At 68.2% G+C, this 55,625-nt stretch carries 54 protein-coding genes (2 of these 54 only partly in view); 20 read left to right on the forward strand and 34 right to left on the reverse strand.

The genetic code is table 11. The features are described from left to right. The 4 genes from ltaE to AC07Q9_RS15110 all read right to left on the reverse strand — a co-directional run. Positions 1-240: the 5' portion of a low-specificity L-threonine aldolase gene (gene ltaE, locus AC07Q9_RS15095; RefSeq protein WP_495310435.1), read on the reverse strand. The gene continues 801 nt to the left of window position 1, outside the view; only the first 240 of its 1,041 coding nucleotides appear in the window; the start codon lies at positions 238-240; its stop codon lies beyond the left edge, outside the window. Beyond that, a complete protein-coding gene (locus tag AC07Q9_RS15100) occupies positions 237-1,436 on the reverse strand; it encodes an amidohydrolase (RefSeq protein ID WP_495310437.1) in 1,200 nt (399 codons plus the stop codon). The genes ltaE and AC07Q9_RS15100 overlap by 4 nt, the downstream gene beginning before the upstream one ends. Beyond that, positions 1,433-2,425, reverse strand: coding sequence for a tripartite tricarboxylate transporter substrate binding protein (locus AC07Q9_RS15105; protein WP_492676470.1), 993 nt, complete (start codon positions 2,423-2,425; stop codon positions 1,433-1,435). Before AC07Q9_RS15105 ends, AC07Q9_RS15100 begins: the two co-directional genes overlap by 4 nt. 105 nt (positions 2,426-2,530) lie before the next feature. Then, positions 2,531-3,472: a LysR family transcriptional regulator gene (locus AC07Q9_RS15110; protein ID WP_495310439.1), complete on the reverse strand. Its 942-nt coding sequence runs from the start codon at positions 3,470-3,472 to the stop codon at positions 2,531-2,533. A 214-nt stretch (positions 3,473-3,686) separates the two neighbouring features. Here AC07Q9_RS15110 and AC07Q9_RS15115 point away from each other — a divergent pair, with 214 nt between their 5' ends. Continuing rightward, positions 3,687-4,847, forward strand: coding sequence for a porin (locus AC07Q9_RS15115; protein WP_495310441.1), 1,161 nt, complete (start codon positions 3,687-3,689; stop codon positions 4,845-4,847). Positions 4,848-4,858: 11 nt separating this feature from the next. Here AC07Q9_RS15115 and AC07Q9_RS15120 read toward each other — a convergent pair whose 3' ends face one another. Next, positions 4,859-5,263 (reverse strand): OsmC family protein, encoded by a 405-nt coding sequence (locus tag AC07Q9_RS15120; RefSeq protein WP_489058626.1) that lies wholly within the window; start codon positions 5,261-5,263, stop codon positions 4,859-4,861. A gap of 180 nt (positions 5,264-5,443) precedes the next feature. On the opposite strand from AC07Q9_RS15120, the gene AC07Q9_RS15125 reads away from it, so the two are divergent. Next, positions 5,444-5,650 carry a hypothetical protein gene (locus AC07Q9_RS15125; protein ID WP_495310443.1) on the forward strand — a complete coding sequence of 69 codons (207 nt, stop codon included), beginning with the start codon at positions 5,444-5,446 and terminating at the stop codon, positions 5,648-5,650. Here AC07Q9_RS15125 and AC07Q9_RS15130 read toward each other — a convergent pair. Next, positions 5,647-6,000 carry a hypothetical protein gene (locus tag AC07Q9_RS15130; RefSeq protein ID WP_495310445.1) on the reverse strand — a complete coding sequence of 118 codons (354 nt, stop codon included), beginning with the start codon at positions 5,998-6,000 and terminating at the stop codon, positions 5,647-5,649. The genes AC07Q9_RS15125 and AC07Q9_RS15130 overlap by 4 nt on opposite strands. A gap of 244 nt (positions 6,001-6,244) precedes the next feature. On the opposite strand from AC07Q9_RS15130, the gene AC07Q9_RS15135 reads away from it, so the two are divergent. Beyond that, positions 6,245-6,694, forward strand: coding sequence for a hypothetical protein (locus AC07Q9_RS15135; protein WP_495310447.1), 450 nt, complete (start codon positions 6,245-6,247; stop codon positions 6,692-6,694). Between the two features lie 170 nt (positions 6,695-6,864). After that, positions 6,865-8,925, forward strand: a complete 2,061-nt coding sequence (gene fusA / locus AC07Q9_RS15140) for an elongation factor G (RefSeq protein WP_495310449.1) — start codon at positions 6,865-6,867, stop codon at positions 8,923-8,925. Positions 8,926-9,331: 406 nt separating this feature from the next. Here the strand turns inward: fusA and AC07Q9_RS15145 are convergent, their stop codons facing one another. Continuing rightward, on the reverse strand, positions 9,332-10,507 hold the full coding sequence (locus AC07Q9_RS15145) for a class I SAM-dependent methyltransferase (protein WP_495310451.1): 1,176 nt from the start codon (positions 10,505-10,507) through the stop codon (positions 9,332-9,334). A gap of 339 nt (positions 10,508-10,846) precedes the next feature. After that, positions 10,847-11,779 (reverse strand): LysR family transcriptional regulator, encoded by a 933-nt coding sequence (locus AC07Q9_RS15150; RefSeq protein ID WP_493196260.1) that lies wholly within the window; start codon positions 11,777-11,779, stop codon positions 10,847-10,849. Positions 11,780-11,901: 122 nt separating this feature from the next. On the opposite strand from AC07Q9_RS15150, the gene AC07Q9_RS15155 reads away from it, so the two are divergent. From AC07Q9_RS15155 to AC07Q9_RS15175, 5 genes are all read left to right on the forward strand, one after another. Continuing rightward, a complete protein-coding gene (locus AC07Q9_RS15155) occupies positions 11,902-12,795 on the forward strand; it encodes an intradiol ring-cleavage dioxygenase (protein WP_495310453.1) in 894 nt (297 codons plus the stop codon). After that, on the forward strand, positions 12,792-13,091 hold the full coding sequence (locus tag AC07Q9_RS15160; RefSeq protein WP_495310455.1) for a Dabb family protein: 300 nt from the start codon (positions 12,792-12,794) through the stop codon (positions 13,089-13,091). Before AC07Q9_RS15155 ends, AC07Q9_RS15160 begins: the two co-directional genes overlap by 4 nt. A 14-nt stretch (positions 13,092-13,105) precedes the next feature. Then, a complete protein-coding gene (locus tag AC07Q9_RS15165) occupies positions 13,106-14,170 on the forward strand; it encodes a maleylacetate reductase (RefSeq protein ID WP_495310457.1) in 1,065 nt (354 codons plus the stop codon). Positions 14,171-14,252: 82 nt separating this feature from the next. Beyond that, positions 14,253-15,935, forward strand: a complete 1,683-nt coding sequence (gene mhpA, locus AC07Q9_RS15170; RefSeq protein WP_495310459.1) for a bifunctional 3-(3-hydroxy-phenyl)propionate/3-hydroxycinnamic acid hydroxylase MhpA — start codon at positions 14,253-14,255, stop codon at positions 15,933-15,935. Next, positions 15,932-17,014, forward strand: a complete 1,083-nt coding sequence (locus AC07Q9_RS15175; RefSeq protein ID WP_495310461.1) for an alpha/beta hydrolase family protein — start codon at positions 15,932-15,934, stop codon at positions 17,012-17,014. Before mhpA ends, AC07Q9_RS15175 begins: the two co-directional genes overlap by 4 nt. 17 nt (positions 17,015-17,031) lie before the next feature. Here the strand turns inward: AC07Q9_RS15175 and mrdA are convergent, their stop codons facing one another. From mrdA to AC07Q9_RS15205, 6 genes are all read right to left on the reverse strand, one after another. Next, positions 17,032-19,008, reverse strand: a complete 1,977-nt coding sequence (gene mrdA / locus AC07Q9_RS15180) for a penicillin-binding protein 2 (RefSeq protein WP_495310463.1) — start codon at positions 19,006-19,008, stop codon at positions 17,032-17,034. 96 nt (positions 19,009-19,104) lie between these two features. Continuing rightward, positions 19,105-20,217 carry a DUF3800 domain-containing protein gene (locus AC07Q9_RS15185; RefSeq protein ID WP_495310465.1) on the reverse strand — a complete coding sequence of 371 codons (1,113 nt, stop codon included), beginning with the start codon at positions 20,215-20,217 and terminating at the stop codon, positions 19,105-19,107. A gap of 34 nt (positions 20,218-20,251) precedes the next feature. Further along, a complete protein-coding gene (locus AC07Q9_RS15190; protein ID WP_495310802.1) occupies positions 20,252-21,460 on the reverse strand; it encodes a branched-chain amino acid ABC transporter substrate-binding protein in 1,209 nt (402 codons plus the stop codon). Positions 21,461-21,525: 65 nt separating this feature from the next. Next, positions 21,526-22,287 (reverse strand): SDR family NAD(P)-dependent oxidoreductase, encoded by a 762-nt coding sequence (locus tag AC07Q9_RS15195; RefSeq protein WP_159276211.1) that lies wholly within the window; start codon positions 22,285-22,287, stop codon positions 21,526-21,528. Next, positions 22,284-23,849 carry a class I adenylate-forming enzyme family protein gene (locus tag AC07Q9_RS15200; RefSeq protein WP_495310467.1) on the reverse strand — a complete coding sequence of 522 codons (1,566 nt, stop codon included), beginning with the start codon at positions 23,847-23,849 and terminating at the stop codon, positions 22,284-22,286. Before AC07Q9_RS15200 ends, AC07Q9_RS15195 begins: the two co-directional genes overlap by 4 nt. Before the next feature lie 102 nt (positions 23,850-23,951). Next, positions 23,952-25,715, reverse strand: a complete 1,764-nt coding sequence (locus AC07Q9_RS15205) for an acyl-CoA dehydrogenase family protein (RefSeq protein WP_495310469.1) — start codon at positions 25,713-25,715, stop codon at positions 23,952-23,954. Between the two features lie 285 nt (positions 25,716-26,000). On the opposite strand from AC07Q9_RS15205, the gene AC07Q9_RS15210 reads away from it, so the two are divergent. Beyond that, positions 26,001-26,600, forward strand: a complete 600-nt coding sequence (locus AC07Q9_RS15210; RefSeq protein WP_495310471.1) for a TetR/AcrR family transcriptional regulator — start codon at positions 26,001-26,003, stop codon at positions 26,598-26,600. A gap of 81 nt (positions 26,601-26,681) precedes the next feature. Here AC07Q9_RS15210 and AC07Q9_RS15215 read toward each other — a convergent pair whose 3' ends face one another. Beyond that, the gene (locus tag AC07Q9_RS15215; RefSeq protein WP_495310472.1) at positions 26,682-26,909 is read right to left on the reverse strand and encodes a hypothetical protein; all 228 of its coding nucleotides are present in this window, start codon (positions 26,907-26,909) and stop codon (positions 26,682-26,684) included. Here AC07Q9_RS15215 and AC07Q9_RS15220 point away from each other — a divergent pair. Further along, a complete protein-coding gene (locus AC07Q9_RS15220; RefSeq protein ID WP_495310474.1) occupies positions 26,908-27,300 on the forward strand; it encodes a DUF7668 domain-containing protein in 393 nt (130 codons plus the stop codon). The genes AC07Q9_RS15215 and AC07Q9_RS15220 overlap by 2 nt on opposite strands. 68 nt (positions 27,301-27,368) lie before the next feature. Then, a complete protein-coding gene (locus AC07Q9_RS15225; RefSeq protein WP_489058638.1) occupies positions 27,369-27,803 on the forward strand; it encodes a VOC family protein in 435 nt (144 codons plus the stop codon). A 67-nt stretch (positions 27,804-27,870) separates the two neighbouring features. On the opposite strand, the gene AC07Q9_RS15230 is transcribed toward AC07Q9_RS15225, so the two are convergent. Continuing rightward, entirely contained in the window at positions 27,871-29,067 is a 1,197-nt protein-coding gene (locus AC07Q9_RS15230; RefSeq protein WP_495310478.1) for an elongation factor Tu, read from the reverse strand. A 695-nt stretch (positions 29,068-29,762) separates the two neighbouring features. Between AC07Q9_RS15230 and AC07Q9_RS15235 the strand changes: the two genes are divergently transcribed. Next, the gene (locus tag AC07Q9_RS15235; protein ID WP_495310480.1) at positions 29,763-30,224 is read left to right on the forward strand and encodes a hypothetical protein; all 462 of its coding nucleotides are present in this window, start codon (positions 29,763-29,765) and stop codon (positions 30,222-30,224) included. 144 nt (positions 30,225-30,368) lie between these two features. After that, entirely contained in the window at positions 30,369-31,145 is a 777-nt protein-coding gene (locus AC07Q9_RS15240) for an SDR family NAD(P)-dependent oxidoreductase (protein ID WP_495310482.1), read from the forward strand. Positions 31,146-31,167: 22 nt separating this feature from the next. Here the strand turns inward: AC07Q9_RS15240 and AC07Q9_RS15245 are convergent, their stop codons facing one another. The 4 genes from AC07Q9_RS15245 to AC07Q9_RS15260 are packed head-to-tail and all read right to left on the reverse strand — an operon-like array spanning position 31,168 to position 34,779. Then, on the reverse strand, positions 31,168-32,517 hold the full coding sequence (locus tag AC07Q9_RS15245; RefSeq protein WP_495310484.1) for an enoyl-CoA hydratase-related protein: 1,350 nt from the start codon (positions 32,515-32,517) through the stop codon (positions 31,168-31,170). Between the two features lie 40 nt (positions 32,518-32,557). After that, positions 32,558-33,028 carry a nuclear transport factor 2 family protein gene (locus AC07Q9_RS15250; protein WP_495310486.1) on the reverse strand — a complete coding sequence of 157 codons (471 nt, stop codon included), beginning with the start codon at positions 33,026-33,028 and terminating at the stop codon, positions 32,558-32,560. Between the two features lie 9 nt (positions 33,029-33,037). After that, a complete protein-coding gene (locus AC07Q9_RS15255) occupies positions 33,038-33,883 on the reverse strand; it encodes an SDR family NAD(P)-dependent oxidoreductase (protein ID WP_495310488.1) in 846 nt (281 codons plus the stop codon). Next, complete coding sequence (locus AC07Q9_RS15260; RefSeq protein ID WP_495310490.1) at positions 33,880-34,779, reverse strand: NAD-dependent epimerase/dehydratase family protein; 900 nt, start codon at positions 34,777-34,779, stop codon at positions 33,880-33,882. Before AC07Q9_RS15260 ends, AC07Q9_RS15255 begins: the two co-directional genes overlap by 4 nt. A 221-nt stretch (positions 34,780-35,000) precedes the next feature. Here AC07Q9_RS15260 and AC07Q9_RS15265 point away from each other — a divergent pair, with 221 nt between their 5' ends. Continuing rightward, entirely contained in the window at positions 35,001-36,233 is a 1,233-nt protein-coding gene (locus tag AC07Q9_RS15265; protein ID WP_495310492.1) for an ABC transporter substrate-binding protein, read from the forward strand. Between the two features lie 49 nt (positions 36,234-36,282). Here AC07Q9_RS15265 and AC07Q9_RS15270 read toward each other — a convergent pair whose 3' ends face one another. Then, the gene (locus AC07Q9_RS15270; protein WP_495310494.1) at positions 36,283-37,035 is read right to left on the reverse strand and encodes an SDR family NAD(P)-dependent oxidoreductase; all 753 of its coding nucleotides are present in this window, start codon (positions 37,033-37,035) and stop codon (positions 36,283-36,285) included. 181 nt (positions 37,036-37,216) lie between these two features. Between AC07Q9_RS15270 and AC07Q9_RS15275 the strand changes: the two genes are divergently transcribed. Beyond that, positions 37,217-37,732 (forward strand): nuclear transport factor 2 family protein, encoded by a 516-nt coding sequence (locus AC07Q9_RS15275; protein ID WP_495310496.1) that lies wholly within the window; start codon positions 37,217-37,219, stop codon positions 37,730-37,732. 21 nt (positions 37,733-37,753) lie between these two features. On the opposite strand, the gene AC07Q9_RS15280 is transcribed toward AC07Q9_RS15275, so the two are convergent. From AC07Q9_RS15280 to AC07Q9_RS15340, 13 genes are all read right to left on the reverse strand, one after another. Next, the gene (locus tag AC07Q9_RS15280; protein WP_495310498.1) at positions 37,754-38,374 is read right to left on the reverse strand and encodes a phenylacetic acid degradation protein PaaY; all 621 of its coding nucleotides are present in this window, start codon (positions 38,372-38,374) and stop codon (positions 37,754-37,756) included. A 13-nt stretch (positions 38,375-38,387) separates the two neighbouring features. Continuing rightward, complete coding sequence (locus tag AC07Q9_RS15285; protein WP_489058650.1) at positions 38,388-39,098, reverse strand: ABC transporter ATP-binding protein; 711 nt, start codon at positions 39,096-39,098, stop codon at positions 38,388-38,390. Next, positions 39,091-40,899: a branched-chain amino acid ABC transporter ATP-binding protein/permease gene (locus AC07Q9_RS15290; protein ID WP_495310501.1), complete on the reverse strand. Its 1,809-nt coding sequence runs from the start codon at positions 40,897-40,899 to the stop codon at positions 39,091-39,093. The genes AC07Q9_RS15285 and AC07Q9_RS15290 overlap by 8 nt, the downstream gene beginning before the upstream one ends. 26 nt (positions 40,900-40,925) lie before the next feature. Then, on the reverse strand, positions 40,926-41,807 hold the full coding sequence (locus AC07Q9_RS15295; RefSeq protein WP_489058652.1) for a branched-chain amino acid ABC transporter permease: 882 nt from the start codon (positions 41,805-41,807) through the stop codon (positions 40,926-40,928). 51 nt (positions 41,808-41,858) lie between these two features. Then, complete coding sequence (locus AC07Q9_RS15300; protein WP_495310504.1) at positions 41,859-43,265, reverse strand: DcaP family trimeric outer membrane transporter; 1,407 nt, start codon at positions 43,263-43,265, stop codon at positions 41,859-41,861. A gap of 173 nt (positions 43,266-43,438) precedes the next feature. Then, the gene (locus tag AC07Q9_RS15305; RefSeq protein ID WP_495310506.1) at positions 43,439-44,398 is read right to left on the reverse strand and encodes an SDR family NAD(P)-dependent oxidoreductase; all 960 of its coding nucleotides are present in this window, start codon (positions 44,396-44,398) and stop codon (positions 43,439-43,441) included. Positions 44,399-44,401: 3 nt separating this feature from the next. Continuing rightward, entirely contained in the window at positions 44,402-45,604 is a 1,203-nt protein-coding gene (locus AC07Q9_RS15310; RefSeq protein ID WP_495310508.1) for an acetyl-CoA C-acyltransferase, read from the reverse strand. A gap of 3 nt (positions 45,605-45,607) precedes the next feature. Further along, complete coding sequence (locus AC07Q9_RS15315) at positions 45,608-46,675, reverse strand: acyl-CoA dehydrogenase family protein (RefSeq protein ID WP_495310510.1); 1,068 nt, start codon at positions 46,673-46,675, stop codon at positions 45,608-45,610. 10 nt (positions 46,676-46,685) lie between these two features. Then, positions 46,686-47,852, reverse strand: a complete 1,167-nt coding sequence (locus AC07Q9_RS15320; RefSeq protein WP_495310511.1) for an acyl-CoA dehydrogenase family protein — start codon at positions 47,850-47,852, stop codon at positions 46,686-46,688. A gap of 8 nt (positions 47,853-47,860) precedes the next feature. Continuing rightward, positions 47,861-48,637, reverse strand: a complete 777-nt coding sequence (locus AC07Q9_RS15325; RefSeq protein ID WP_495310512.1) for an enoyl-CoA hydratase family protein — start codon at positions 48,635-48,637, stop codon at positions 47,861-47,863. Beyond that, complete coding sequence (locus tag AC07Q9_RS15330; protein WP_495310513.1) at positions 48,634-49,725, reverse strand: NAD(P)H-dependent flavin oxidoreductase; 1,092 nt, start codon at positions 49,723-49,725, stop codon at positions 48,634-48,636. Before AC07Q9_RS15330 ends, AC07Q9_RS15325 begins: the two co-directional genes overlap by 4 nt. 52 nt (positions 49,726-49,777) lie before the next feature. Further along, positions 49,778-50,572: a CoA-transferase subunit beta gene (locus AC07Q9_RS15335; protein WP_495310514.1), complete on the reverse strand. Its 795-nt coding sequence runs from the start codon at positions 50,570-50,572 to the stop codon at positions 49,778-49,780. 20 nt (positions 50,573-50,592) lie between these two features. Further along, the gene (locus AC07Q9_RS15340; RefSeq protein ID WP_489058661.1) at positions 50,593-51,471 is read right to left on the reverse strand and encodes a CoA transferase subunit A; all 879 of its coding nucleotides are present in this window, start codon (positions 51,469-51,471) and stop codon (positions 50,593-50,595) included. Between the two features lie 187 nt (positions 51,472-51,658). Between AC07Q9_RS15340 and AC07Q9_RS15345 the strand changes: the two genes are divergently transcribed. From AC07Q9_RS15345 to AC07Q9_RS15360, 4 genes are all read left to right on the forward strand, one after another. Further along, on the forward strand, positions 51,659-52,282 hold the full coding sequence (locus tag AC07Q9_RS15345; protein WP_495310515.1) for a nuclear transport factor 2 family protein: 624 nt from the start codon (positions 51,659-51,661) through the stop codon (positions 52,280-52,282). A 17-nt stretch (positions 52,283-52,299) separates the two neighbouring features. Then, complete coding sequence (locus tag AC07Q9_RS15350) at positions 52,300-53,373, forward strand: alkene reductase (RefSeq protein ID WP_495310517.1); 1,074 nt, start codon at positions 52,300-52,302, stop codon at positions 53,371-53,373. A gap of 180 nt (positions 53,374-53,553) precedes the next feature. Further along, entirely contained in the window at positions 53,554-55,134 is a 1,581-nt protein-coding gene (locus AC07Q9_RS15355) for a FadD3 family acyl-CoA ligase (protein ID WP_495310519.1), read from the forward strand. 76 nt (positions 55,135-55,210) lie between these two features. Next, positions 55,211-55,625: the 5' portion of an SDR family NAD(P)-dependent oxidoreductase gene (locus AC07Q9_RS15360; protein ID WP_495310520.1), read on the forward strand. Its footprint extends 359 nt past the window's final position; the window shows 415 of its 774 coding nt (coding positions 1-415); it begins with the start codon at positions 55,211-55,213; its stop codon lies beyond the right edge, outside the window.

The raw sequence follows: 55,625 nt of genomic DNA on the forward strand, positions 1-55,625 counted from the left end.
GATGTATTCGTCGCCGCGCCCGCAATGCGCCAGCACCGCGCACAGGTTGGCCTGCGTGCCCGACGACACGAACATCGCCGCCTCGAAGCCCAGCATGCCGGCGATGCGCGACTGCAGTGCGTTGACGGTCGGGTCTTCGCCATAGGTGTCGTCACCCACGGGCGCGCGCTGCATCGCCTCGTACATGGCGGGCGTGGGCCGCGTGACCGTGTCGCTGCGCAGATCGACGCACGCGTTCATGCCGCGCCCAGCGTGCCGCCGAGTTCCTTGTTGACGACCGAGAGCCAGTAGGCGATGCCCAGCGGCAAGGCCTTGTCGTTGAAGTCGTAGTACGGCGTGTGCACGTCGCCCTGGCCGTCACCCTTGCCCAGGCCGTTGCCGATCAGCATGTAGGCACCGGGGCGCCTGCGCGCGAAGAACGCGAAGTCGTCACCGCCTGTCAGCGGCGCTTGCTCGGGGTTCACGGCCTGCAGGCCCACCACGTCGTGCGCAGCGCGGATCGCGTTGCGCGTGGCGTCGGGGTCGTTCACGAGCGGCACGGAGTTCCACCAGCACTTCACGTGCACCGACGCTCCCTCGGTGGCGGCCGCGTGCTCCGCATGCTCGCGCAGGCGCTTTTCGAGCAGCACCTGCACCTCGTCCGAGAACGCGCGCATGGTGCCGGAGATGCGCAGCTCCGCCGGAATCACGTTCATGGCCTCCGGGTCGCCCGCGCCGATGTGGCCCACGCTGAGGGTGGCCGGGTCGGTCGGCGCCACGTTGCGGCTGACGATCGACTGCAGGCCGAGGATGAAGTGCGCCAGCACCACGCTCAGGTCGGTCGACAGGTGCGGGTAGGCGCCGCCATGGCCGCCGGTGCCGTTGAAGCGCACCTGCCATCGCCCCGACGCCGCCATCATCGCGTGGCTGCGGATGCCGAACTGGCCCAGCGGCAGCGCGGGCATGGTGTGCATGCCGAAGATGCGGTCGCAGGGAAAGCGCTCGAACAGCTGCGCCTCGAGCATCGCCAGCGCGCCGCCGCGTCCTTCTTCCGCGGGCTGGAAGATCAGGTGCACCGTGCCCTCGAAGTCGGGGTTCTCGGCCAGGGCCTGGGCCGCGCCGAGCAGCATCGCCGTGTGGCCGTCGTGGCCGCAGGCGTGCATGCGGCCACGGACCGTCGAGGCATGGCCCAGCGTGTTCTGCTCGCACAGGGCCAGGGCGTCCATGTCGGCGCGCAAGCCGATGGCGCCCGCCCCCACGCGCCGGCCGCGCACGACACCGACCACGCCGGTGTTGCCGACCTTCTCGTGGGTCTCGATGCCCCAGTCGCGCAGCTTGCCGGCGATCAGCGCGGAGGTGCGGATCTCTTCGAACCCCAGCTCGGGGTTGGCGTGGATGTCGCGGCGGATGGCCGCGATCTCGTCGATGTGCCGGTTGGCGAGGTCGAGGAGGCTCATCGCGCCACCTCGCTCTTCTCGGGCGGCATGCGCGAGACGATGCCCTGCATCTTGCCTTGCGTCTCGGCCACGACCTCGGCGAAGCCCGGGCGCGCGCCCGCGGCGGCCGGCATGAAGCCGATGCGCCGCAGGTTCGCCGCCACCTTGTCGTCGGCCAGCACGGCATCGACAGCGGCCGACAGGCGCTGGGTGACGTCCGGCGGCGTGTGGCGCGGCACAAAGAAGCCCAGCCAGGTGTTCAGGTCGATGCCCTTGAGGTACTTGCTCTCGTTGAGCGTGGGCACGTGCTTGAGCAGCTCGTCGCGCTGCAGGCCGGTGGTGCCGAAGCCGCGCACACGACCGCTCTCGATGGCTTCTGGAAAGGTGGCCGGGGCCACCAGCGTCAGGTCGACCTGGCCGCCCAGCAGGTCGGTCACCTGCGTGGAGCCGCCCTTGTACGGCACGTGCAGCATCGAAGTGCCGCTGCGCTCCTGGATGTCGCGCATGACCACGTGCTGCAAGGTGCCGATGCCCGAGGTCGCGTAGCTCAGTGCGCCGGGGTTCTTGCGCGCGAACTCGATCAGCTCGTCGGTGGTGCGCGCGGCAATGCCGGGGCGCCCCACCAGGACGAACGAAGAGTCGCCGACACGCGCCACCGGCACCAGGTCGTCGGTCTTGTAGCTGACGGCGCGATTGACCAGCGGTGCCAGCACCACTTCATTCACCGAGCCGAGCAGCAGCGTGTAGCCGTCGGCGCGGGCACGCACCACCTTGGCCGCACCGATGGCGCCGGCACCGCCGCCGAGGTTTTCGATGAGCACCGGCTGCCCCAGCTGCTTGCCGAGCGCCACATGCAGCGCCCGCGCCATGGCATCGACGGAGCCGCCCGCCGGGTATGCCACCACGACCGTCACCGGCTTGTTCGGGTAAGCCTCGGGCGGTGCGGCATGGCCGTGAAAGGCCGCGGCGCACAGCAGCGCGGCGGCGAGGAGTCGGGTTCTTCTTGGCATGGTCGGATGGATGTCGCTGGAATGAACGGGAAAGGCCATTCTTCAATGGCGCCCCGTCGAGAACCAATGCCTTGCATGCCCCAGCCATGCATCCTGCTTATAGCTTCAGGGGTGCTTCGCAGCGAAGCGGAACAGATGGTCCTTCAGCAGGTTCGCGGCCTCGCCGCGCTCGTCGCGCACGCTCAGGATGCCCAGCGGCGGCAACGCGGGCAGGTCGGTCACATCGATCAGTGCGATCTGCCCCATGTCGATGAACTGGCGCATCGCGCTGTAGGGCGTGAAGCTGAGCAGCGTCTCGCTCTGCAACTGAGCCAGCACCATCGCGCTGGAGCGGACCTCGAGCTTGCGGTAACGCGCTGCCGTGCCGTGCGCGGCCATGAGGGCGTCGAAGGTCTTTCGTGCGTGGGTCGCGGGATGCAGCATGAGCCACATCTCGTCCAGCAGGTCCGACAGGCGCAGCCCGCGCTTGCGCACCAGCGGATGGTTCGGGCCGGCGACGACCACGAGCCGGTCGGGCAGAAGGTCGGCGAACTCCCAGCCCTCGGGCCACACCGGCGGTTCACGGCACAGCATGAGGTCGACCTCGCGATTCGAGATCAACGCGCTCGATTCCGCGGCATTGGCCTCCTGCAGCTGCACGAGGATGTCGGGCTTCGATTGCCCGAAGGCCGGCAGCGCCCGCACCAGCAGCCCGTTGATGGCGCCATGGATCGCACCCACGCGCACGATGCTGTGCCCGCTCGATTGGCGAAAGGCCACGAACTGCGTGCCCGCCTCGAGCGTGGCCAGCGAGCGCTGCACGAAAGGCAGCAGCTCGCGCGCCATGTCCGTCATGCGCATGCCGCGCGCATGGCGATGGAACAGCGGGCACTGAAGAAACTCCTCCAGGTCGGCCACCAGGTGCGTCACCGCGGGCTGCGTCAGGCCGATCGCGTCGGCCGCGCGCTGCGCACTGCCGAACTCGGCGATGGCAGCGAAGGCCTGCAGATGGCGAAAGCGCGCCCCCGTCATGAGACGCGCATAAAGAACAGCAGACGACGGAGTCATGGCACGGGAGCAGGCCGCGACGGCCTCGGCGGGAAAGCCCGGATGCTAAGCGCCCCTTGCACGCGCGGCCATGGGTTGTGTCCCTGAGGCCGGGGCACCCAGCCATAAGCAAAGCAGACCTCTCGGTCTCAATTTTCATTTGTTGTGCCCCCGCCCCAAAAGAAGAATCGCGGCCGGCAACGCAGCCCTCAGCACAACAACGGAGACACAACGCATGAAGAAGAGATCGATCGCCCCGGCCACCCTGGCCCTGGCCCTTGTCGCATCGGGTGCGGCGCACGCCCAGTCCACCCTCACGATCTTCGGCGTGCTCGATGCCTCGATCACCTCGACCACCAACCGGGCGCAGAACCTGTCGCCGCTCGGCGGCAGCGTCTCGCTCTCGCGCACCGAACTGGCCAACAGCCGCAGCGCCAGCAGCCGGCTGGGCTTCATGGGGCAGGAAGACCTCGGCGGCGGCATGGCGGCGGCGTTCTGGCTCGAAGCCCCCGTCACCAACGACGACGGCGCCACCGGCATCGCCACCTTCTCGCGCCGCTCGACCCTGAGCCTGCTGGGCACCTTCGGCGAGCTGCGGGTGGGCCGCGACTACATGCCGGTGTTCGTCAACGACGTGCTCGTCGACCCCTTCAGCTTCAACGGCGCCGGAGCCGCCCTCACCTTCATCGCCAACACCGGTTCGCGGCTCGACCGCGTCTCGCGCGCGAACAACTCCATCGCCTACTTCCTGCCACCGAACCTGGGCGGCTTCTACGGCCAGGCGATGTACGCGCTGCACGAAGGCACCAAGCAGACGCTGTGGACCACGCCGCCACCGCCCAACAGCACGCGCACCGGCCGCCACATCGGCGCGCGCTTCGGCTACGCCAAGGGGCCGCTGGACATCGGCATTGCCTTCGGACGCAGCACGACCGGCGACGACTACAACGCAGGCACCACCGACGAAGTGCAGCTCGCAAGCCTGGGGCTGACCTACGACTTCAACTTCGCCAAGTTCTACGCAGGGGTCAACCGCAGCAAGGCCGGCCGCGACTACGCGAGGCCGCCTGTCTCGCCGCTGCCCGACGCCACGCTGAACAGCGCGCTGGTCGGCGTCACCGTGCCGGTGGGTGTGGGCGTGATCCGTGCGACCTATTCACGGGCCGTCTACGACGAGCACCTGAACGACAACCGCCCCGACCCGCAGGCCAGCAAGCTCGCGGTGGGCTACCTGCACAACCTGTCCAAGCGCACCGCGCTGTACGCCACCGTGGCCCGGCTGCGCAACAAGAACGGCGCGGCGATCACCATCGGCGGCCCGGCCTACCTGCGCAGCGCGTCCCTCGTGCCGACGACGTCGACCGGCTACGACGTCGGCATCCGGCATGCCTTCTGACCGGCCGCAGATCAGGCCGCAGCCGCCCCGCGCTCGCTCGTGATCTCCGCGCCTTCGCGCATGGTCTTCGTGACCGGCGTGTTGGCCACCACCTCGAGCAGGCGGCTCCACTGCGCATCGGTGAGCGGTGCGCTGGCGTGCAGCACGCGGTGGATGTGCGCCTTGCCGTCCGCGTCTTTCGTGAAGCTCAGCTCGGCCTTGAACTCGCCGAGTTCCCAGCCCTTGCGCTGGGCGTACATCCGCAGCGTGATCGCGGTGCAGGCGGAGAGCGCGGCCAGGTAGTAGTCGTAAGGCGCCGGCCCCGCGCCCTGCCCGCCCAGCGATGCCGGCTCGTCCGCCACGAGCTGGAACTTGCCGACCTGGATGCGGTGGTTGAAATTGACGTCGGTGGAGACGATCGTTGCGGTGTGGCCCATGGGGTGTGCTCCTGTTGACAAGCAAGCATTCTGGCGTGGCCGGACCGCCCTAAAACATCAGCGCCAACGCGGTTGATCCAGGCGCTCATAATGCTCGCCGGGCGGCCATGCCAGGGGTCGCCAGCCACCCGGCACAAGCGGGTGCGCCGCCTTCCTGCCTGGCATCGACGGAACGACACCATGAGCGCACTGCACATGTTTCTACCGGTCTGCGAGCCCGCGCGCAGCGAGGCGCTGGCACTGTTCATCAAGACACACCACGTCCCCCGCCATCTCGTGAGAGGCATCTCGCGCAAGATGCCTGACGACTGCGGACCGCCTGCGCCGATTCATACCCCGCAGGAAGTGCCGCAGGCGTCTGCCCAGGCACCCGCCGGATCGGCCTAAGGCTCGCAGACAGCGAAGAAGACAGCCCTCGTCTCGCCCGCCGTGCACAGGGCGCGCATGTGCGCGCCCTTCTTCCAGAGAAACTTGCAGGCGCCCACGCCGGTGCCCGCACACGCCACCATCTCGGGCCTGTTGACGCAGCGCGCGTCGTAGGCGCTGCACCTGTCGGCGTCGGGGGCGTGGTACGGCCTCCACCCCGCCTGGATCATTCGCGTGCGCACCACGCCGTAGTCTTCGCCCTTCGTCAGGCGGGGCAGGTCACCGGCCGCAGATGCGGGCGGCACCAGGAGAAACATGGCCATCCAGAAGGCCAGGAAGCGGGTGGTCACGCGCTTCGGAATATTCGACATGTCGGCTCCCCGTCCAAGAAACAAACCCTGCGGGGCATTGCCCGGCTTTCATGATTTTCGATGACGGCGATGGTGCAACCGGATTTCTCCGCCTACACCGAAAAGGCCCATTCAAAACCCCACCCATCGGTCACACTGGCGACACCACGGAAAGGATGTGCGTGCTGCTGCGACATACTTCACGTATGCGAATTAATCACATGGAAACCAGCCATCCATCGATGCGCTCGTTTCGCGGCCGGCCATGACGGAGTTGAGGGTCAGCTGGGAGCACACGTTTCCCGACGACGGGACGAAGCTGGTCGTCCATTCGAACTGGGTTTCCAACACCCCCGCCACGCAGGCCTATCTCGAGGCCCTGATCGCGCGGGTCGCGCAGATGGACCCCGCACCCCACTGCGTTTTCGAGAAACGCAAGGCGGTCCCCTCGCGATCGTTGCCGCCCGACGTGGGCACCTTCACCTCGGCCGAGTTCTGGCAAGTGGCCGGGCTGCTGCACCTGCAGGCCACCCCCTCCCTTGCCGCCGCGCGGCTGGTGCTGGTCGAGGGCATGCGCCCGGCCAAGGCGGCGAGGCAGCTCAACACGAGCCCGCAGGCGTTGACGAACACGCTGCGAAAGATCCGCACGGAGCGCGCCACCTCGACGCGACTGGGCAGGCTACCGCCCGAAGGCCTCGCGCCGCAGGAGCCCTGAGCGGCCGCCGTGAGGCCGCGCGTCGTGCCTGAGCCAGACGCCCGATAGCGGGCCCTCCCCAGCTTGCATCGGCACGGTCAATCCCGTACGCTGACCCGGCGTCCACGCGCAACACCCGAGCCCCTGCGGGCCGCCGGGCCGGTCTTGCGGACGCGCAAAGGAGACCCGCCATGCCAAGCCGATCGAACGGCCTCGCGGCCGAAGTGGAAGCCGTGCGAACGCTGGCGCTCGTGGGCGCCGCGGCTTCCGGCAAGACCTCGCTGGCCGAGGCCTTGCTGTTCAAGGCCGGTGCCATCGGCGCATGCGGCAGCATCGAACGCGGCAGCACCGTCAGCGACCACGACCCGCTGGAACGCCGCATGCTGCATTCGCTCAATGCCTCGGTGATGCACCTCACGCATGCCGCCACGCGCATCCACTTCATCGACACGCCCGGCGGCCCCGATTTCCTCGGCCAGAGCCTGCCGGCGCTCGAGGCGGTCGAAACGGTCGCGGTGGTCATCAATGCCGCCACCGGCATCGAGCCGATGGCGGTGCGCATGATGGCGTACGCGGCCTCGCGCCACTTGGCCCGCATGATCGTCGTCACCAAGATCGACTCGCAGGGCGTCTCGCTGGCGGGCCTGCTGGCCGACATCCAGGCCACCTTCGGCCGCGAATGCCTGCCGTTGAACGTGCCCGACGGGGTCAACCGGCAGGTGATCGACTGCTTCTTCAACCGCTTCGGGCGCTCCGACTTCGGCCCCGTCGAAGCGTCGCACCGCGCGCTGGTCGAGCAGGTGGTCGAGGTCGACGCGGCCTTCGTCGACCGCTACCTCGAGGAAGGCGACGTGGACCCGTCCGAGCTGCACGCGCCGCTCGAGCAGGCGCTGCGCGAAGGCCACCTGATCCCGGTGTGCTTCGTGTCGTCGCGCAGCGGCGCCGGCGTGGCCGAGTTGCTGGACGTGATCGTCAAGCTCCTGCCCGACCCGACCGAGGGCAACCCGCCGGAGTTCATCGTGGGTGAAGGCGCGCAGGCCCAGCCCATGAAGGCCCTGCCCGATGCGTCGCTGCACGTGCTGGCGCACGTGTTCAAGGTCACCATCGACCCCTTTGTCGGCAAGATGGGCATCTTCCGCGTGCACCAGGGCACGGTCACGCGCGACAGCCAGCTCTACATCGGCGACGGCCGCAAGCCGTTCAAGGTGGGGCACCTGTTCATGCTCCAGGGCAAGGACCATGTCGAGGTGTCGCGCGCGGTGCCCGGCGACATCGTGGCGGTGGCCAAGGTCGACGAGATCCATTTCGATGCCGTGCTGCACGACGCGGCCGAAGACAGCCACGTGCACCTCGCGCCGCTGCCGTTCCCGGTGCCGGTGCACGGCCTTGCGGTGGAGCCCAAGCGCCACGGCGACGAGCAGCGCGCCTGGGAAATTCTCGGCAAGCTCGCGGCCGAAGACCCGTGCCTGCGCATCGAGCATGTGGCCGCGACCAACGAGACGGTGCTCTACGGCCTCGGCGAGCTGCACCTGCGCCTCGTGCTCGAGCGCCTGCGCGAGGTGTACCGCTTCGAGGTCCTGACGCGCCCGCCGCGCATCGCCTACCGCGAGACCGTGACCGCGTCGGCCGAGGGCCACCACCGCCACAAGAAACAGACCGGCGGCGCCGGCCAGTTCGCCGAAGTCTTCCTGCGCATCGAGCCGCTGGCGCGCGGCGCGGGTTTTCAGTTCGCGGACGAAGTCAGGGGCGGCGCCATTCCGAACCAGTTCATCCCCGCGGTCGAGAAAGGCGTGCGCGAGGTGCTGGCCTACGGCGCGATCGCCGGCTACCCCGTGGTCGACGTGCGCGTGGTGGTGTACGACGGCAAGCACCACAGCGTGGACAGCAAGGACATCGCCTTCGCGACCGCCGGCCGCAAGGCCTTCATGGCGGCGATCCGCGAGGCGCAACCGGCCGTGCTCGAGCCGATCGTCCAGATCGAGATCGCCGTGCCCGAGCACGCCGTGGGCGACGTCACGAGCGACCTGTCGTCGCGGCGCGGCCTGGTCACCGGCACGTCGGGCCTGGGGGCCGGCACGGTGGCCATCGGCGGACAGGTGCCCGAGGTCGAGCTGGCCAACTACCAGTCGCGGCTCAATGCGATGACCAGCGGCCAGGGGCGCTACACCCTCACGTTGTCGCACTACGAGGCCGTGCCGCCGACCGTGCAGCGCACGCTGATGGGGCAGTACCGGGTGCGCGACGACGACTAGGGGCACGCCGGGGGCATGACGCTGCGATGGCCTAATGGCCTGCATCCGTCGTTCGTCCGCACGGGCTCCCCGATGAAGAAACTGCTGCCGCTGGTCCTGTCTACCCTGCTCGTCCTGTCCGCCTCCCAGGCCCACGCCGCACCGCGCCAGCCGTACACCCCTGACCAGGCGCGGGCGCTGGGCGATTCGGGTGGAGCGGGAAGGCGGAGGGGGTCGATGGATTCTCGCCCGGCCGTGCTCACGTTGCGGTCAGAGCTGGTGGTCCGAAAACCAGTCCCATTCGTCAAAGCCAAAGAAAGACGGGTCAGAGCTTGTGGCTCTGACCCGTTCATCTATTTACTGAGTTGGTCGATGTGAAAGGGCCTGCCCCCGTTCGTTTTTCGAGGGTGGCACGCCCGCCGCTCCGTCATCGGGTCCGTCCGGCTCCGAACTGAGCGCTGAGCTTTCGAAGAGGACGAGTCACAGCCCACGACCGCGACGCGTGGATGCTTCTCAACTCGCCACTCAAATGCTCGACCAATTTTTCGGCAGAGTTCTTCTGGGCATTCAACTCCTCGATTTGCCTTGTCTGAGCTTCGATCTCGGGCAGCGCACTCTCTTTCAGAGCTTCAATTTCGGCCTGCAAACTCTCGTTTTTCGACTTGATGGCGGCGACAACATCCTTCTCAGGAGTCTGGTCCACGAACACCTCGCTCCTGTCCAGATCAACACTTCCCTTTCGAAGCACCGCCGTGAACTCTTGCGTTGCAAATCTCGTGTGATAGACGCGCTCGACGGAAAAATCGATGAACCCTGCCCCATGCAGGAAATTGATTATTTCGAAGAATGAAGTGGGCGTAAATTGCCACGCATGGGCATCGTGGTACGCCTCGTCGCCCGGAAGATCGACGAAGATTTCTTCTTTCAAATCTCGATAGTTCTGACCATCCGGCGCGCCGTGGTCCCCCGCCCAATGTCGGGCAGCATCGTTGTGGGATCGATGCAGTCTTTGCGCAAGGAAACTCCTTGCGGAATGCACTCTGCGTTGGGCATGGTACGCCGCAAGAATATCCACCACGGCTGTTTCCGGCAGATAGTGGTCGAAGCAATAGCGCCGGTCCGGACAGGCGATGTAGTAGCGGCCACCGTCTTCAAGGACACTGGAGACACCCTGAAAATGCCTGATCAGATCAGGTTGATGTTCAATGCAATGGCCGCTGAAGACGGCAGCAAATTTCCGGTCAACCATGTCGAATCCGCCTTTCGGCGCGACATAGTGAATCTCTGGAACCCTTGATGTCTCATGCCCGGCCTTCTTGACTGCTGCGAAGAGTTCCTCGGTGGATAGAACGTCCATATAACGAACGTTCTCACCAGTGATGGAAGGCGAATGAAAAGGGCCAATCTCCAAAATTGAGCCTTCTTTCTTCGCAAAATCAAGAAGATGGCCTCGCAGTGCCCCGTGGCTGCACAAGTGCCCCTTGGAAATTCCCTCTGTTCGATAGTTTTCCAGCGCATCTTCGTAAGCGAGATGAGACAACTCGGGTTGTTGTTGCCGATAAAAATCCAATTCGAAGATAGAAGGAAGCTCGACTTTTTCCACGTTTGTACCTCTGCGCTGGTTGCTGGGCTCTCGCTGCCGTTCAATTTGAACACCAACTCGTCCGCCACAAACGACTAGAAGCCCCAGCCAAAGCCTGGGAGTACCCGGTCGGCAGTGACAGCAGCGCGCCCCGAACGATTGGAGGTTCCATGCCGGCCAGCACCCGGCGACCGCAATCCGTCCGAACGGGACTGCCGAAGGTTGACTCGAAGCCAGATGGAACAGATGAGCAGACAGTGCTGAATAGCCTTCCCCCGTTCGCCGCGTTGCGATGAAAGCACCCTCACGGGCACCCAAGCCCACGTCAGCTGGCTGCGCCTCAGCGCAAGCCGGAGCGCTTCATCCCGACGCTTTCGCCCACGAGGCCCACTTTCTCTCGAGGTCGAGCTTCTCGAAGCGCTCGACCAGGAACTCGGTGAAGACCTTCAGCTTCGCAGGCTGGTGCCGGCGGCTCTGGTAAGCGATGTTGATCGTCAGCTGCGGCAGCTCCCAGTCGCGGAGCACGGGGATCAGCCGGCCCGCCACGATGTCGTCGTGAATGATGTACTGCGGCTGGATCAGGATGCCCAGACCCGCCAGGGCCGCGGCCCGGATGACCTGGCCTTCGTTGGCGTCCAGGGTCGGCGCGATGCCGATCGCCTGCGCCTCCTTGCCGCGCTTGAAGTGCAGCACGTAGGGATCGTTCGCCAGCGAGTACACGAGCATCCGGTGGGCGGGCAGCTCCCGGGGCGAGGCCGGCTGGCCGTGCGCGGAAAGGTAGGCCGGCGATGCGGCCAGCACGCGCCGCATCTGCGCGAGGCGGCGCACGGTGATGCCCGAGTCGCCTTCGTGCTCCCGGGTGCGGATGGCCGCATCGATGCCCGCCTCGATGAAGCCCGGGTAGCGGTTGGCCGCGGTGATCTGCACGGTGAGCTTGGGGTAGCGCCGGTGGAACTCCGGCAGCGCCGGCGCCAGGTGGATCATCGCGAACGACACGGAGCTCGTGATGCGCAGCACCCCGCTGGGGTTGGTGCTGGCCGAATTGACCTCGGCCTCGGCCTCCGCCATCTCGGCCAGCATGCCACTGCAGCGCTGGTGGTAGCTGCGCCCCGCGTCGGTCAGCCACATGCGGCGCGTGGTGCGCTCCACCAGCCGCGCACCCAGTCGCTCCTCGAGCCCTGTCAGGTAGCGGCTTGCCGCCGCGTTCGACAGGCCGAGCCGCTCGGCCGCCTTGGTGAGGCTGCCCAGCTCCGCGACCTGCACGAAAAGTTCAATCTGTGCCCAGCGGTCCATGCTCAAAAGATTCTTCCATTTTTAGGAAATGACATTTCGTAAGTGGCTCTTTTTTTCCGTTCTTTGACGGTACATCATTCGCCCATCGAGGGCCAGGGTTGGTTCACCAGGAGCAAAGCACCGTGCGCAATATCAATGAAGACACCATCACCCAGGCCGTGATCGCCGCGATGTGCCGCTGCGAGAATCCGCGGCTGCTGACGGTCATGACCAGCCTCGTGCAGCACCTGCATTCCTTTGCACGCGAGGTCAAGCTGACGGAGGCCGAGTGGATGGAGGCGATCCGCTTCCTCACCGACGTCGGGCACATCACGGACGACAAGCGCCAGGAGTTCATCCTGCTGTCGGACACCCTGGGGCTCTCCACGCTCGTCACGGCGCAGAACAACGCCAAGCCGCCGGCCTGCACCGAGGCGACGGTCTTCGGGCCCTTCTTTGTCGAAGACGCGCCGGTGTACGAACACGGCGCCGACATCGCCAACGGCGCGCGCGGCGAGCCCTGCCATGTCAGCGGCCAGGTGCGCGACCTCGAAGGCCGCCCCATCGCCGGCGCGTGGATCGATGTGTGGCAATCGGACGAGGACGGCCTGTATGACGTGCAGCTTCCCGATGCCTCGGGTACCCACGAGCACCGGGCGCGGGGCCGCCTGCGCAGCGGGGTCGATGGGCGTTTTCACTTCCGCTCGATCCTGGCGGTGCCCTACCCGATTCCGCACGACGGCCCGGTGGGTCGCATGCTGTCGGCGCTGGGCCGGCATCCGTGGCGCCCGGCGCACCTGCATTTCATGATCGAGGCGCCCGGCTGCGAGCGGCTGCTCACCCACATCTTCCGCGAGGGCGACAGCTACCTCGATTCGGATGCGGTCTTCGGCGTGCGCTCGACGCTGGTGGCCGACTGGGTGCGCCACGAGGCCGGCCCGGCGCCTGACGGGACGCACTCCGACGTGCCGTTCCACACGCTGCGGTACGACTTCGTGCTCAACCCCAAGGCCCCCAAGGCCGAGGTGCGGGCGTGATCCGGCACATCGTCATGTGGCGCGTCGCCGGCGAGTCGCCGGAAGAAAGGATGCATGCACGCAAACGCGTCAAGCAGGCCTTCGAAAGCCTAGTCGGACGCATTCCCGGCCTGCACCACATCGAGGTGGGCATCGACCGCAGCGACGTGGACCATGCCTGCGACGCCGCGCTGGTGGCCGACTTCGAGTCGCAGCAGGCACTGGACGCGTACGCGGCCCACCCCGAGCACCTGCGGGTGCGCCAGGAACTCGGTGCGCTGCGCACATCGCGCCACCAGGTCGACTACCAGCGCTGAGACAGGAGCCTCGCATGCCTTCATCCTTTGTCTACCAGTCGCTGCCGGGCCGCGTCGTCTTCGGCGCAGGCGCCCTGCTGCAACTCGAACCCGAACTCGACGCACTCGGCGTCCGGCGCGCGCTGGTGCTGTGCACGCCCGACCAGCGGCACGCGGCCGAAGCGATCGCCGCGCGCCTCGGCGCCCGCGCCGCCGGCGTGTTCGACCGGGCGACCATGCACGTTCCGCTCGAGGTGGCGCGCGAAGCGCGCGAGGTGGCCCGCGAACGCAACGCCGACTGCGCCATCGCCATCGGCGGCGGCTCCACCATCGGCCTGGGCAAGGCGATCGCACTCGACAGCGGCCTGCCGATCGTGGCGATCCCGACCACCTACGCCGGCAGCGAGATGACGCCCATCTACGGCATCACGCAGGACGGCGAGAAGCGCACCGGCACCGATGCGCGCGTGCTGCCCCGCACCGTCATCTACGACCCGCAACTGACGCTGACGCTGCCGGTGGGCCTGTCGGTCACCAGCGGCATCAACGCCATCGCGCACGCGGCCGAAGGCCTGTATGCCGCCAACGGCAACCCGGTCACGCGCCTGATGGCGCAGGAAGGCATCCGCGCGCTGGCCGCCGGGCTGCCGGCCATCCATGCCGACCCGGCGGACCTCGAGGCGCGCGGCTCGGCCCTGTACGGGGCGTGGCTGTGCGGCACGGTGCTGGCCCACGGCGGCATGGCGCTGCACCACAAGCTGTGCCACACGCTGGGCGGCAGCTTCAACCTGCCGCATGCGCCGACCCACACGGTGGTGCTGCCGTATGTGCTGGCGTTCAACGCCTCGCGTGCCGAAGAAGCGATGCGCCGCATGGCCGAGGCGCTGGGCACGCACGACAGTGCCGCCGCCGGCGTGTGGGAGCTGGCCCATCGCAACGGCGCGCCGACCTCGCTGCGCGAGCTGGGCATGGCCGAGAGCGATCTCGACCGCGCCGCCGACATCGCCACCGAGCGCCCGTACTGGAACCCGCGGCCCGTCGACCGGGCCGCCGTGCGCGCCGTGCTGCAGGCGGCCTTCGATGGCGTCAGGCCGGACTGAATTTCCCGTTCTTTTCTTTCGCTCGTTCGTTCATGGCGCAGCCCGGTTGCGCCCCCCCCCAAAAATTCCCAGGAGACAAACAATGAATCCCCCTCAAGCGAATCCGCAACCCGACGCCAACGCGTCCTACGACGTGGCCGTGATCGGCTACGGCCCCACCGGCCTGGTGGCGGCCTCGCTGCTGGGCCAGGCCGGCCACCGGGTCGTGGTCGTCGAACGCTGGCCCACCATGTACGGCCTGCCGCGCCTGACGCACATCGACGGCGAGGCGGCGCGCATCGTCCAGGCCTGCGGCAATGTCGACCAGGCCATGCGCGACTCCCTTCCGCTGCATACCTACCACTACGTCAATGCCACCGGCGAACTGCTGCTGGAGCTGGAATGGAAGGGCAAGCAGTGCGGCTACGCGGCGCACAACTCAATCTATCAACCCGATATCGAGGACGCCATTCACGACCGCGTGGCCACGCTGCCCAATGTCGAACTGCTGCGCGGCTGGGAGGCTGTGTTCCTCAAGCAGGGCGCCGACGGGGTGACGGTGGCCATCCAGCGCACGAACAGCGGAAAGGACGGCGCGCCCGAGGCCCGCGAGGAGCAATGGGCCGAGCCTGCGCGCACGTTCAATGCCCGCTACGTGATCGGTGCCGACGGTGCCAACAGCTTCGTGCGCCGCGCGCTGGGCATCGAGCGCAACGACTACGGCCACAAGCACCGCTGGCTGAACCTCGACTCCGAGAACACGTCGGACGCCGCCGAGCGCTTCAAGCGGCTGACCATCTTCTGCGACCCGGCACGCGGCCACATGTACATGCCCATCGGCGACAACCGCACGCGCTTCGAGGTGCGCCTGCTGGACGGCGAAAGCATCGAGGCGTGGGAAGACCCGGCTCACGGCTGGCGCTGGCTGGGCGAGAAGTACGGCGTCGGGCCGAGCGACTTCAAGTTCCTGCGCCACGTGGTCTACACGTTCCAGACGCGCATGGCCGAACGCTGGCGCGAAGGCAACGTGCTGCTGGGCGGCGACGCGGTCCACGCCATGATGCCCTACATGGGACAGGGCGCCTGCTCGGGCATGCGCGACGGCATCAACCTGGCCTGGAAGCTCGACCTGGTGCTCAGCGGCCACGCGTCGCCCGCGCTGCTGGACAGCTACGAAGCCGAGCGCCGCCCGCACGCCCAGCAGATCATGGAGATGTCGCTGTTCCTCGGCCAGGTGACCAACGAGGACGACGTGGAGAAAGCCGCTGCGCGCGACGAGGCCTTCCGCACCCACACCATGCCGCCGATGCCGCCCTTCCCGAAGGTGGAGAACGGCGTGCTGCACCGCGAAGCCGACGGCAGCCTGCTGGCGTCCACGGGCGTGCCGGGGCCGCAGGCGCTCGTGCGCCGTGGCGAGGCCGAAGGCCTGCTGGACGATGTCGTGGGCCATGGCTTCCTGCTGGTGGCGCACGAGGACCCAGCGCCGTTCCTGGGCGCCGGCCAGAAGGCGTTCCTGGATCAACTCGGCTGCCACGTCGTGGTGCTGGCCCAGGACGAGCGAGTGCCCGGTGCGGTGGTCGAGCTGGACGGAGAGATGTCCGGGTTCATGGCCGAGCATGGCCTCCAGGCCTACATCGGCCGCCCGGACTTCATCGTCTTCGGCTCCGTGCCCCGCATGGACACGCTCGCGGCCCTGGTGGACGACCTGCGCCGCAAGCTGCACTGGCTCGACAGCGACGACACCGGCGGGCGGGCCGCCCCGCTTGCCGCGGAGCAGGCCGCATGAGCAGCGCGCCCTCTTCTCCCTCTTCTTCCGCCACGCTGGCCTTCCAGCGGGCCATGCCGATGACGCGGCTGCTGGACTGCGGCATGGACTTCGCCGACGCCCAAGCCCTGTTCCAGCGCACCAGCGCCGGCGAGGCATGGGACCAGGTGGCCGAGGCACTGGCCCAGGCGCAGCTGGAGCGCGCCCGCCAGGCCGAGGCTGCGGGCCATCGCGTGACAGCGGCCGAGGCCCAGGCGGCGGCGTTGGCCGACCTGCTGTTCGCCCAGATGGCCTTCAACCACGACACCCCGCGCAAGCGCGCCCTTTACAACCAGCTGGCCATGGCGACGCGCCAGCTGTGCGAGGGGTCCGAAGGCCGCATGACACGGGCCGAGGTGCCCTTCGGCCCGAGCCATCTCGTCGGCTGGCTGGTGCGGCCGCATGCTGTGCCAGCGCGCGGCACGGTGCTGGTGTTCGGCGGCCAGAGCGGTTGGGGCGTGGCCTACCTGCCCATTGCCCGCGCGCTCGCGCGACGCGGCCTGGCCACCCTGCTGGCCGAAGGGCCGGGCCAGGGCGAGACGCGCATGACCCAGGGCATCCATGTCGATGTGGACATGGAAGCGGCCTACAGCCAGTTCGTCACCTTCATCGCGAACGACGCCTCGCTCGGTGCGCCCGGCATCTGGGGCAACAGCGTCGGGGGCCTGTGGGCCGCGCGCACGGCCGCGGCCGATGCACGCATTCGCGCCTGCTGCATCAACGGCAGCCTGGCCGCACCGACGCTGCTGCCCTTCCGGACCTTCGCGGAGCAGGCCGCGGCCATGCTGGGCTCCGACGACGAGCAGGCCATCCAGCAGAACTTCGAGCGCATGCGCTTTCGCCCCGGGCGGGACCGCATCGACTGCCCCTTGCTCGTGCTGCACGGCGGTGCCGATCCGTTGGTCCGAATGGAGGACCAGCAGCCCTTCCTGGACGCCGCAACGAATCCCGACGTCACCTTGCGCGTGTGGGAGGACGGCGAGCACACGATCTACAACCACGCGGCGCAGCGGACCGCTGTCGTGGCGGACTGGTTCGCCCAGCGACTCGCGCCGGGTTGAGGCTTCGCCCCGGCCCCTCAAAGCACCCCAGCCTCATCCCCCTGCACACCGTCGTCCAGCACCGGCACCTCGCTGGCCACCAGCGGTTGGCCGATGGGCGCGCCGGCCTTCCCCACCCGGACCGCCGCCATGTCGGCGTCGTTCGGGTACTGCCCCGCAATCCAGTAGTCGAACACCCGCCGCACGATCGGCGCCGCGTGCGCCGCGCCGAAGCCTGCGTTCTCGACGATCGCGGCCACCGCGATCGTCGGGTCTTCGGCCGGGGCGAACGCCATGTACAGCGCGTGGTCGCGCTGGCGCGCCTCCAGGGCCTTGCCGCTCGCGCGCGCCTTCGGGCTCAGGCCCACGGCCTGCGAGGTGCCGGTCTTGCCGGCCGAGGTGTACGCGGCGCCCGCGAACACGCGCGTGCCGGTGCCGCCCTTGGTGACCGCCACCATCGCGTCGCGCACCACCTCGACGTGCTTGCGCGCATAGCCCAGGTCCTGGGCCGGCGGCTGGACCTGCCGCACCACCTCGCCGGTCGACGTGTCGCGGATGGCCCGCACCAGGTGCGGCTGGTAGCGCACGCCGCCGTTGGCCAGCGTGGCATTGGCCGAGGCCAGCTGCAGCATCGTGAAGCTGTTGTAGCCCTGGCCGATGCCCAGCGAAATCGTCTCGCCCGGGTGCCAGGTCTTCATGTCGGCGCGCCGGTAGGCCGCGCGCTTCCACGCCCTGCTGGGCAGCACGCCGCGCGACTCGCCCTGCAGGTCGATGCCGGTGAACTGCCCGAAGCCCAGCGGCGCCATGAAGTCGTGGATCAGGTCCACGCCCATCTCGGCGGCCAGCGAATAGAAATACGTGTTGCTTGAAAACTGGATGGCGCGGTGCATGTCGACGCCGCCCAGCCCGCCCCGGTGGCTGCGGAAGGTGCGCCCGCCGAAGTTGTAGAAGCCCGGGTCGTTCTCCACCTTGTCGGCGCTGCGCTTGCCGGTCTGCAGCGCCGCCATCGCCATGAAGGGCTTGTAGGTGGAGCCGGGCGGGTAGGTGCCGCGCAGCGCGCGGTTCAGCAGCGGGTTGTCGGGCGACTCGGTCAGCGCCTTCCAGTTCTCGGTGTCGATGCCCTCGACGAACAGGTTGGGATCGAAGGTGGGCTTGCTCACGAAGGCCAGCACCTCGCCGGTCTTCGGGTCGATGGCCACGAGCGCGCCCCGGCGCTCGCCGAACATGTCTTCCACGAGCTTCTGCAGCTTGATGTCGAGCGACAGCATCACCGTCTGGCCCGGCCTGGCAGGGTGGCGCGACAGGCGGCGCACCGCGTGCCCGCCGGCCGAGGTTTCCATCTGCTCCACGCCGGTCTGGCCGTGCAGCGCCTTTTCGTAGCTCTGCTCGATGCCGACCTTGCCGATGTAGTCGGTGCCCCGGTAGTTGGCGCGCTCGTCTTCCTCCCAGTCGTCCATCGCGGTCTTCTCGCGCTGGTTGATGCGCCCGATGTAGCCGATCACGTGCGCGCCCACCTCGCCGTGCGGGTAGGTGCGAAACAGCCGCGCCCGGATTTCCACGCCGGGGAAGCGGTAGCGCTGCGCCGCGAAGCGCGCCACCTCTTCGTCGCTCAGGCGGGTGCGGATGGGCAGGGAGTCGAAGCTGCGCGAATCCTCGCGCAGGCGCTGGAAGCGGCGGCGGTCCCTGGGCGTCACTTCGAGCAGCTCGCCCAGCTCGTCGATGACGGTGGCGATGTCGCCCACCTTCGACGGCGTGATCTCCAGCGTGTAGGCGGCGTAGTTGGACGCCAGCACCACGCCGTTGCGGTCCAGGATCTGCCCGCGGTTGGGCACCACGGGGACGATCGCGGTGCGATTGCTCTCGGCCCGGTCCGCCAGCGTTTCATGGCGCACCACCTGCAGGTAGACCAGCCGCGCGCCGATCAGTCCGAATCCGAACAACACCGCGCAACCGACCACCACCACGCGGCGGCGAAAAAGAGCGAGCTCGGCGGCGGCATTGCGGATTTCATTCATCGGGCGAAACGGGGGGAAAGAAGCGGAGAAGCCAGATAGGAGGCCCTGCCCGCCCGAAGGTTCCGCGTCGACGGTCGACGAAACGCGATCGTCCGCTCAGGCCCACGCTTCTTCGGCACCGATGCGAACCTGGCGCGTCGGCACCACCTGCTGGAGGCCGTACCCCGTGCGCTCGTCCCCTTCGGAGATCAGCCGCATCATGGCCTCGCGCAGCGCGGGGCACACGCCGGTGCCTGCGTGCAGGTCACGAAAGAACCGCATCGTGGCGCCCGCCACCACCTCGGCCATCTGCACGCCCGCCGCTTCGTGCGACTGCCTGAAATCGAGGGCGGCCACGTCTTCGAAGCGGTGGTCGGACGGGGGCGTGCACAGCAGCTCCATCGCACGGTCCGGTCCTTCGGCCGCGGCCGCCCCCTGACCCAGGATGCGCTGCACGTCGAAATTCTGGTCATGCACCAGCCGGACATCGGCCAGGCTGTGCCGGTAGTAGAGGTCGATCCGAGCGTAGATGCGCATGAACGACGTCAGGTTCGGCAGCGTCCAGGCCTGTGTCGACGACGTGTTGAGTTCGGGAGGCGGAAGAAACTCCAGCCAGGGCTGATGCTGGGCCCCACTCAGCGCGTGGTACTCGGTGTTCGCCGCTTCGACGATACGGCCGAACCCCTTGGCAACCTGCGCCGCGGCCTCTTCCTCCTCCTCGGCGGTGTGCGTGGCCAGGTCGCGCAGGCTGGCAAACGATGCGTGAAGTGTTCCGGCCTCCGGCGTCAGGCAGGACGCGACGAAGCTGTCCAGCACATGCGCATCGGCATGGGCGTGCAGGAAATCCGAGACGGCATTCCTGAGGAAGTCCAGCCGCATCGACTCGGGGTAGCCCAGGCAGGACGGCAGCAGCTGGAACGACGTGATGCAGCTGCAGATGAAGTAGCGCTTGTCGACCAGCTCCACGAAAAGCGGGGCCCGCCGGTCGAGCAAGGCGTGGATCACCGCAGCGGAGAACTCCGGCCTGGAGGCCAGCGATCGGGCACCGGGTTCGCCCGAGGGAATGCGATGGCGATCGCGCAACGCCTGGAGGCGCGCATCCCACTCCTCCTCGTCTTGCAGCCCGACGCCCGCCAACGCGAAGTAGGGTTGCCGCTTGAAGTCGTAGCCCGTGCCGCTGCCGACCATGTCGCCGCTGTGGCCGCTTTCGTCGATGTAGATGGTGGTCATGGTGCCGGGGCGAACGCCTCGCGCCGTCGTGCGGTCACAAGGGCCTCTTCATGCGGCAGGTCGTGGGCTGCTCGGCCGCCTTGGCGTCCACGCTCGCGATCTGCTTCCAGCCGAAGCCGGTGCCTTCCTGGTCGTAGCGGACGCTCGAGCCGTCGACCTTCTCCCAGCTCTGGACGAACATCGCCTGCTGGGCCTGGTGGTCGGACTTGCGCAGCACCACGGGGCCGTTGATGCCCTCGAAGCGCAAGCCCTCGAGCTGGGCGGCCACCTTCGCCGGCTCGGCGGACTTCGCGCTGCGGATGGCGCCGGACAGCGCGACGACGGCGTTGTAGCCCATGCCGTTGATGAAGTCCTCGCCGAACTGCTTCTTGAAGTTGCCCAGCACGGCCGAACTCTTCGCACCGGGGTCGTTGGGGTTGAAGGTCGAGACCAGCTTGACGCGGCCCTCGCCCGTCGCGCCGATGGTGCCGGGCACGCCGTAGTTGCTGCCGTTGAAGGTGTAGAAGTCGACCTTCAATCCGAAGTCGTTGGCCGCGCGCACGATGAGCGCCAGGTCGGAGCCCGAGCTGGCCGTGATCACCGCGTCGGCGCCGGACTGGCGGATCTTGGCCATGTAGGGCGCGAAGTCCTTCACCTGCGCGGTCGGATGCAGGTCGTCGCCCACGATCTCGATGTCGGCGCGCTTGCGCGCAAGCGACTCGCGCGACGCACGCGCCGTGTCCTGCCCGTAGGCGTAGTTGGGATTGAGCAGGTGGACCTTGCGGATGTCCTTGCGGCCGGCCAGGTAGGTGGTGAGCGCATCGACCTTCATGTCCGAATGGGCGTCGGTGCGGAAGTGCCAGTAGCTGCACTTCTCGTTCGTGAGCACCGGCGCCTGCGACGCGTAGTTCAGGAACACGATCTCCTTGCCCGGATTGCGGGCGTTGTGCTTGTCGATGGCCTCGCCCAGCGCGATGCCCACGCTGGACGAACTCGCGCCCTGGACCACATAGCGGATGTCCTTGGCCACGACCGTGCCGAGCAGCGCCACGGCCTCCTGGGGCGACAGCTTGTTGTCGAAGGGGACGATCTCGAACTGATAGGGGCCGGCCCACTTCTCCTCGTTCGCGACCCGCGCCGCGTACTGGAAGCTCTTCAACACGTTCTGTCCCAGGCCGGCCATCGGGCCCGACAGCATGTCGAGCGTGGCGATCTTCACGGTCTGCACGGGTTGGGCGCCGGCGGCCAGGGCGATGCACAGCATCGGCGCGGCGATGGTTTTCTTCAGGCTCACGGTAAGTCTCCTTGTGGATGTCGATCTGCGGGTGTTCAGACGATGACGGCGCCGCCGTCGGCGACGAGCGTCTGGCCGGTCACGAACGCGGCCGCGGGCGATGCCAGGAAGGCGATGGCGCCGGCAATCTCTTGCGGCTGCCCGACGCGCCGCAACGGCAATTTCTTCTGCGTGAACGACTGGATCTCGGGGTCCGCGAGCAGCATGCCGGCCATCTTGGTGTCGATCAGGCCCGGCGCGATGCAGTTGACGCGAATGCCCTGCGGGCCCCACTCGACCGCCAGGTCGCGGGCCAGTTGCATGTCGCCGGCCTTGGACAACCCGTAGGCACCGATCGTCGAAGAGCCCTGCAGGCCCGCGATGGACGAGACGATCACGATGGCGCCGTTGCCCCTGGCCTGCATGTCGGGCCGAACGAGATTGGCCAGCCAGAGATTGCTCAGCACGTTGTTGCGCACGATCTTCATGAACATCTCGTCCGCGATCTCGGCCAGCGGCCCGTAGTGCGGGTTCGTGGCCGCATTGCAGACCAGGATGTCGATGGCGCCGAAGCGCTCGCGCACCTGCGCCACCATCGCGCGCAGCTCCTCGGGCTGCGAGATGCTGGCCTGGCAGGCAAAGGCCTGCCCGCCTTGCGCGCGGATGCCCTCGGCCACTTCCTCGCAGGCCTCGAGCCGCCGGCTGGAGACGCAGACTTTGGCCCCGAGCAGCGCCAGGTGCTCGGCGGTGGCGCGGCCGATGCCGCGGCTGGCACCGGTCACGACGGCGACTTTTCCGTTCAGGTCGAACAGGTTCATGCGTGGATATCCTTGAAAGTGGAAAGAAGAGAAGGAGCCGGTGCACCGATGCCGTGTCGCAGCAGGTGCTTTTGCAACTTGCCCGACGGCGTGCGCGGCAGCGCGTCGACGCAGACGTAGTCGCGCGGAATCTTGTAGCGGGCCAGCTTGTCGGCCAGGAAGGCCTTGAGCACCTCGCTGTCCGGCTGCCGGCCGGGCCGGGGCACGATGACCGCCACCACGGTTTCGCCCCAGTCCGGGTGCGGGCGGCCGATGACGGCCACGTCGGCGAGATCGGGATGCGGCGACAGCGCGTCTTCCACTTCCTTGGAGTACACGTTCTCGCCGCCGGTGGTGATCAGGTCCTTGAGCCGGTCCACCACGTAGTAGTAGCCGTCCTCGTCGACCCGGGCCAGGTCGCCGCTTCGGTACCAGCCGTCGGACGTGTACGCGGCGCGCGTGCCCTCGGGGTCGTTCAGGTAGCCGCGCATGGCGGCTTCGCTGCGCAGCTGGATCTCGCCGACCTGGCCCGCGGGCGTCGCGCTGCCGTCTTCGGCAACCACGCGCACCTGCACGCCCGGCAGGCTGGAGCGGCCGATCGACCCGGCCTTGCGCAGCGCGTCCTCGGGGAACAGCGCGGTGCCGAGCGGGCCCATCTCGGTCATGCCGTAGACCTGCATGAACTGCGTCGTGCGATAGCGCTGCATGAGCCGCTTCGCCATGTCTTCGCCCAGCGGGCCGCCGCCGTAGATCCACAGCCGCATCGAGCCCAGGTCGTGGCGGTCGAAGTCGGCGAGCTCGAGGGGTGCGAGCAAGGCGATGGGCGCGCCGAAGGTCAGCGTGACGCGGTGCCGCGCAATCGCTTCCAGGAATCCGCGCGGCGCGTACTCGCGCAGGAAGACCAGCGTGCCGCCCATCAGCAGCGTTCCGAAGGTCCAGTTGTTGAGCGGCGCCGCGTGCCAGATCGGCATCGCGATGAGCATCCGGTCGTTGTGCGTCATCGACAGGGCCGCCGCGCAGACCAGCGCCGTGGTGAAGACCGCGCGGTGGCTGTGCAGGCATCCCTTGGGCTGGCCGGTGGTGCCCGAGGTGTAGAGCACCTGCGCCAGTGCGTCGTCGCCGACCGGTGCAGGCAGCTCGCCCGCTTCCGTGCGCTGCACCAGCGTGTCGAAGTGATCGAAGCCGACGTCCGCCGCGCCCGCCATGTCGCCGGTGCCCAGCAGGCAGGCCTCGGTCTCGATGCGTTGCGCGAGCGCGCCCAGGGCGACGTCGATGATGCAGAGCCTGGCGGCGCTGTGGTGCAGGATGAACTCGACCTCGGGCTTCTGCAGCTTGTGGTTGACCGGCACGATGACCGCGCCCAGGCGCAGCGCACCCAGCACGCCGATGAGAAAGTACGGCGTGTTGAAGCACATGAGCGCCACGCGGTCGCCCTGCCCCACGCCCCGGTCGCGCAGCACCTGCGCGGCGCGGCGGCTGAGCGCCTGGATCTGCGCGTAGCTGAAGGCCTCGTCGCCGCAGTGCAGCAGCGTCTTCGTCGGCCAGCGCGACGCGCTCTCGTCGAACATCGAGATCAGGTTCATGAAGTTTTTTCCAGTGGGATGCGGGTCCGGGCAGCGCGATGCCGCCGGGTTCCGCATCCGGTGTTTCTTGTGGGCGCGGCCGGGAGCGGCTGCGCGGCGGGATCAGAAGAAGTCGGCGTCCAGCGCCATCACGGCGTCGTCGTCCTGCGCGGCCACCAGCAAGTGCTGCTCGACCTCGGGAAACAGGTGCGCGAAATAGAAGCGGGCCGTGGCCACCTTGGCGACGTCGAAGGCATCGGACTGCCGCGCGTCGATCCTGCGCTGCGCGATCGAGGCCATGCCGATCCACTGCCACGCGAGGGCCAGCACACCGACGATGCGCAGGCAGCTGTGGCCGGACGCGCCGACCTGGTCGGGGTGCGCCGGTGCCCGCGCGATCAGGTGCCGGACCAGCGCATCGAGGCGCGCGCACAGCGAGCGCGTCTGCGCCACCCACGGCTGCAGCACCGGGTGCGCCTCGTTCTTCTCGAGCACCTGGTGCACCACGTCCAGGAACCCGCGCAGCCTCGCGCCTCCGTCGCCGAGGATCTTGCGACCGAGCAGGTCCTGCCCCTGGATGCCGTTGGCCCCTTCGTAGATCTGGCCCACGCGCACGTCGCGGAGGTACTGGTGAACGCCGCTGTCGTCCAGGTAGCCCCAGCCGCCCATGACCTGCTGCGCCAGGGTCGTGCTGGCGTAGCCGTTGTCCGTCGCGAAGGCCTTGAGCACCGGCGTGAGCAGCGAGACCAGCTCGTCGGCCTCGCGGCGCACCGAGGGCTCGGGGTGGCGCTTCGAGCGATCGACCTGCAACGCGAGCCAGTAGGCCAGCGCGCGCGAACCTTCCGTCCAGGCCTTCTGCACCAGCAGCATGCGGCGCACGTCGGCATGCACGATCAACGGATCGGCGGCAAGCTGCGGCTCGGACCTGCGCGCGCCGCCGAAGCCGCGTCCCTGCAGCCGCGTGCGGGCGTGATCGCGCGCCCGCTGGTAGGCCGCCTCGGCCTGGTTCACGCCCTGCATGCCCGTGGCCAGGCGGGCGATGTTCATCATCACGAACATGGCCGCCAGGCCGTTGCCGGCCGTGTTCAGCAATTCGCCGCGCGCACCGTCGAGCCGCAACCAGCAGGTCGGCGTGCCGCGGATGCCCATCTTGTCCTCGAGCCCCTCGCAGCGCACGCCGTTGCGCTCGACCGCGCCGGGCAGGTGCCGCGGCACGATGAACAGCGAAAGCCCCCGGGCGCCCTCGGGCGCACCCGCGATCCGGGCCAGCACGAGGTGGACGATGTTGTCCGCCAGGTCGTGCTCGGCGGCCGTGACCATGCGCTTGAGGCCCGTGAGGCGGTAGCTGCCGTCCGGCTGCGGAACGGCCTCCGTGCGCAGCAGGCCCACGTCGGTGCCGGCCTCGCGCTCGGTGATGCACATGCTGCTGGTCCACGCGCCGCTGGCCAGGTGCGGAAGGTACGCCGCCTGCTGCGCGGGCGTGCCGTTGGCCCGGATGCATTCGTAGCCGCCGCGCGAGATGCTGTGGTACATCAGCCAGGAATGGTTCGCCGAGCCGATCAGCTCCGTCATCAAATTGGTTAGCACCGTCGGCCACGCTTGGCCGCCGTGCTCAGTCGACGCCCCCAGGCCGGCCCAGCCCTTGTCGCGGAACATGTCGTAGGCGGCCTTGAAGCCGCTGGGCGTGGCGACTTCGCCATCACGCCAGACGCAGCCTTCGCGGTCCGCGCTCTGATTGAGCGGTGCGAGCACCTCTTCGGCGAAGGCCGCCATGTCCTCCATCAGCGCGTCGACGTCTTCGCGGGCGATGGCGCCGGGCAGGTGAAGCGCCTTCAGTTCTTCATCGATGCCGAGCAGGTCGTTCAGGACGAAGCGCAGTTCGCGCAAGGGAGCTTTGTAGGACGCAGGAGGTGACATGCAAGAATGACGAGTGCGCGCGTTGGCCTTGGGTTGAAGTGAGGTTCGGGGCTCGCGGCCACCGGCTGCCTTGGGTTGGAAGAAGTCTAGGAAATCGACCGGGCAGGCATGTTCAGTTTTCGGGACGCGCCCCGAGGCCTTGATTTCCCTCTGCCACGAGGCCCTCCTCCTTGCGTGCGCCGTCCCGGTGTTCGCTTTTCAGCCATGACGACCGCTCTCAAGCCCCGACGCAAACCCTCCCAGTCACGCGCATGGATGACGTCCATCGCCATACAGGACGCCTTCGTTCTCCTGCTGCTGGAAAAGGGTTATGAGAAGACGTCGATGCGCGACATCGCCAACGTGGCGGGCGTCAGCGTCGGCAGCGTCTACCAGTACTTCCCCGGCAAGGAAGCGGTCGCGGCCATGACCGTGCGCACCTGGGTGCGCAAGCTCTCGACGGCGCTGTCGGGCGCGGTGGACGACATCGTCCAGGCGGAAGGTCAACGCACGCTGCGCGAGATCACGAGACAGCTGGCGCAGACCCAGGTGCACACGATGCTCGAGGGCGGCGGGCATTGGCGGGTGCTGAGTTCCATCGAACGCCGCGTCTCGCCGCAGCTCGTCTACAACCGCCTGTACCAGCACAACGTCAACCTCTTTCGCAAGGCGCTGACGAGTGCGGTGGACTGGCCCGAAGGACTGCAGGATGAGCGCGTCGCCTTCGGCGCCTACACCGTCGTCGATGCGCTGGTGAAGCAGACGCTGCTGGTGAGCGCCACGTTGCCGAGCGCGGACGTCATGGTGGAGGAGGTCCTGCTGGCGCTGGACGGGTATCTGCAGGCCGTGCGCCAGGGCGCAGCGCGCAAGGAATGAGCGCAGGCCGCCATGCGGCGGTTGCGCTCAGTGGGCTGCGCGTGTCGTGCGCTCGCCTTCGGCAGAAGCGGCTGCCCCCCATCAAGCCGCGTCGCGACGCAGGAACACATGCGTGGCGCGCTCGCCCGCCACCTGCCGTTCGCAGCGGTAGCCCAGCGCGGGCAGATCCAGGCCTGCGAACAACGCTTCCCCCTGGCCCAACAGCACCGGCAGAGGAGAACAGGCGACAGCATCTTGCGAGCGTTCAGCAACTGCTCCACCATAGGCAACGATCAGCCCCGCAACCACGCCCCTCACATCCATGACCATGGCTCACTTGCCCGCTTCCGCGTCCGACCAGGACCTCATCCACTTCGCCGACGCATGGGCCAGGCTGATGGAGGCCGAAGACTACATGGCCGCCTTTGCCTTCACTGCGCACGAGCCCTCCATGCAGTGGACGCCCGCGCTGATCGAGCAGGTCGTCAAGTCGTACGGCGAATGCAGTGCCACCCAGAAGGTCACGCTGCACGGACAACCGACCGACGTGTCCCAGCGCAAGGAAGTCACCCGATGGCAGAAGGACCACCAGGGAGGCATCGGCGAGATCTGGTACGACCTGAACATCGACGGATACGTCAGCGACCTCACCGCGACCTTCGATGTCGAAGAGGGACCGGACGGGCTGACCATACGACTGAACGACATCCACGTCATGTAGCGCCTGCCACCAACCCTCACGCCAACCTTCCCAGACAAGCAACACCATTGAAAGAGGAGCCGAAGCACATGACGCTCAAGCGAATGGACAACATCCTGATCGTTGTCGACGATCTGGAAGCGGTGAAGGCGTTCTTTGTCGAACTGGGCCTGAAGCTCGAGGGCCAGACCACGGTGGAAGGGCCTGCTGTCGGCAGCCTCATCGGGCTGGGAGATGTCCGAGCCACCCTCGCCATGCTGCGAACGCCCGATGGGCAGGGAATCGAACTGGACAAGTTCCACACGCCGGAGGCAGTCAGGTTCGGGCCCGTGAATGCGCCGGTGAACACCCTGGGTCTTCGCCGCATCATGTTTGCCGTCGATGGCATCGATGCGGTCATTGCGCGGATGCAAGCCCATGGCGCGGAACTCATCGGCCAGATGCAATACGAGACGTCGTACCGGCTCGCCTACATCCGGGGGCCCGAAGGCATCATCGTCGGACTTGCCGAGCAGCTCGGCTGAGGCTCAAAAAAAAAGAGCCCCTGCCGCCCGGCAAGCGGGCCACAGGGGCCAATGGCGCATCAGCCTTTCAGCCGAGCACCTCGGTCACGATGCCTGCGCCGACGGTCTTGCCGCCTTCGCGCATGGCGAACCGCATGCCGTTCTCGATGGCCACAGGCTTGTTCAGCTCGAAGCTGATCTGCGCCTGTGCGCCCGGCTCGATCAGGCCGGTCTCGGTGTCGACGCGGATGACACCCGTCACGTCGGTCGTGCCGAAGAAGAACTGCGGCTGGTAGCCCGAGCCGAACGGGGTATGGCGACCACCTTCGTCCTTGCCGAGGACGAAGATCTGCGCACGCCCCGTCCGGTACGGCTTCAGCGCACCGGGCTTCACGACCACCTGGCCTCGCACGACAGCGTCGCGCTTGACCCCGCGCAGCAACAGGCCGACGTTCATGCCGGCCCGTCCTTCGGCGACGTCCTTGTGGAAGGACTGCACGCCGGTGACGATCACCTGCGCGTCGCCTTCCGAGCTCAGCCCGACGATCTCGAGGCTGTCACCCACGCGGATCACGCCACGCTCGACACGGCCGCTGACCACGGTGCCGCGGCCCGCGATGGTGTGCACGCCTTCGACGGGCATCATGAACGGCGCGTCGTAGTCGCGCACCGGATCAGGAATGCGCGAGTCCAGCGCGTCCACGAGCTCGACGATGCATTGCACGTCGGCACCTTCGAGGTCGCCGCGTTCGGCGGCGGCCAGGGCCTTCAGTGCGCTGCCGAAGACGAAGCGGGGATCGCGGTAGCCGTGCGCATCCAGCAGCGCGCCGATTTCCATTTCGATCAGCTGCTCGATCTCCGCACGGTCGCTCGCGGCCACCAGGTCCATCTTGTTCACGAACACCACCATGTGGCCGACGTTCACCTGGCGCGCCAGCAGCACATGCTCGATGGTCTGCCGCGCGGCGCCTTCGGTGCCGTCCACCAGCAGGATCGCGCCGTCCATCTGCGAGGCGCCGGTGATCATGTTCTTGATGTAGTCGGCATGCCCGGGGCAGTCGATGTGTGCGTAGTGGCGGACGTCCGACTCGTACTCGACGTGCGAGGTATTGATCGTGATGCCGCGCTCGCGCTCTTCCTTCGCGTTGTCGATCTGCCCATAGGACAGCGCATCGCCGCCGAAGCGCGCGGCCTGCACGAAGGTCAGAGCAGCCGTCAGCGTCGTCTTGCCATGGTCGACGTGACCGATGGTTCCGACATTCACATGAACCTTGTTGTTCATCATGTTTCTCTCCAGTTTGAGATTGAAAGACCGATGCGATTCGCTGGCCAGGCGAAACGGTCGGCGGGTTGTCGGTGCGCGCGCACCAAACTCGCGGTGCCCGCCATGCGGGCGAAAAAAAAGCCTGCCGGGGTGGACCACCCGACAGGCTTTTTTCTTGCCTGAAGGATGGACCTCCAGGCGCACGAGGGCCTGGAGGCTCTACACGAACCACTCCACGGAGTTGACGCACAGCACTGCGCCGGCAGCGCGTGTGGCGGAAGAAAGAAGTTCTCGTTCGGGGCTCATGTCCAAATCTCCAAGTGAGCAAACGCAAAACAAAAAACCCGGTGGCTTGAGGCCTACCGGGTCTTGTGAAACTCAGGAGGCCGAGCCTCCAGGTGGAAAGGCTCTAGGAACGCAATTCGGCAAAAGAGGCGCGCAGCGAAGTCACCGCGACTGCGCGGGTCATCGATGCATCTTGCGTGGTCAGAAACTGCTTCATGGGGCTCTCGTGCGGTCGGCTGTGGGCCGCAACGCGATGGTTGATCTTTGGGGGGAGCGCAGGCTAACACCGCCATGGCAATCCGGCAACAGGGGGGGTTGCACTCAAGCACAAGGACAAAGCCTCTCTGGGCTGAGTCCGCACAGCTCCCAGATGCGTCACAGAGCAAAGCTATAGTGCGCCCGCGAACCTCTTCGACTCTCCGGGAGCATCAGTGGACTTGATTTCATGGACCGCGGCTGCCTACATCCTGCTGCTTCCTTCCAGCTATGCGCTGGTCGATCAGAAGGTCGAACAGACCCCCTTCCCCGGGACCTCGGTCGCGACGGTCGAGACGCATTGCTCCTGGAAGGACAAGCAAGGACGCATCGTGGCCTTTTCGTGGTGGAAGCCGATGCCTGCACATCCGGGCGGGCTGATGGTCCCCGAAATGCGGATGAGCGGTTGGTGGGCCAATGAACCTGCGATGTTCGTTCAGACCCAGGTTTTCGAAGGCATCGAGCAGCGCGTTTCCATCGCGTTCCAAAAAAATCCGAATCTCGATGCAGATGCTCGCATCTTTGCAACCGGCCTGGATGTCGCTGAACTGCAGCGTTTGTTGAATGCAGCGACGCTGCGTGACCTCACTGCGGACCAAGCCGCAAGGGCCGGGTGTGAGGCTGTGGGTCCGGTCTAGGGGATTTCTTCACACGTCTGCAACGGGCCGACCGCAACGGTCGGCTTCTGGCCACTAGCGTTTCAACGCCAGCGAACGCCGGGCAACGCCCGGGACGCGACCCCCTTCATTCGGACGATGCCTGCGCACGGCAGCCGACGCACCATGCCTTCACCATTTTTCAAGGAGCAGAAGATGGGGAAACTCGAAGGCAAGACCGCACTGGTCAGCGGCGCCGCACAGGGCATGGGCGAGGCGATCGCGCGCCTCTTCGTCAAGGAGGGCGCACAGGTGGTGATCGCCGACATTGCCGCGGAGGCGGCCCGGCAACTTGCGCACGCGCTGGGCGATGCCGCGCGCGCGGTGGCGCTGGACGTGCGCGACCCGGCTTCCTGGACGGCCGCGGTGGCCACCGCCGAGCAGGCCTTCGGCCGACTGGACATCCTGGTCAACAACGCCGGCGTGCTGGCCTGGCAGTCCATCGAAGCCATGACGCTGGACAGCTATCGCCGGGTGATCGACGTGAACCAGGTCGGCTGCTGGCTCGGCATGAAGGCCGCACTGCCCGCACTCCGACGCGCCGGCGGTGGTGCCATCGTCAACATCGCATCGCTGGCCGGGCGCCAGGGCATGCGCGATGGCTCGGCCTACGTCGCCAGCAAGCACGCGGTGCTGGGCATGAGCAAGTGCGCGGCGCTGGAGTTCGGCCCCGACAACATCCGCGTCAATGCCGTGCTGCCCGGCGCCATCGCGACGCAGATGGCCGGGCTGCGCGCAGCCACGACGGGCGAGCCCGCCGTTCCGGTCTATGCGAAGCAGCCCATTCCCAGGCGAGGCACCCCCGAGGAAGTCGCGCGCCTGGTGGCGTTCCTGGCCTGCGATGACGCGGCCTACTGCACGGGCGCCGAAGTCACGCTCGACGGCGGCATGTCGCTGGGCTGAGGGCGATCGAACGCCACGCGGCTCAAGGGCTGTAGAAGCCCTTGCCTTCGCTGGCCAGGCGTGCAAGCAGCGGCGACGGCGTCCAGTGTTCGGCGCCCAGCGCCTGCTGATAGCCCTGCATAGCGCGAAGGATGTGCTTCAGGCCGATCTGGTCCGCATGGAACATCGGACCGCCCCGGTAGCGGGGAAACCCAAAGTCGTGGACCCAGAGCACGTCGATGTCGAGCGCGCGCAAGGCCACGCCCTCCTCCAGGATCCTGGCGCCTTCGTCGATCATGGCGAACAGGCAGCGCTCGAGGATCTCGGCATCCGGCACCGGGCGGCGCACCAGCCCTCGCCGCTGCGAGCGCGCCACGATCAGGGCCTCGACGCCCGGGTCGGGCACGGCATGCGGGCCCACGGGAAAACCGAAATCGAACAGCACCCTGTCGATCTGCAGCGGCGTCGCGCCCTCCTCCAGCATGAAGCTGCGCTCACGCGAGCGCCTGGCCCGCATGCGGTTGCCGACGAGGCCGTCGCAGATGCCGACCCGCGCGGATTGCTTGCCGAGCCCCTTCCTGGCTTCGCGCTCGGCGAAGAACAGGTGCCGCAACGCCGCGGACTGCGGCGAAGCCAGCAACGCCCGCGTCAGTTCCTCCTCGCGCGCCAGGCCTTCGGTCAGCGTCAATTCGCAGGCCGCCCGGATCGCCTGGATGCTGTAAGCGGGCGCGAGAAAGCCTCGGTATTTCGTGGCGACGCGTTGCGCCCAGTCATCGAAGACCTGCAGATCGACCTGCGCAACGGGATGTTCGTCGACAGGGCGCATCGGCCGCGTGCCAGCCACGACCTCTTCAGCGAAGGCCAGGCTGCCCGCCAGCAGATCGCCGTCGATCACTTCATCGATGGCGCCCAGGGCCATCGCCTGGGCCGCGCCGACGGGGTCGCCTTCAACGATCAGCCGCAGCGCGGCGTCCACGCCGATGAGCCGGGGCAGGCGCTGCGTTCCGCCGCAACCGGGCAGGATGCCGAGCTTGACCTCGGGCAGGCCGACCTGCGCCGAGGCCAGCGCCACGCGGAACTGGCAGGCCAACGCCAGCTCGAAACCGCCGCCCAGGGCCGTGCCGTGCATGGCGGCGATCACGGGCTTGGCGGACTGCGCGATGGCACGGACCACCTCGGCCAGGTGCGGCGCCTGCATCGGTCGATCGAACTCGCGGATGTCGGCGCCGACGATGAAGGTGCGGCCCTCGCAGACCAGCACCAGCGCATCCAGCGCGCGGTCTTCGCCCCCACGCCGCACCGCCTCCAACAGGCCGGCCCGGACCGCCAGCGACAAGGCGTTGACCGGCGGCGAGTGGACGGTGATCACACCGATGCGGCCGTGCGCGGACAAGGTGACTGGCAGGGTCATCTCCGGTTCCGAAGAGAAGCGTTCAACCGCGCCCGGGCCTCGGGTCCACCCGCTCCAGCCGCATCGTGCGGATCAGCCAGTGCCCCTTCACCCGCACATAGTCTTCGTGGTAGCGGCCGCTGCCCTGCCAGTGGCGCCAGCCACCCGGCGCGGCGGCGTCGGGAAACCACAGCCGGTCTTCCATGGACCAGACGCCGTGGGCGGCCGTGGACGATTGCAATGTGATGAAGGGCATGCCCGCGACATGCAGCGTGACGGCACCGGCCAACAGCGTCGACACCTTGTCCACGAAGCTGTCGCGGCCACGCCATCGGCCCTGGCCGCCCGTGTCCGTGGCCGCATCGGGCGTGAAGAGTTCGCGCAGTTCGTCCCATCGCTGGCCGTCGACGCACAGGCAGTAGCGGGCCTTGAGCTGCCGGATCGCTTCGACCGCCTCCAGGGCTTCGATGCCCTTCACGGGCGCCATGGGGGCCGACCGATCGCTCGTGTCCATGCCCGGCGCCTAGATGGAGAACCCGGAGCCGCTGACCAGCGGCGCGTTGGTCCAGTGGCCTTCGGGCGTGCGATAGAAGCCGCCCGCCGCGAGCGCGCCGCCATCGACATGCAGCGTCGTGCCGGTGACCCACGACGACAACTCGCTGGCCAGGAACACGGCGGCGCCGGCCACGTCGCGCGGCCGCCCATAGCGCCCGAGCGGCACCCAGTGCTGCGGGTTCTCGCGCAGCCCGGGCGGCAGGCCCGACAGGTCCACCTGGAGCGAATCGGTGGTCTCCGGGGCGATGGCATTGACGCGGATGCCGCGCGGCGCCTGTCCCACCGCCAGGCTGCGCGTGAATCCGGTCAGACCGGCCTTGAAGGCCGAGTACACCGGGCAGTTCGGGATGCCGCGGAACGCCTCGATGGTCGTCAGGTTGATGATGGAACGGTCGCCCTCCGTGCGCAGCATCAGCGGCAAGGCCGCGCGCGTGACGCGGAACACCTGCTTCAGGTTGATGTCGTACAGCTGCTCCCACTGCGCCTCGGTGTGTCGCTCGAAGCGACCGAAGATGCGCAGGAAATCGCCGACGTTGTTGACCAGCACATCCAGCCGGCCGTAGCGTTGCCCGATCGCCGCAACGCAGGCATCGACCTGTTCCGGGTTGCGCACGTCGGTGCAACTGACCAGCGCATCCGCGCCCTGCGCGGCGAGCGCGGCCTCGAGGCTGGCGGCACGCCCGGGGTCTGCCTCGGCGACGACCACGCGCGCGCCCAGTTGCACATAGGCCAGGGCGATCGCGCGGCCGATGCCGGCGCCGCCGCCGGTCACCCACGCGACCTTGCCCTGCAGATCGATCGTCGGGGGTGTCATGGGAGCCTGTACTGGGCGACGATCTCCTCGATCGCGCGGGTGATGTCGTCCCGGGCGTAACCCAGCAATGCGGTCTCCGCCGGATCGGGCTCGAAGTAGAGGGTCCCGCCCAGCCCGGCATAGCTGGACGCGAGCGGATGGTCCTGTGCCAGCTGCGGGATCGCCGCCGTGTTGCCCACGGCGCGAAAGAAGGCCGTGAAGTAGTCGAGGAAGGACAGGTTCCGGTCGCCGACCAGGTAGGCCCGCCCCGCTTCGCCGCGCGTCAGCGCACCTTCGATCGCCTGCGCCAGCGATCGCGTCGACATGAAATTGACGCCACCCGTCGGCGCGAACACCGGGATCTTCGCCACCCGTCCCTGGGCATACTGGGTCAGGCGCTCGAACGCGCGGGAACCGAGGCCAGGCACGGCGCCGAGCATGTAGGGCGGGTTCAGGCAGACGACACCGAAATCCGGCGTGCAGAGCGCGCGCACGGCCTCGTCGACGCGATGGCGCGACAGGATGTAGGGGTTGCCCGCCATCAACTGCGGCGCGGCCTGCGGATAGAAGCTGCCGATGTTGACGGCGCGCCGCACGCCGGCGTCACGGGCCTGCGCAAAAAAGCGCGGCACGGCTTCCACGTTGGCACGTTCCCAGAGCGCCTCGGCATCGTCTCCCTTGCGCAGGTGGCGCGGGTCCTGCCCGGCCGCGAACACCAGCGCATCGAAGCGCGCGAGGTCGGCGGTCTTGAAGCTCCCGGCCACGTAGTCGCCCTGGAGAAACGGCAGGGCCGACATCGGCGTCGCCCCGGCCGGTGGGTTGCGCGAGGCGATCGTGACCTCGTGCCCCGAGGCCACCAGATGCAGGGCCGCGTGTCCGCCAATCATTCCGGACCCGCCGACGACGAGAATTTGCATGGGGCTCCTTGTCCAATGGACCGGGGAAGACAATCCCCGTGAAGCCCGATCTTGCTTTCGCCTCTTGCGCCGGTCGTCGTCTGTTCAGACTAGAGAAACGCCGAGCAGACCTTAGTCCGACTGGACGATGCCTGCCCACCCCGAAGTACAGACCATCCGCACTGAAGCCCCGCGCCCGTGCGGCAAGCCTCGCATTCTTTCAATAACGATGGAGTAGACAAATGAAGCCTTCGCGAGCCTCTCACCGAGCCCCTGTTCGTTCCCCTGCCCGGCGCACCCTGGTCGCAGCACTCGTCGCCGGTGCCTGCTGCCTGCCGGCACTGGCCCAGACGGCCGCCGAGCCCGTGCGCCTCGGTGCGCTGGTGTCGGTGACCGGCAACCCGGCCAACGGGCTGACCTCGCTGGCCGGCTACAAGTTGGCCGTCAACGAGATCAACAAGTCCGGCGGCATCCTCGGGCGCCAGGTCGACCTGTTCGTCGGCGACGACGCCAACGACCCGACCCAGGCCGTCACCGCCGTCAAGCGCCTGATCTCCAAGGACAAGATCCAGGTCCTGGTCGGCCCCATGGTGAGCCAGGCGACGCTGGCCATCGCGCCGGTGCTGACCGAAGCGCGCATCGCCAACATCAGCGTCTCCGGCTCGTCGGCCATCACGCCCAAGGTGGCGCCCTACCACTTCAGCCTGTTCACCAGCATCGAGGCCGTCTCCGAGGCCATGACCGACTACATCGCCAACGTGCTGAAGGTCAAATCGGCGGCGATCATCACCGACACGGGCAGCCAGGGAAAGTCCGCGCAGGAGAACCTGCAGCGCATGCTCGCGGCGCGCGGCATCAAGGTGACCGGCACGCAGCAGCATGAGCCGCACATCACCGACATGACCTCGCAGGTCCTGTCGCTGCGCCGGGGCAACCCCGAGGTGCTGCTGCAGGTCAGCAGCACGGGCGACGACACCGGCTCCATCCTGAAGAACCTCGACGAGGTGGGCTGGAAGGTCAAGCTGGTCAGCAACTCGGCGGCGCTGAACGTGCCGATGGTCATGCGCACCGGCGGCCCCGATGCGTTCAGCAACGGGCTGACCGCCGGCCAGCTGCTCAAGGCCTACACCTACTGCCCCGGCGATGCGGTGGGCCAGACCGAATTCGGCAAGTTCGTCACGAAGCTCAAGGCCGCCGACAGCAAGAACTTCGCCCAGCTCAACCAGCAGGTCGTGAGCATGGCCTATGACGGGGTCTACATCGTGAAGGCGGCGGTCGAGGCCACCCAGTCCTTCGACGGCCCGGTGCTGGCGGCGTGGATCGAGAAGAACGCGCAGGCCATCAAGGGCCGCATCAACGGCCCGCTGTCGGCCTCGCCCGCCAACCACTTCCTGGTCGGCACCGACGCCATCGTGTTCGTCACCCGGCCCGACAAGAAGCGCGAAGACGGCCTGCCCGAGCGCAGCTGCCTGTAGCAGCAGCAACGAGGGGCGGCCTGCCGGAAGGCGCAGGCCGCCGCCGCACTCACAGCATCCAGTTGCCCCCGTTGACCAGCAGCGTCTGCCCGGTCACGTAGTTGCTGGCATCGCCGGCAAAGAACGAGACCACGCCGGCGATCTCTTCCGGCTCGGCGATGCGCTGCATGGGAATGCCCGCGATCACCTTGTCCATCAGGTCTTTCGGGGCCTGCTCGATCGCGCGGGTGCGCGTGGCACCGGGGCCGATCACGTTGACGTTGACCTGGAAAGGCGCCATCTCGCGTGCCAGGGCGCGCGTGAAGCCGATGACCCCGGCCTTGATCGCCGCGTAGTCCCAGTTGCGCAGCACGCCGTTGACGGCCGCTTCCGAGGTCACGTTGATGATCTTGCCGCTGCGGCGCTCGCGCATCTGCGCCACCACCTGCTGCGAGCACAGCACGCAGGTCTTGAGGTTCACGGCGAACAGGAAGTCGATGGACCCCAGGTCGGCCTCCAGGAACTCGTGCGTGTTCTCTCGCGCGCCCTGGCCGACGTTGTTGAACAGGATGTCCACGCGCCCGAACTCGCGGTCGATGCCGGCAAAGGCCTCACGCACCGCCGGCTCGCTGGTGCAATCGATGGCGTAGGTCTGCGCGCGCCGGCCGAGCGCGCGCACGTCCACGGCGGTCTGGCGCAACCCGGCTTCGTCACGGTCCAGCAGCGCGATGTCCGCGCCGTCGCGTGCCAGCCGCAGCGCTGCCGCGTGGCCGATGCCGTTGGCACCGCCGGTCACGACGGCGATTTTTCCTTGCAGGCTCATGTCTTGTCTCCTGATCCTCGGGTCTGTGGTGGGGGGTTGTTGTGTGGGGCTGTTGCACAGCGGATGCATGCGCCCGACGCCATGACCTTATCGAAGCGTGCCCCTGCGCTCATCGTCCAAGCGGACGATTCAGCCCGTCGCAATCGCTCCTACGCTGCGGGCGTTCTCCGGAGAAAACTTCGTGCCCGACCCCACCCCCGACGCCCTGCAGCGCCTGCTCGACCACCGCGAGATCCAGGACCTGGCGATCCGCTATTGCCGCGCCATCGACCGGCACGACTGGGCCGCGATGCGCGCGCTCTACCACGCCGATGCCACCGACGACCACGGCAGCCTCTTCCAGGGCCCGGCCAGCGAATACATCGACTGGCTGCCCTCGATGGCGCAGAAGATGCACGCCACCTCTCACCAGGTCAGCAACCACCTGATCGCGTGGCGCGGCGACCGGGCCGAAGGCGAGGTCTATGTCGTGGCCTGCCACCTGAAGACCGGTGCCGACGGGCAGGAGGAACAGGTGATCACCGGCGGGCGCTATCTCGACCGCTACACGCGGCGCGACGGCGTCTGGAAGTTCCAGAGCCGCAAGGCCGTGATGGACTGGAACGAGGTGCAGCCTTCGCTGCGGCGCTGGCCGCTCACGGGCGCACGCGGGCGGCAGGACCCGGCCTGGGACTTCTTCGAGTTCCTGGGCAAGTAGGCCCGGTCGGTGACGCGCGGCTCAGGGCGGCGTGGCATCGCGCCTGCGCGCCAGGCGCGCGTGGGCCTCCAGCGCGAAGGCGACGCTCTTGCGGTCGGGTTCGATCTCGGTGCTGGCCTCGACGGCGCGCAAGGTGCGCAGCGACACGGCCGCCAGGCGCTGGTATTCGGTCGTGCCCTCGGACTTCCAGAACACCTCGTCATCGGTCAGCGTGCGCACCACCCGCGCGGGAATGCCGGAGACCATCGAGCGCGGCGGCACCACCATGCCCTTCTTGACGAAGCTCAAGGCTGCCACCAGGCTGGACTCGCCGATGACGGCGTTGTCCATGACGATGGCGTTCATGCCGACCAGCACATTGCGGCCGATGCGGCAGCCGTGCAGGATCGCGCCGTGGCCGATATGGCCGTCGGCCTCGACCACCGAAGCCCGTCCGGGAAAGCTCTGCATCACGCAGGTGTCCTGCACATTCACCCCGTCTTCCAGCACCAGTTGCCCGAAGTCGCCGCGCAGGCAGGCCGCCGGGCCGATGTAGCACCGGGCGCCGACGATCACGTCGCCGATCAGCACCGCCGTCGGATGGACGTAGGCCGAGGGGTGGACCACCGGCCGCACGCCGTCGAACTCATACACGATCGTCATCGCCGTGCGCCGTTCATCCCGGATGCGCCAGCGCCTCGGCCTGCTGCTTCAGGTGGGCCTTCAGGTCCCCGGCGGCGCAGCTGAGCTTGATGGCGCCGCGCTCGACCACCATGGCCCGATCGGCCACCGACAGCGCGATGTCGATGTGCTGCTCGACGATCACGATCGCCGTGCCCGAAGCCGCCCAGCGGCGCAGGAAGGCGAGGATGGGCGGCAGCAGCGACTGGGCCAGGCCCAGCGAAGGTTCGTCGCTGAGCAGCACACGCGGCTGCGCGACGAAGGCCTGGCCCAGCGCCAGCATCTGCTGCTGTCCGCCGCTCAGGTTGCGCGCGGGCTGCTTCAGCCGCTCCTTGAGGATGGGGAAGACGTCGAACACCTCCTCGATCGCCCGGTCGAAACCGCGCTTGTCGCGGCGGATCACCGCGCCCAGGCGCAGGTTGTCCCACACCGAGATGTCGGGGAACACGCGGTGCCCGTCCAGCACCAGGCGCAGGCCGCTGCGCGCAATGGCCTCGGGGCTCATGCCGCCGATGTCCTTGCCGTCCAGCCGGATGCGGCCCTGCTCGGGCTTGATGAAGCCGCCGATGGTGCGCAGCAGCGTGGACTTGCCCGCGCCGTTCTCGCCCACCACGAGCAGGATCTCTCCCGGCTTGACCGAGAGATCGATGTCGCGCAGCACCGGCACATTGCCGTAGCCCGAGCGCAGTTGTGTGGTTTCAAGCATGGGCCGGCTCGATGAACAGTTTGCGAACGAAGGGGTTTTCGGCGATGTCGCCGGCGCTGCCGTGCGCGACCACCTTGCCGGCCTCCAGCACGGTGATGGTGTCGGCGATGTCCCAGACCAGCTCCAGGTCGTGCTCGACCAGCACCACGGTCTTGCCCAGGTCATCGCGCAGGCGGCGCAGCAGCTGCTTGAACTGCTCGCGCTCCGACGGCGAGAGCCCGGCGGCCGGCTCGTCCAGCAGGATGATGTCCGCGCCCATCAGCACGACGCGCATCAGTTCCACCAGCCGGCGCTGCCCATGGGGCACCAGGTCGACATGGCCGCCGGCCATGGCCTGCGCCAGTGCCGCGATCCGTTCGGCCGGATGCGCCTGCCCGCCCTGACCGCCCCCACCGCGCACGACGCGCGAGGCGTCCACGCCGATCTCCACGTTCTCCCACAGCGACATCGCCGGGAAGATGCGCGGCTTCTGGAAGGTGCGCCCCAGGCCCAGCCGGGCGATGCGGTGCGCAGGCAACGAACTCACCTCGCGGCCCGCCATGCGCACGGAGCCGCTGTCCAGGCGCGAGAAGCCGCTCAGCATGTTCAGCAACGTGGTCTTGCCCGAGCCATTGGCGCCGACCAGGCCGTGGATCTGGTGGCGCCTGACCTGCAGGTCGACGCCGTCCAGCGCCGCCACCGAGCCATAGCGCTTGGTCGCCGAGCGCACGTCGATGGCGTCGCCCGATGCCTGCCCGTCCACGCGGGCCTTGGCGGTGCCGCCTTCCAGCAGGCACTCCAGGTTCACGTTCAACGGCGCTTGGGTCTTCCGGCGACGCTGGCGCCAGCGCTCGAAGGTGCCGACGATGCCGTCCGGCAGCAGCAGCATGACGACCAGCGCCGCGGCGCCGTAGGCCAGCAGGCGGTACTGGAACAGTTCGGCCAGCAGGATGTTTGGCAGCAGGTAGAGCACCCACACCCCGACCACGGTGCCCAGGATATGGCCGCGCCCGCCGACGATCACCGCCAGGAAGAACAGGATCGACGTGTCGAGGTTGAAGGCTGCGGGACTGACGAAGCCGACGATGGGCGTGTAGAGCGTGCCGACGATGCCCGTGCCGAAGGCCACCAGGGTGAAGGCAACGCAACGCATCAGGCCCGGCGACACGCCCAGCGACTGCGCCGCCTCGGGGCTGCTGGCGGCCACGCGCAGCAGCCGCCCCAGCGCGGTCCGCCGCAGCAGCACGTGCGCGGCCAATGCGGCGCAGGCCACGCCGCAGACCGCCAGTGTCATCGGCGAGACGCCGAGCACCGTGCGCTCATGCCAGGAAGAGAAGCTCAGCGAGAGGCCGTTGATGCCGTTGGTGTAGCGGTTCGCCGCCACCAGCATTTCGGGGAACACGGTGGCCGCGCTCATCGTGACGAAGCCGAGGTAGTAGCCCTGCACGCGCAGCGACGGCAGCGCGTAGAGGAAGCCCGCCACGACCGCGGCCGCCACGCCGCAGCAGGCCGCCACCCAATACGGCTGGCCGTACAGGCTGGCAACGACGGCCGCACCGTAGGCGGCCACGCCGAAGATCGCGCCCTGGCCGAAAGAGGTCTGGCCGGCGTCGTGCATCAGCAGGTTCTGAAAGGCGGCGACGGCGATGAACAGGTTGACCAGCTGGAAGCTGTGCGTCCAGTAGTCGTTGCCGACCCAGTCGGGCAGCAGCCCGCTCAGCACGATCAGCACGCAGGCGATCGCCAGTTGCCCGGTGTCCGCGTCCATGTGGAAGCGGCGGGCCGTTCCGGGGACGGTGGGCGTCAAGACAGTGGATGTCATTCGAAGGGTTTCCAGAGAGACACTCATCACACGCGGCGCGCGCTCGCCCGACCGAAGAGGCCTTCGGGACGGATCAGCAACATGCCCACCAGCAGCAGCAGCGACACCAGGCCCTGGTACTCGCCGCCGACCAGGTAGATGGCCAGCATCGAGACCACGCCCACCAGCGCACCGCCCACCATGGCGCCCAGGTTGCTGCCCATGCCGCCGATGACGGAGGCGACGAAGCCGTTGAGCACGTAGCGGATGCCCGTATCGGCCGAGATCGACATCAGCGGTGCCGCCACGAAGCCTGCACTGCCCACGACCAGGCCGCTGATGCCGAAGGCCAGCAGCTGCAGCTGGCGCACCTTCAGGCCCGCGGCCCGCGCGGCCTCCAGGTCCTGCGACAGCGCGCTCACGGCCAGGCCGACCAGCGTGCGGGTGAGGAACAGGCGCAAGGCGACGAACCAGAAAACGGCCAGCGCCATCACGGCGATGTAGGGGCCGGGCGTGCGCACGCCGAACAGCACCAGCGGCGGCATCGGGCTGCGCGCCGTCGCGGCCCACGGGCCCTGCACCAGCAGCAGCGTGGCGCTGATCATGATGGACACGGCCATCGTCGTGATCAGCCAGGAGTTCTGTTCCACCGAATGCCGCAAGGGCACCAGCGTGATCCAGCCCTGCACCGCGACCACCAGCGCCAGCACCAGCGCCGCGGCCGGGATCAGCGCCAGCCAGAGCACCATGCCCTGCCCGGCGGGCGTCGCGGCCACGGCGACGAAGCCACCCAGCACGAACATGTTGCCCTGCGCGAAGTTGAGGATGTGCGTCGCCCCGTAGACGATGTTCATGCTCATCGCGATCAACGCGAAGATCGCGCCGAGGCCGATGCCCCGGATCACCACAATCGCAAATTCGTCAACCATAGTCACTGCCCTTGAATGTCGGCGGCCGGTGGACGGCCGCCCTGGCGGCCATTAAAACTTGTACTTGCCGATGAACGACAGGCGGCTGCCGATGCCGGACTTGGGCACGTCGTTCTTGATCTTGGCCCAGGCATATTCCAGCCCGAGCTCGGCCTGCGGCACCGGCGACCAGATCAGGTTGGCGAAGACCGACTCCACCGAGCTCATGGTGGTGAGCGGCAGCTGCGGATGCGGCACCGTCGTGCGGACCTTGCCGTAGTCGATGGTCGAGCGCCACTGGTCGTTCCAGTAGTGCAGGTAGGAGATGTTGAAGCCGCGCGACTTGATGGCGTCGAGCGCGTTGGGCGCACCGGCCACGTTGGGATACAGCACGGCGGACGGCTGCTGCTGCGTGATGTAGCGGCCGGCGCCCTTGCCCCAGACCAGGTGGTAGCCCAGCTTGTCCCTGCCGAACACGTTGAAGGTGCCCTGGTTGTTGAGGGAGTAGCCGGTGGTGCTCAGGGTCTTGTCGCCCAGCGCCGCGCCCGCCGTGCCCGCGCCGCCCACGTTGGTCGCCGTCAGGCGGCGGGCCACGAAACCGAAGGACTGGCGGCCCCAGGTGTCGTCATAGACATAGCGCGCGGTGATGTCCGGCAGCTTGTCCAGCGAATTGGTGCTGATGTTGTTGTAGCCCGCCTGGAACACCACGCTGTCCGCGCCGCTGAAGTCCTGCGTGGGTTGCTCGATCGAGGTCGAGAAGGTGGAACGCGGATTGATCTTCCAGGTGTAGCGGATCTGCGGCACGCGGCTGAGGGCCGCCAGGCCGACCGGGCCGCCGAAGTCGTACACGTCCGGCCCCTGCATCAGGTCCGCCGAGTTGGACCAGTACTGGCCGAACATCCAGGGGCCGATTTCCGCCATGGCATGGCGCAGCCGGAACGAGACCGAGTTGGTCGAGGCCTTGGTGCCACCGGTGCCGTAGAAGTCGCCTTCGATCAGGGTCCGCAGGTCGCCATAGCGCGTGGGCGTGAGCGTGGTGACGTTCAGTCGCGATTCACGCGCCTCGAAGCTCGTCTCGCCGCTGCGCTTGGAGGCCTGCGATCCCGCGTACGGAATGCCGCCGGCTGCCGCGGAGAACGGCGACAGCACGGTCTGCGTGTTGCCGATGAAACCGTTCATCTCCCGGCTCGCGGCCAGCTGCACGTAGCCGCCGATCTTCAGCGAGGTGTTGGTGCCCGGCAGCATGATGGAGCCCGGCAGCGTGCCCGCCACGACCGGCGCTGCGCCCTCCGGCTTGGCGGCGGCGGCATTGGCCGCCTGTTTCGCCTCCATGTCGTCCTGCTTCTTCTGCAGCGCCTGCACCTGCAGCAGCATCTCGCTCATCTTCGCCTTGAGGTCCGACAGCTCGTCGGCGTGCGAAGGCAGGGCGAACGCCGCCGAGAGGGCCAGCGCCATCGGCACTTTCCTGAATGTCGTCATGTCTCTTGTCTCCTGGTGCTTTTATGAAAATCGGTGGCGTCTCTGAAGACCCCTTGTGCGAATCGCGCCGTGTCCGGTGCGTGTCCGCCGGCCGGATTCTGTGGAAAGACATCCGCCTCAACATCGTCCTTAAAGACTAGGCGGATCGAATGGATCGGCGCCCTCAGCCGCCGTCAGCCGCCGGCGTCCGCCTCGCGCGGATAGCGCAGCGCGTAGGGGTGCAGCACGAGCTGCGCCCCCACCACGCCGACGGGCAACTGCCGCGACTTCAGCTGCGCCTCGAAGGCCTGCGCGACCTCGTCCACGCCCCAGCGAGCGCTCTCCAGCGGTGGATGCAGCACGGCCGGATGCGTCATGAGCGACAGGCGATCGCCGTCGATGCGCACGACCTGTCCGTTGACGCCCTGCGCCGCATCGGACAGCAGGTAGGCCACGACGGGCGCGTTGTCTTCCGGGCTCACCGCGACCTGCGGCCACGGCGTGCGATGCCGGTCCGTGAAGTAGCTGCGGGCCAGGTCGGCCATCGGCGTCTTCGCCATGGGCGACACCGCATTGACGCGCACGCCGTGCGGCGCGGCGTCGACCGACCAGCTGTAGGTCAGCGAGGCCACCGCGCCCTTGGACGCGCCGTACATGCCCTGCAAGGTGGTGCCGGTCTGCGAACCCGAGGTGACATTGACGATGGCGCCCCGGCCGCGCGCCAGCATGTGGCGCAGCGCGTGCACACCGCAAAAGGCCGTGCCAAGCACATTGACGGCGAGCAGCGCGCGCATCGCGGCCTCTTCCTCGTCCTCGGGCCGCGCCATGTAGAAGCGCGCGGCGTTGTTGACCAGGCCGTCGATGGTGCCGAAGCGCCCGATGCATTCGCCGACCAGGTCGGCGGCGCCGGCCCAGCTCGAGATGTCGGCCGCGTTCGCCACGGCCTGCCCGCCGGCGGCCTCGATGCCCTGCACCACCGCCTGCGCAGCCGCGCCGTCGATGTCGTTGACCAGCACGCTCGCGCCTTCTGCAGCAGCCAGGCGCGCATAGGCCGCGCCCAGGCCCTGGCCGGCCCCGGTGATGACAACGGCCTTGCCTTGCAAGACACCGGCGCGCTCAGCCCTCGCGGTGCCCGCGCCCGTCGTGGCGGCCACGGATCACAGCACCTCGAACAGGGCCGCCGCACCCATGCCGCCGGCGATGCACATGGCCACCACCACATGGCGCACGCCGCGCCGGCGCCCTTCGATCAGGGCATGGCCCACCATGCGCGCGCCCGACATGCCGAAGGGATGGCCGATGGCAATGGCCCCACCGTTGACGTTCAGGCGGTCGTGCGCAATGCCGAGTTGTCCGGCGCAGTACAGCACCTGGCAGGCGAAGGCCTCGTTGATCTCCCACAGGCCGATGTCGTTCACGCCCAGGCCGTGCCGCTTCAGCAGCTTGGGAATCGCGAACACCGGCCCGATGCCCATTTCGTCCGGACCGCAGCCCGCCACCGCCATGCCCCGGTAGACGCCCAGCGGCGCCAGCCCGCGCCGCGCCGCCTCGGTGCGACGCATCAACAGCGTCGCCGAGGCCCCGTCCGAGAGCTGCGAGGCATTGCCCGCGGTGATGTGCCGCCCCTCTTTCACCCAGGTGCCGTTCTTCAGCACCGGTTGGAGAGCACCCAGGCTTTCCAGCGTGGTGTCGGCGCGATTGCCTTCGTCGCGCTCGAGGGTCACGCGCGTGCTGCCGAGCGACTGGCCTTGCTTGTCCGTCAGCGCCTTGTCGACGGTGAGGGGCACGATCTCGTCGTCGAACAGGCCCGCCTCCTGCGCGGCGGCCGTGCGCTGCTGGCTGGCCAGCGAATACGCGTCCTGCGCAGCGCGTGAAATCCCGTAGCGCTCGGCCACCACTTCTGCCGTTTCGATCATGGCGATGTAGGCCTCGGGCACCACGGCGCGCACGGCCTGCGACTGTGCGCGAAAGCTGTTCTTGTGCGCGTTCTGCGTGAGCGAGATCGACTCCAGCCCGCCGGCCACGGCAATGTCCAGCTCGCCGCACATCACGCCCTTGGCGGCGGTGGCGATGCTCATGAGGCCGGAGCCGCACATGCGCTCGATGGCCATGCCCGGCACGCTCAACGGCAGGCCGCCGGTGTAGGCGCACAGGCGGCCCAGGTTGTACGACTGCGTGCCCTGTTGCGCCGCCGCGCCCATCAGCACGTCGTCGACCTCGCCGGGCTCGATGCCGGCGCGCTCGACCACGGCGCGCACCACATGGCCGCCCAGCACGGGCGCCTCGGTGTCGTTGAAGGCGCCCCGGAAGGCCTTGCCGATGGCGGTACGGGCGGTGGCAACTATCACTGCTTCATGCATGGCTTACTCCGTCGATTCAGAAAAGGTGTGGCCGGGTCCGAGCGCCGCAGCGGGGTCGAACACGTGCTGCGCGACGCGGGCCTTGTGGAAGGCCTCGTCGCCCCAGGTGGCGTCCAGTGCCCAGACGCGCTTGGCAAAGATCTGCAGGTCCATGTCCCACGTGTAGCCCATGGCCCCGTGGACCTGGATGCCGTTGCGGCACGCCAGGCGCGCCGCATCGGCCGCCACCAGCTTGGCGTGCGACACATGCACGTCGCGCAGGTCTTCGCGCTCGGCCTGCGCATAGGCGGCGCGGTAGGTCACCGGCTTGGCGAACTCCAGCTCGACCGCCACGTTGGCGATCAGGTGCTTGACCGCCTGGAAGCTGCCCACGGGCTTGCCGAACTGCTTGCGCTGCGCGGTGTAGTCGACCGACAGGTCGATGAGGCGCTGCGTCAATCCGTTCATCTGCCCGGCCACGGCCAGCGCGCCGCGGTTCAGGGTGTCGGCCCACAGGCGCTGGCCGAGTTCGGCATCCGCAATGCAGCTGGCGCGGCTGGGTGTCCACTCGACATGGAACAGCCGGCGCGAGGCGTCGATGCTGCGCCGCGGACTCATGCGCACGTCCTCGCGGTGTACCGCGTGGACCTCGTGCCCGTGCGCGAGCAGCAGCAGGTCGGCCACATGCGCGTCGGCCACCAGCGGGTTGACCGGATGCCCGATCGCCAGGCGGACCTCGCCCGCCGCGATGCGCGGGAGCCAGCGCGCGCGCTCGGGCGAGTCCGGCCCCAGCGCGTCGATCAGCGCAGCGGCCAGCCAGGCGGTCTCGAACAAGCCGTCGGAGCCGCCGTAGTAGCCGATGACCTGCGTCATCAGCGACCAGGCATCGTCGCCGCAGCCCAGGCCGCCGAAGTTTTCCGGCACGGACATGCCCAGCATGCCCTGCTCGGCCACGCGGGCCCACATCTCGGACGAGCGCCCCGTCGGCGTGTCCCACAGTTCGCGCGCCAGCTCGGGCGTGGCCTCTTTCATGAAGAAGCTGCACATGGCTTCGCCGAACTCGCGCTGGTCATCGGTGAAATGAAAGTACATCGCGGTGTCCTCAGGAGCGCGGCATGCCGAGCATGCGTTCGGCAATGATGTTTCGCTGGATTTCGTTGGCGCCCGCATAGATCGTTCCGGCCTGCGAATGCAGGAAGCCGTTGAGCCAGTGGCCCACCACGCCGGGCTCGCGCACCGGCGGCAGCAGTTCGGCCTCGGGGCCGAGGATGCGCAGCGCGGTCTCGTACATCCGCAGGTCCAGTTCGGACCAGAAGATCTTGTTGGTGCTCGACTCGGGGCCGATGCTCCCGCCGTTGTCCAGGCGGCTGGCCGTGCGGTAGGTCGCCAGGGTGTAGGCCTCGGCATCCATCCAGGCGCGCAGCACGGCGTTGCGGATCGCCGGATCGCGATCGGCCGACGCACGATGCCGTTGGTACAGCGCCACCAGTGCGCGTGCCGTGGCCTGGAAGCGTGCCGGCGAGCGCAGCATCAGCCCGCGCTCGAAGCCCGCCGTGGCCATGGCCACGTGCCATCCCGCGCCCTCTTCCGCGATGCGGTTGGCCACCGGCACCTTGACGTTGTCGAAGAACACCTCGGCAAAGCCGGCTTCGCCGTTGAGCTGGCGGATCGGTTGCACGGTCACGCCCGGTGCGTTCAGCGGCAGCAGCAGGAAGCTCAGCCCGTGGTGCCGCTGCGAATCGGGGTCGCTGCGAAACAGGCCGAACAGCCAGTCGGCCCAGACCGCACGGGACGACCAGGTCTTCTGGCCGTTGACGACATAGAAGTCGCCGTCGCGCACGGCGCTGGCCCGGATGGCGGCCATGTCCGAACCGGCGTTGGGCTCGGACCAGCCCTGCGCCCAGATGTCGTCGCCGGCGGCCATGCGCGGCAGGAAGCGCGCCTTCTGCTCGGCGCTGCCGAAGTCCATCAGCGTGGGGCCGAGCAGGAAGATGCCGTTCTGGTTCACGCGCAGGGGCGCCTGCGCGCGCCAGTACTCCTCTTCGAAGATCAGCCACTCGATGAGGTCGCAGCCCCGCCCGCCGAGCTCGACGGGCCAGGTCACCATGCTCCAGCGGCCCGAGTTGAGCGTGCGCTCCCAGGCGCGGTGCTGCGCAAAGCCTTCGGCCGTGTCGAAGCTGGCCAGTGATTCCTTCGGGACGTGGGCGGCCAGCCAGGCGCGGACTTCGGCGCGGAAGCGGCGCTGTTTTTCCGTGTAGTGCAGGTGCATGGAACGCCTCAGGCCTTCGCGTCGAAGCTCGCATCGCGCTTGGCGACGAAGGCCTCGCGGCCCTCCTGCGAGTCCGGGCTCATGTAGGCCTCGAAGGTGAAGCCCTGCTCCCAGCGGTACTTGTCCTCGAGGTTGCCGTCCTCGATGCCGTTGAGCGACTCCTTGGCCAGGCGGATCATGGTGGCGCTCTTGGCCGCGATCTTGCGGCCGATGTCCAGCGCCGCCTGCCGCAGTTGCGCGCGCGGCACCACGCGCTCGACGGCGCCCAGGCGGAAGGCTTCCGACGCATCGATGGCCTCGCCGGTGAAGTACATGTGGCGCACCTTCTGCACCGGGAACAGGCGCTGCAGGTGGGCCCCTCCGCCCATCGCGCCGCGGTCCACCTCGGGCACGCCGAAGGTGGCGCAGTCCGAGGCGACGACGATGTCCGCCGCCCCCGAGATGCCGATGCCGCCGCCCAGCACGAAGCCGTGCACCGCCACGATCACCGGCACGCGGCAACGGTGGATGGCGCGGAAGGTCGCGTAGTTGCCGGCGTTGACCGAGGCGATGCGTGCGGGGTGCGCCGCCAGTTCCTTGATGTCCACGCCGGCGCAGAAGCCGCGCCCTTCGGCGCGCAGCACGATGACGCGGACCTCGGGGTCGCCGCCCAGGCGGTCGATGCGCGCGGCCAGCGCGTGCCAGCCCGCGCTGGGCAGGGCATTGACCGGCGGGTGGTCGATCACCAGTTCCGCGACGCCGGCGTCGATGGTGCTTTTCAGGGAGTTTTCGATGTCGTTCGTCATGAGAGGGTCTCCTGCGTTCTTGTCAGCGCGGCGATCGCGTCCAGCCGCGCATGGGCCTGGGCGACCAGTTCCTCGATCACCTCGGCGCAGCTCTTGAGCTCGCCGATCGCAGCGGCCACCTGGCCGCTGGGCAGCACACCCTCGTCGGGCCGCCCGTCCACGATGGAGCGCTGGATCAGCATGGGCGCGTTGGCCGCCATCAGCGTCTGCGCCACGCTCATGCCGTCCTCGCGCAGCGCCTTGGCCGCGGTGCGCAGCATGTGGCCGGTGCTCATGCCGGTCTGCGCCTTCCATTTCCAGGCGCACTGCAGTGCCACCAGCACGCGCTTGAATCCGCTGTCGGCTTCGAGCCGCAACAGGTAGGCGTTGTCGATGTGGCGCTGCGGCATGCCGTCCACCGCGTGCGACACGCGGATGTGGGCCACGTCGTTCACCGCCACGTAGTGCTGCTTCGTTGCGTCGGGCACCGGCGAGTCGCGGGTCATCAGGAAGCGCGTGCCCATGGCGATGCCGACCGCGCCATAGCCCAGCGCCGCCGCCAGGCCGCGTCCGTCGTGAAACCCGCCGGCCGCGACCACGGGCACTTGGACCGCGTCGAGCACCTGCGGCAGCAGGATGGAGGTCGGCACGTTGCCGGTGTGGCCGCCGCCCTCGCCGCCCTGGATGGTGACGATGTCGGCGCCCAGCTCGACGGCCTTCAGCGCATGCTTGACCGCGCCGACCGTCGGCATGCACAGCACGCCCGCGTCCTTGAAGCGGCGGATGGTCGCCTTGTCCGGCCCGCGTCCGTAGCTCACGGCGCGGATGCGATGGCTGTACTTGACCACGAGGTCGATGGCCTGGGCGGCATTGGATTGCCACATGTGGAAGTTCAGGCCGAAGGGCTTGTCGGTCAGCGCCATGACCTTGCGGATTTCATCCTCCAGCCTGTCGGGCTCGATGGTGACGCCGGCCAGGAAGCCGAAGCCGCCCGCATTGCAGGTCGCGGCAACCAGCCGGGCGTCGGCCACCCACCCCATCGCCGTCTGCACGATCGGATAGCGGCAACCCAGCAGGTCGCACAGTTCGGTCTTGAGGGCCCGGCTCATGCCACCGCTCCCGTGCCGGCGGCAAGTGACGCCGCGCACTGAAAGGCGACGCTCATGCACGCACTCCGGGCGGGTTGTCCTTGAGAACACCGGCGCGCAGGTCGTGCGGGTCGAGCTGGCGGATCAAGGCCATCTGCTCGTCGGTCGGCGCGGGCGTGACGCCCAAGTCCTTGGCACGCAGCAAGGGAAAGCCCGTGGCGGCCTGCACCTGCTCGAAGCTGACTCCGGGGTGCAGCGACTTCACCGCGATGGCGTGGTCGGGGCCCGAGAAATCCATGACGCACAGGTCGGTGACGATCAGGCGCAGGTCCACCGCATCGCGGTTCATGCCGGGCAGCCAGCGCGCGGGGTTGTAGCCGACGCTGCCGACCACATCGACCTCCCCGGCCACGAAGACGCGGGGGCTGTGTGCCGGCACGAACATCGAATTGGCGTGGTTGATGCTGTTGCCCGGAAAGCCGCGCGAGCCCAGCATCTGCACCTTGGGCTTGTGGAAATCGCCCAGGCAGGAAATGTTGGCCTGGCCCCAGCGATCGATCTGGGTCGGGCCGACCAGCGCATGGCGCTTGCCGCTCCAGACGCAGTCGAAAACCCGCGCGTAGGTCATCGTGCCGGAGAAGCGGGGCTTCCAGTCGCCGCGCGGACCGAGCGGGATGGGCTCCTCGACCAGGTAGGCCTCGCCGTCGGTCATCAGAAGTTCCGGCGAATGGGTGAGCTTGGCCACGCCCAGCGCGATGCGCGGCAGCGTGCCGATGCCCGAGCCGAGCAGCTCGCCGTTGCCGCGCCAGGCTTCGGACGCCGCGCTGATCAGCAATTCGGCCAAGGTGAAAGAAGAAGTCTGGCTCATCTCAAGGTCCTGTCTTCGCATCAGAAAATCGGCATCGGCAAGGCGCCGATGCGTTGCACGCCGCCGACGGCCGACTGGTAGGCGGCCTCGTCGCCGCGCAGGAACTGTTCGCCGTAGGCGCTCCAGCCGTCGGCCTGGCTCGCGCTGGCGACGTACTGCTTCAGGTGGCCCATGTCCCAGCCGTAGCGCGGTGCGCAGGAGGTGGGGTGCGCGCCGAAGGGCGCGTGGATGACGTGGGTGACCAGGTTGCGCTCGAAGAGGTTGGCCTTGGCGTCCTCGGGGCGGGCGATGTCCAGCCGGTCGTGGATCTCCTCGCAGCTGACGATGGTCTTCTTCGCTGCCCGCGCGAACAGGTCGTCGAAGAAGGGGTCCGGCCCGTGGATGTGGGTGTTGCCCAACCGGTCGGCGGTGTCGACGTGCAGCAGGGCCAGGTCCAGCGCCAGTGCCGGCATGGCCAGCAGCACCTCGCCGTCGGCATACGGCGACTGGACCGTCTTGAAGGACGGGTTGTAGGTCAGGATGTCGCTGCCCAGGCCCACGCGCGTCGGCAGGAAAGGTACCCGCATGCCGGCGGCGCGCAGGCCCCAGTGCAGCAGGCCTTCGTCCAGTTCGCAGACCTCCAGCGCGCCGGCCTCGCGGGCCTTGCGGAAGTACGGCTCCAGTGGAATCGCATCGAGCGTCACGAAGCCGTAGACCAGCTTGCGGACCTTGCCGGCGGCGCACAGCATGCCGACCTCCGGGCCGCCGTAGGCCACGACTGTGAGGTCCTTGACCGGCGACTTCAACAACTCGCGCACCACCGCCATCGGCTTGCGGCGCGGGCCCCATCCGCCGATGCCCACCGTCATGCCGTCTCGCAGATGCGAAGCGACCGCATCCAACCCCAACTGCTTGTTCATCCTTGGCTCCTTGAATCTGTGCGTCGATTCTGTGGAGCCCCCTTGCGGGACACATCGTCCGATGAGACTACGCGCGTGTGCGAAGTCTTTCGAGCCTGCCCGTAGTCTCATCGGACGATGCCGGCCGCGCAGGGCGCGAACCAGAATGGCCGCGGTTCATTGACAGACTGACGGAGAAACCCGGTTCATGACGGAAGCGCTTCTTGCACGTGTCGATCGGCTGGAATCCATCGAGGAGATTCGATTCCTCGTTTCCAAGTACTCGTTGTCCCTGGACATGCGCGACGTGGATGCCCACGTCGGACTGTTCGCACCGGACATCCGCGTGAGCCGCGACAAGGTGGGCCGTGCGCACCTGAAGGCATGGGTCGACCAGACCCTGCGCCAGCAGTTCAGCGGCACCTCGCACCACCTGGGCGGACATGTGATCGAGTTCACCAGCCCCGACCGCGCGCACGGTGTCGTGTATTCGAAGAACGAGCACGAGGCCGGCGGCGACTGGGTCATCATGCAGATGCTGTATTGGGACGACTACGAGCGCATCGACGGCCGCTGGCTGTTTCGCCGGCGCCTGCCTTGCTACTGGTACGCCACCGACCTCAACAAGCCGCCCATCGGCGAACGCAAGATGCGCTGGCCGGGACGCGAGCCCTACGAAGGCAGCTGGCATGCGCTGTGGCCCAGCTGGAAAGAATTCTGGGCCCAGCCCCCGGGCGCTGAAACGGCCGACGTGGCAGCGCCTGCGCCGCTGGAGCAATTCCTGGCGACCATGCGCCGCGGCGCACCGGAACCGAAGATCCGCGTGCGCTAGCCAGCAGGACAAGCACCATGACGCCCGCCCCCGATCCCTTGTTCGAGCCTCTTCAGTTGGGCGCCATCGCGCTGTCCAACCGCATCGTCATGGCACCCATGACGCGCAGCCGTGCCGCCGAGGGCGACGTGCCCACGGACCTGCATGTCGCGTACTACCGCCAGCGCGCCACGGCAGGCCTGATCGTCACCGAAGGCGTGCAACCCAGCGCCGCCGGCAAGGGCTACTGCCGCACGCCGGGACTGCACACGCCGCAGCAGGCCACGGCCTGGCGTCGCGTGACTTCGGCGGTGCATGCGGAGGGCGGGCGCATCGTGGCCCAGCTCATGCACGTCGGCCGCATCGCCAGCCACCACAACAAGCAGGCCGAGGCCGAAACCGTGGCGCCATCGGCGGTGCAGGCGGGCGGCCGGATCTTCACCGATGCGGTCGGCCCGGCCGGCTTCGACATGCCGCGCGCGCTGCGCCTGGACGAGATTGCCGGCGTGATCCGCGAGTACGCGCAGGCGGCCGCGCTGGCACTGGAGGCAGGCTTCGACGGCGTGGAGCTGCACGGCACCAGCGGCTACCTGCCGATGCAGTTCCTGGCCACCAACACCAACCTGCGCGAGGACGCCTATGGCGGCAGCGCCGAGAACCGCCGCCGCTTCATGGTCGAGGTGCTGCAGGCCCTGTCCGCGGCCATCGGCGCGGACCGCGTCGGGCTGCGCATCCGCCCGGCGAGCCCCTACAACGACGTGACGGATGACGTGCCCCTTGAAACCTGCGGCGGCCTGCTCGATGTGGTCTCGCCGCTGAAGCTGGCCTACCTGCACATCATGCGTTCGCCCTTGCCGACACTGGATGCCTTCGCGATGGCACGCCGGCATTTCGCAGGGCCGCTGATCCTCAACGACGGCTTCGATGGCGGCGACGCCCGCCAGGCCTTGCGGGCGGGGCAAGGCGAAGCGGTCTCCTTCGGCCGGCACTTCATCGCCAACCCCGACCTGGTGCGTCGCCTGCGCGAGAACGCCGCGCTGGCGGACTTCGACCCGAAGACCCTCTACACGCCCGGCGCCGCCGGCTATACGGACTATCCCTGCCTGCCTTGAACCAGCGGGCCGCCGGGCCTGGCAACAGACTGAAAAAAGCTGCGAATCCTAGTCCGATTGAACGATGTTGCAGCAGGGGCACTCGCCACAATGGAGCCATCCTGCGATGGCCGGTTGCAGGGCTTCACGCCCCCTTCGCCCTCGCGATTGCGCCCCTCCAAGACACTCCTCCTCTGCACCATGTCCCTGCTGCCACCGATTCCCACCATCCCCCGTGCCTTCGCGCAGACCGTCTCGCGCCACCCGGACCACAGCGCCATCGAAGAGCGGGGCGTGCGCACCAGCTATGCCGAACTGGACCGCATGGTGCTGGCCGCCAGCCGCGCCCTGATGGCCTGGGGCATCGCGCCCGGCGAGCGTGTGGCCATCTGGGCGCCCAACTGCCGCGAGTGGATCGTCGCCGCGCTGGGCATCCTCGGCGTGGGCGCGGTGGTGGTGCCGGTGAACACCCGTATGAAGGGCCTGGAGGTCGGCTATGTGCTCGAGAAGAGTGGCGCGCGCCTGCTGCTGTCCACGGGCGACTTCCTGGGCGTCCACTACCCCGACCTGCTGGCGGGCCACCTGCCGGCGTCGCTGGAAAAGATCCTGGTCATTCACGGCGCGAAAGACGGCGACACCGGCTGGCAAGACTTCATCGCCCGCGGCGAGTCGGTCAGCGAAGCGGCCGCGCGGGAACGGGCCCTGTCGGTCACGCCGGAGATGGTCTCCGACGTGATCTTCACCTCGGGCACCACCGGCCACCCCAAGGGCGTCAAGTGCGGGCACGGGCAGAACCTGCGCACCATGGATGACTGGTCGCAGGTCATGGGCCTGGTGCCGCAGGACCGCTACCTGATGGTCAACCCCTTCTTCCATTCGATGGGCTACAAGTCGGGCTGGATGGTCGGCATCATGAACGGCCTGACGCTGATGCCGGTCGCCGTGTTCGATGCAGGCGAGGTGCTGCGCACGATCGCGCGCGACAAGGTGAGCGTGCTGCCCGGGCCGCCGACGATCTACTACAGCATGCTGAGCCACCCGGATTTCGCGGCCACCGACCTGAGCAGCCTGCGCGCCGCCATCACCGGCTCCACCTCCACGCCGCCCTCGCTGATCGAGTCGATGCGGCGCGACTTCGGCTTCAAGACCGTGCTGACCGGCTACGGCCTGAGCGAGTGCTGCGGCACGGCCGCGCTGAGTGCGCCCGACGACGATGCGCACACCGTGGCCACCACGGCAGGGCGCGCCATCCGCGACGTCGAGATCAGGATCGTCGACGCCGACGGCCAGACCCAGCCGCCGGACCAACCGGGCGAGGTGCTGATCCGCGGCTACAACGTCATGCTGGGCTACCTCGACGACGAGGGCGCCACGCAGCAGGCCATCGATGCCGACGGCTGGCTGCATTCGGGCGACATCGGCACGCTCGATGCGCACGGCTACCTGCGCATCACCGACCGGGTCAAGGACGTCTACATCGCGGGCGGCTTCAACTGCTACCCCGCCGAGATCGAGCGCCTGGCCAGCCGGCATCCGGCGGTGTCGCAGATCGCGGTGATCGGCGTGCCCGACGAACGCATGGGCGAAGTCGGCCGCGCCTTCGTCGTCAGGAAGCCCGGCGTGCCACTGGAATCCGGCGAGTTCGTCACCTGGTGCCGCGCCCACATGGCCAACTACAAGGTGCCGCAGTTCATCGACTTCGTCGAGACGCTGCCGACCAACGCCAGCGGCAAGGTGCTCAAGCGCGAACTGCGCAAGCTGCCGGTGGCCAGCGGCCACTGAGACGCCTTCGACGGGTTGGTGTTCCGACGCGACATGAACCCTCAGGACCCCCGCTTTCTTCTTCCCGAGCACCTTCATGACAACCTCTGCATTTCCCTCCGGCGTCACCCTGGTCATCGGCGGCAGCGGCGGCATCGGCCGCAGCATCTGCCGCGAATTCGCGCGTGCCGGCAGCGATGTCGCCCTGACCTATTTCTCCCGTGAATCAGCGGCGCAGCAGACCGCCGACGAGGTCCGGGCGCACGACCGCAGCGCCAGCGTGCACCGGCTGGACACGGCCGATGGCGCGGCCATCGTCGCGCTGATCGACACGGTCGCGCAGCAGCACGGCCGCATCCACACCATCGTCTTCAGCGCCGCCGCGGTGACCGAGCAGGTCTACATCTCCCGCATCACGCGCGACCAGTGGCAGCGCGCCCTGACGGAAGAGGTGTCGGGCTTCTTCAACACCGTGCAGGCGGCCCTGCCGCGCTTTCGGGCCTGGGGCGGCG

This window comes from Variovorax sp. GW821-FHT09A10 (genome assembly GCF_059418385.1).

Excerpts from the sequence above, each read along its gene's own strand:
- AC07Q9_RS15100 (WP_495310437.1), bottom strand. The coding sequence starts at position 1,436 with ATGAGCCTCCTCGACCTCGCCAACCGGCACATCGACGAGATCGCGGCC.
- AC07Q9_RS15105 (WP_492676470.1), bottom strand. The coding sequence starts at position 2,425 with ATGCCAAGAAGAACCCGACTCCTCGCCGCCGCGCTGCTGTGCGCCGCG.
- AC07Q9_RS15110 (WP_495310439.1), bottom strand. The coding sequence starts at position 3,472 with ATGACTCCGTCGTCTGCTGTTCTTTATGCGCGTCTCATGACGGGGGCG.
- AC07Q9_RS15115 (WP_495310441.1), top strand. The coding sequence starts at position 3,687 with ATGAAGAAGAGATCGATCGCCCCGGCCACCCTGGCCCTGGCCCTTGTC.
- AC07Q9_RS15120 (WP_489058626.1), bottom strand. The coding sequence starts at position 5,263 with ATGGGCCACACCGCAACGATCGTCTCCACCGACGTCAATTTCAACCAC.
- AC07Q9_RS15125 (WP_495310443.1), top strand. The coding sequence starts at position 5,444 with ATGAGCGCACTGCACATGTTTCTACCGGTCTGCGAGCCCGCGCGCAGC.
- AC07Q9_RS15130 (WP_495310445.1), bottom strand. The coding sequence starts at position 6,000 with ATGTCGAATATTCCGAAGCGCGTGACCACCCGCTTCCTGGCCTTCTGG.
- AC07Q9_RS15135 (WP_495310447.1), top strand. The coding sequence starts at position 6,245 with ATGACGGAGTTGAGGGTCAGCTGGGAGCACACGTTTCCCGACGACGGG.
- fusA (WP_495310449.1), top strand. The coding sequence starts at position 6,865 with ATGCCAAGCCGATCGAACGGCCTCGCGGCCGAAGTGGAAGCCGTGCGA.
- AC07Q9_RS15150 (WP_493196260.1), bottom strand. The coding sequence starts at position 11,779 with ATGGACCGCTGGGCACAGATTGAACTTTTCGTGCAGGTCGCGGAGCTG.
- AC07Q9_RS15165 (WP_495310457.1), top strand. The coding sequence starts at position 13,106 with ATGCCTTCATCCTTTGTCTACCAGTCGCTGCCGGGCCGCGTCGTCTTC.
- mhpA (WP_495310459.1), top strand. The coding sequence starts at position 14,253 with ATGAATCCCCCTCAAGCGAATCCGCAACCCGACGCCAACGCGTCCTAC.
- AC07Q9_RS15175 (WP_495310461.1), top strand. The coding sequence starts at position 15,932 with ATGAGCAGCGCGCCCTCTTCTCCCTCTTCTTCCGCCACGCTGGCCTTC.
- mrdA (WP_495310463.1), bottom strand. The coding sequence starts at position 19,008 with ATGAATGAAATCCGCAATGCCGCCGCCGAGCTCGCTCTTTTTCGCCGC.
- AC07Q9_RS15185 (WP_495310465.1), bottom strand. The coding sequence starts at position 20,217 with ATGACCACCATCTACATCGACGAAAGCGGCCACAGCGGCGACATGGTC.
- AC07Q9_RS15190 (WP_495310802.1), bottom strand. The coding sequence starts at position 21,460 with ATGCTGTGCATCGCCCTGGCCGCCGGCGCCCAACCCGTGCAGACCGTG.
- AC07Q9_RS15195 (WP_159276211.1), bottom strand. The coding sequence starts at position 22,287 with ATGAACCTGTTCGACCTGAACGGAAAAGTCGCCGTCGTGACCGGTGCC.
- AC07Q9_RS15200 (WP_495310467.1), bottom strand. The coding sequence starts at position 23,849 with ATGAACCTGATCTCGATGTTCGACGAGAGCGCGTCGCGCTGGCCGACG.
- AC07Q9_RS15210 (WP_495310471.1), top strand. The coding sequence starts at position 26,001 with ATGACGTCCATCGCCATACAGGACGCCTTCGTTCTCCTGCTGCTGGAA.
- AC07Q9_RS15220 (WP_495310474.1), top strand. The coding sequence starts at position 26,908 with ATGGCTCACTTGCCCGCTTCCGCGTCCGACCAGGACCTCATCCACTTC.
- AC07Q9_RS15215 (WP_495310472.1), bottom strand. The coding sequence starts at position 26,909 with ATGGTCATGGATGTGAGGGGCGTGGTTGCGGGGCTGATCGTTGCCTAT.
- AC07Q9_RS15225 (WP_489058638.1), top strand. The coding sequence starts at position 27,369 with ATGACGCTCAAGCGAATGGACAACATCCTGATCGTTGTCGACGATCTG.
- AC07Q9_RS15230 (WP_495310478.1), bottom strand. The coding sequence starts at position 29,067 with ATGATGAACAACAAGGTTCATGTGAATGTCGGAACCATCGGTCACGTC.
- AC07Q9_RS15240 (WP_495310482.1), top strand. The coding sequence starts at position 30,369 with ATGCCTTCACCATTTTTCAAGGAGCAGAAGATGGGGAAACTCGAAGGC.
- AC07Q9_RS15250 (WP_495310486.1), bottom strand. The coding sequence starts at position 33,028 with ATGGACACGAGCGATCGGTCGGCCCCCATGGCGCCCGTGAAGGGCATC.
- AC07Q9_RS15255 (WP_495310488.1), bottom strand. The coding sequence starts at position 33,883 with ATGACACCCCCGACGATCGATCTGCAGGGCAAGGTCGCGTGGGTGACC.
- AC07Q9_RS15260 (WP_495310490.1), bottom strand. The coding sequence starts at position 34,779 with ATGCAAATTCTCGTCGTCGGCGGGTCCGGAATGATTGGCGGACACGCG.
- AC07Q9_RS15265 (WP_495310492.1), top strand. The coding sequence starts at position 35,001 with ATGAAGCCTTCGCGAGCCTCTCACCGAGCCCCTGTTCGTTCCCCTGCC.
- AC07Q9_RS15270 (WP_495310494.1), bottom strand. The coding sequence starts at position 37,035 with ATGAGCCTGCAAGGAAAAATCGCCGTCGTGACCGGCGGTGCCAACGGC.
- AC07Q9_RS15280 (WP_495310498.1), bottom strand. The coding sequence starts at position 38,374 with ATGACGATCGTGTATGAGTTCGACGGCGTGCGGCCGGTGGTCCACCCC.
- AC07Q9_RS15285 (WP_489058650.1), bottom strand. The coding sequence starts at position 39,098 with ATGCTTGAAACCACACAACTGCGCTCGGGCTACGGCAATGTGCCGGTG.
- AC07Q9_RS15290 (WP_495310501.1), bottom strand. The coding sequence starts at position 40,899 with ATGACATCCACTGTCTTGACGCCCACCGTCCCCGGAACGGCCCGCCGC.
- AC07Q9_RS15295 (WP_489058652.1), bottom strand. The coding sequence starts at position 41,807 with ATGGTTGACGAATTTGCGATTGTGGTGATCCGGGGCATCGGCCTCGGC.
- AC07Q9_RS15300 (WP_495310504.1), bottom strand. The coding sequence starts at position 43,265 with ATGACGACATTCAGGAAAGTGCCGATGGCGCTGGCCCTCTCGGCGGCG.
- AC07Q9_RS15310 (WP_495310508.1), bottom strand. The coding sequence starts at position 45,604 with ATGCATGAAGCAGTGATAGTTGCCACCGCCCGTACCGCCATCGGCAAG.
- AC07Q9_RS15315 (WP_495310510.1), bottom strand. The coding sequence starts at position 46,675 with ATGTACTTTCATTTCACCGATGACCAGCGCGAGTTCGGCGAAGCCATG.
- AC07Q9_RS15320 (WP_495310511.1), bottom strand. The coding sequence starts at position 47,852 with ATGCACCTGCACTACACGGAAAAACAGCGCCGCTTCCGCGCCGAAGTC.
- AC07Q9_RS15325 (WP_495310512.1), bottom strand. The coding sequence starts at position 48,637 with ATGACGAACGACATCGAAAACTCCCTGAAAAGCACCATCGACGCCGGC.
- AC07Q9_RS15330 (WP_495310513.1), bottom strand. The coding sequence starts at position 49,725 with ATGAGCCGGGCCCTCAAGACCGAACTGTGCGACCTGCTGGGTTGCCGC.
- AC07Q9_RS15335 (WP_495310514.1), bottom strand. The coding sequence starts at position 50,572 with ATGAGCCAGACTTCTTCTTTCACCTTGGCCGAATTGCTGATCAGCGCG.
- AC07Q9_RS15340 (WP_489058661.1), bottom strand. The coding sequence starts at position 51,471 with ATGAACAAGCAGTTGGGGTTGGATGCGGTCGCTTCGCATCTGCGAGAC.
- AC07Q9_RS15345 (WP_495310515.1), top strand. The coding sequence starts at position 51,659 with ATGACGGAAGCGCTTCTTGCACGTGTCGATCGGCTGGAATCCATCGAG.
- AC07Q9_RS15350 (WP_495310517.1), top strand. The coding sequence starts at position 52,300 with ATGACGCCCGCCCCCGATCCCTTGTTCGAGCCTCTTCAGTTGGGCGCC.
- AC07Q9_RS15355 (WP_495310519.1), top strand. The coding sequence starts at position 53,554 with ATGTCCCTGCTGCCACCGATTCCCACCATCCCCCGTGCCTTCGCGCAG.